This window comes from Candidatus Omnitrophota bacterium, assembly GCA_040755155.1.
Lineage (GTDB): Bacteria > Hinthialibacterota > Hinthialibacteria > Hinthialibacterales > Hinthialibacteraceae > JBFMBP01.
Genome location: JBFMBP010000029.1, coordinates 1 through 57,671, shown reverse-complemented (window position 1 = coordinate 57,671; position 57,671 = coordinate 1). Strand labels below are relative to the sequence as shown.

48 protein-coding genes and 1 pseudogene (1 of these 49 running past the window's edge) are annotated in these 57,671 nt (G+C 51.8%); 26 read left to right on the top strand and 23 right to left on the bottom strand.

Annotation, left to right across the window (positions count from 1 at the left end; translation table 11 throughout):
• The 11 genes from AB1656_03110 to AB1656_03060 form a co-directional block, all read left to right on the top strand.
• Window positions 1-544 carry the 3' portion of a phenylacetate--CoA ligase gene (locus tag AB1656_03110; GenBank protein MEW6234353.1) on the top strand. The gene continues 803 nt to the left of window position 1, outside the view, so 544 of the gene's 1,347 nt are visible here — the last part of the coding sequence; its start codon lies beyond the left edge, outside the window; its stop codon occupies window positions 542-544.
• A 317-nt stretch (window positions 545-861) separates the two neighbouring features.
• Complete coding sequence (locus AB1656_03105) at window positions 862-2,448, top strand: alginate export family protein (GenBank protein MEW6234352.1); 1,587 nt, start codon at window positions 862-864, stop codon at window positions 2,446-2,448.
• Between the two features lie 68 nt (window positions 2,449-2,516).
• The gene (locus tag AB1656_03100; GenBank protein ID MEW6234351.1) at window positions 2,517-3,743 is read left to right on the top strand and encodes an ABC transporter substrate-binding protein; all 1,227 of its coding nucleotides are present in this window, start codon (window positions 2,517-2,519) and stop codon (window positions 3,741-3,743) included.
• Window positions 3,744-4,265: 522 nt separating this feature from the next.
• Complete coding sequence (locus AB1656_03095; protein MEW6234350.1) at window positions 4,266-5,162, top strand: branched-chain amino acid ABC transporter permease; 897 nt, start codon at window positions 4,266-4,268, stop codon at window positions 5,160-5,162.
• Window positions 5,163-5,209: 47 nt separating this feature from the next.
• A complete protein-coding gene (locus AB1656_03090; protein MEW6234349.1) occupies window positions 5,210-6,190 on the top strand; it encodes a branched-chain amino acid ABC transporter permease in 981 nt (326 codons plus the stop codon).
• Window positions 6,191-6,193: 3 nt separating this feature from the next.
• Complete coding sequence (locus AB1656_03085; GenBank protein ID MEW6234348.1) at window positions 6,194-6,964, top strand: ABC transporter ATP-binding protein; 771 nt, start codon at window positions 6,194-6,196, stop codon at window positions 6,962-6,964.
• The gene (locus AB1656_03080) at window positions 6,965-7,705 is read left to right on the top strand and encodes an ABC transporter ATP-binding protein (protein ID MEW6234347.1); all 741 of its coding nucleotides are present in this window, start codon (window positions 6,965-6,967) and stop codon (window positions 7,703-7,705) included.
• A 310-nt stretch (window positions 7,706-8,015) separates the two neighbouring features.
• A complete protein-coding gene (locus AB1656_03075) occupies window positions 8,016-9,311 on the top strand; it encodes a phenylacetate--CoA ligase (GenBank protein MEW6234346.1) in 1,296 nt (431 codons plus the stop codon).
• A gap of 76 nt (window positions 9,312-9,387) precedes the next feature.
• Window positions 9,388-10,353, top strand: a complete 966-nt coding sequence (locus tag AB1656_03070) for an ROK family protein (protein MEW6234345.1) — start codon at window positions 9,388-9,390, stop codon at window positions 10,351-10,353.
• A gap of 280 nt (window positions 10,354-10,633) precedes the next feature.
• Complete coding sequence (gene queG / locus AB1656_03065; protein ID MEW6234344.1) at window positions 10,634-11,770, top strand: tRNA epoxyqueuosine(34) reductase QueG; 1,137 nt, start codon at window positions 10,634-10,636, stop codon at window positions 11,768-11,770.
• 102 nt (window positions 11,771-11,872) lie between these two features.
• On the top strand, window positions 11,873-13,402 hold the full coding sequence (locus AB1656_03060) for an FGGY family carbohydrate kinase (protein MEW6234343.1): 1,530 nt from the start codon (window positions 11,873-11,875) through the stop codon (window positions 13,400-13,402).
• Window positions 13,403-13,462: 60 nt separating this feature from the next.
• Here AB1656_03060 and AB1656_03055 read toward each other — a convergent pair whose 3' ends face one another.
• The 6 genes from AB1656_03055 to AB1656_03030 all read right to left on the bottom strand — a co-directional run bounded on the left by AB1656_03055 (window position 13,463) and on the right by AB1656_03030 (window position 20,891).
• Window positions 13,463-14,890 carry a DUF4340 domain-containing protein gene (locus tag AB1656_03055; protein ID MEW6234342.1) on the bottom strand — a complete coding sequence of 476 codons (1,428 nt, stop codon included), beginning with the start codon at window positions 14,888-14,890 and terminating at the stop codon, window positions 13,463-13,465.
• Between the two features lie 14 nt (window positions 14,891-14,904).
• Window positions 14,905-16,515, bottom strand: a complete 1,611-nt coding sequence (locus AB1656_03050) for a Gldg family protein (protein ID MEW6234341.1) — start codon at window positions 16,513-16,515, stop codon at window positions 14,905-14,907.
• A gap of 3 nt (window positions 16,516-16,518) precedes the next feature.
• Entirely contained in the window at window positions 16,519-17,304 is a 786-nt protein-coding gene (locus AB1656_03045; protein MEW6234340.1) for an ABC transporter permease, read from the bottom strand.
• Window position 17,305: 1 nt separating this feature from the next.
• Window positions 17,306-18,253 (bottom strand): ATP-binding cassette domain-containing protein, encoded by a 948-nt coding sequence (locus tag AB1656_03040; GenBank protein ID MEW6234339.1) that lies wholly within the window; start codon window positions 18,251-18,253, stop codon window positions 17,306-17,308.
• Window positions 18,254-18,800: 547 nt separating this feature from the next.
• Window positions 18,801-19,703 carry a response regulator gene (locus AB1656_03035; protein ID MEW6234338.1) on the bottom strand — a complete coding sequence of 301 codons (903 nt, stop codon included), beginning with the start codon at window positions 19,701-19,703 and terminating at the stop codon, window positions 18,801-18,803.
• 219 nt (window positions 19,704-19,922) lie between these two features.
• A complete protein-coding gene (locus tag AB1656_03030; protein ID MEW6234337.1) occupies window positions 19,923-20,891 on the bottom strand; it encodes a DUF362 domain-containing protein in 969 nt (322 codons plus the stop codon).
• Window positions 20,892-21,119: 228 nt separating this feature from the next.
• Between AB1656_03030 and AB1656_03025 the strand changes: the two genes are divergently transcribed.
• The 3 genes from AB1656_03025 to AB1656_03015 are packed head-to-tail and all read left to right on the top strand — an operon-like array spanning window position 21,120 to window position 24,285.
• Complete coding sequence (locus AB1656_03025; protein ID MEW6234336.1) at window positions 21,120-22,232, top strand: FAD:protein FMN transferase; 1,113 nt, start codon at window positions 21,120-21,122, stop codon at window positions 22,230-22,232.
• The gene (locus tag AB1656_03020) at window positions 22,202-22,840 is read left to right on the top strand and encodes a DoxX family membrane protein (GenBank protein ID MEW6234335.1); all 639 of its coding nucleotides are present in this window, start codon (window positions 22,202-22,204) and stop codon (window positions 22,838-22,840) included. Before AB1656_03025 ends, AB1656_03020 begins: the two co-directional genes overlap by 31 nt.
• Before the next feature lie 50 nt (window positions 22,841-22,890).
• Entirely contained in the window at window positions 22,891-24,285 is a 1,395-nt protein-coding gene (locus tag AB1656_03015) for a Gfo/Idh/MocA family oxidoreductase (GenBank protein ID MEW6234334.1), read from the top strand.
• A gap of 510 nt (window positions 24,286-24,795) precedes the next feature.
• Here AB1656_03015 and AB1656_03010 read toward each other — a convergent pair.
• From AB1656_03010 to AB1656_02990, 5 genes are all read right to left on the bottom strand, one after another.
• The gene (locus tag AB1656_03010; protein ID MEW6234333.1) at window positions 24,796-25,140 is read right to left on the bottom strand and encodes a hypothetical protein; all 345 of its coding nucleotides are present in this window, start codon (window positions 25,138-25,140) and stop codon (window positions 24,796-24,798) included.
• Window positions 25,141-25,219: 79 nt separating this feature from the next.
• Window positions 25,220-25,915: an ABC transporter ATP-binding protein gene (locus AB1656_03005; GenBank protein MEW6234332.1), complete on the bottom strand. Its 696-nt coding sequence runs from the start codon at window positions 25,913-25,915 to the stop codon at window positions 25,220-25,222.
• Between the two features lie 2 nt (window positions 25,916-25,917).
• Window positions 25,918-28,155, bottom strand: a complete 2,238-nt coding sequence (locus AB1656_03000; protein ID MEW6234331.1) for an O-antigen ligase family protein — start codon at window positions 28,153-28,155, stop codon at window positions 25,918-25,920.
• Window positions 28,156-28,307: 152 nt separating this feature from the next.
• Entirely contained in the window at window positions 28,308-29,387 is a 1,080-nt protein-coding gene (locus tag AB1656_02995; GenBank protein ID MEW6234330.1) for a glycosyltransferase family 4 protein, read from the bottom strand.
• The gene (locus AB1656_02990; protein MEW6234329.1) at window positions 29,388-30,506 is read right to left on the bottom strand and encodes a glycosyltransferase family 1 protein; all 1,119 of its coding nucleotides are present in this window, start codon (window positions 30,504-30,506) and stop codon (window positions 29,388-29,390) included.
• A gap of 200 nt (window positions 30,507-30,706) precedes the next feature.
• Here AB1656_02990 and AB1656_02985 point away from each other — a divergent pair, with 200 nt between their 5' ends.
• Complete coding sequence (locus tag AB1656_02985; GenBank protein MEW6234328.1) at window positions 30,707-31,636, top strand: YggT family protein; 930 nt, start codon at window positions 30,707-30,709, stop codon at window positions 31,634-31,636.
• A gap of 3 nt (window positions 31,637-31,639) precedes the next feature.
• Here the strand turns inward: AB1656_02985 and AB1656_02980 are convergent, their stop codons facing one another.
• Complete coding sequence (locus AB1656_02980) at window positions 31,640-32,017, bottom strand: hypothetical protein (protein MEW6234327.1); 378 nt, start codon at window positions 32,015-32,017, stop codon at window positions 31,640-31,642.
• Window positions 32,008-32,193 carry a hypothetical protein gene (locus AB1656_02975; protein MEW6234326.1) on the bottom strand — a complete coding sequence of 62 codons (186 nt, stop codon included), beginning with the start codon at window positions 32,191-32,193 and terminating at the stop codon, window positions 32,008-32,010. Before AB1656_02975 ends, AB1656_02980 begins: the two co-directional genes overlap by 10 nt.
• A gap of 60 nt (window positions 32,194-32,253) precedes the next feature.
• Here AB1656_02975 and AB1656_02970 point away from each other — a divergent pair.
• The 4 genes and pseudogenes from AB1656_02970 (at window position 32,254) to AB1656_02955 (ending at window position 33,505) form a co-directional block, all read left to right on the top strand.
• Window positions 32,254-32,421 (top strand): annotated as a pseudogene (locus tag AB1656_02970) (SAM-dependent DNA methyltransferase).
• A gap of 149 nt (window positions 32,422-32,570) precedes the next feature.
• Entirely contained in the window at window positions 32,571-32,927 is a 357-nt protein-coding gene (locus AB1656_02965) for a GIY-YIG nuclease family protein (protein ID MEW6234325.1), read from the top strand.
• Complete coding sequence (locus AB1656_02960) at window positions 32,920-33,069, top strand: hypothetical protein (protein ID MEW6234324.1); 150 nt, start codon at window positions 32,920-32,922, stop codon at window positions 33,067-33,069. Before AB1656_02965 ends, AB1656_02960 begins: the two co-directional genes overlap by 8 nt.
• A gap of 172 nt (window positions 33,070-33,241) precedes the next feature.
• Window positions 33,242-33,505 carry a hypothetical protein gene (locus AB1656_02955; GenBank protein MEW6234323.1) on the top strand — a complete coding sequence of 88 codons (264 nt, stop codon included), beginning with the start codon at window positions 33,242-33,244 and terminating at the stop codon, window positions 33,503-33,505.
• A 9-nt stretch (window positions 33,506-33,514) separates the two neighbouring features.
• Here AB1656_02955 and AB1656_02950 read toward each other — a convergent pair whose 3' ends face one another.
• Both AB1656_02950 and AB1656_02945 read right to left on the bottom strand, forming a co-directional pair.
• Window positions 33,515-33,985 carry a hypothetical protein gene (locus tag AB1656_02950; protein MEW6234322.1) on the bottom strand — a complete coding sequence of 157 codons (471 nt, stop codon included), beginning with the start codon at window positions 33,983-33,985 and terminating at the stop codon, window positions 33,515-33,517.
• 265 nt (window positions 33,986-34,250) lie between these two features.
• Window positions 34,251-35,438 (bottom strand): hypothetical protein, encoded by a 1,188-nt coding sequence (locus tag AB1656_02945; GenBank protein ID MEW6234321.1) that lies wholly within the window; start codon window positions 35,436-35,438, stop codon window positions 34,251-34,253.
• A gap of 214 nt (window positions 35,439-35,652) precedes the next feature.
• On the opposite strand from AB1656_02945, the gene amrB reads away from it, so the two are divergent.
• The 4 genes from amrB to amrS all read left to right on the top strand — a co-directional run bounded on the left by amrB (window position 35,653) and on the right by amrS (window position 40,056).
• The gene (amrB, locus tag AB1656_02940; protein MEW6234320.1) at window positions 35,653-37,149 is read left to right on the top strand and encodes an AmmeMemoRadiSam system protein B; all 1,497 of its coding nucleotides are present in this window, start codon (window positions 35,653-35,655) and stop codon (window positions 37,147-37,149) included.
• 52 nt (window positions 37,150-37,201) lie between these two features.
• Window positions 37,202-37,414 (top strand): prevent-host-death protein, encoded by a 213-nt coding sequence (locus tag AB1656_02935; protein MEW6234319.1) that lies wholly within the window; start codon window positions 37,202-37,204, stop codon window positions 37,412-37,414.
• 343 nt (window positions 37,415-37,757) lie between these two features.
• Window positions 37,758-38,765 carry a DUF362 domain-containing protein gene (locus AB1656_02930; protein ID MEW6234318.1) on the top strand — a complete coding sequence of 336 codons (1,008 nt, stop codon included), beginning with the start codon at window positions 37,758-37,760 and terminating at the stop codon, window positions 38,763-38,765.
• Window positions 38,766-38,901: 136 nt separating this feature from the next.
• Window positions 38,902-40,056, top strand: coding sequence for an AmmeMemoRadiSam system radical SAM enzyme (gene amrS / locus AB1656_02925; GenBank protein MEW6234317.1), 1,155 nt, complete (start codon window positions 38,902-38,904; stop codon window positions 40,054-40,056).
• 175 nt (window positions 40,057-40,231) lie between these two features.
• Here amrS and AB1656_02920 read toward each other — a convergent pair whose 3' ends face one another.
• From AB1656_02920 to AB1656_02905, 4 genes are all read right to left on the bottom strand, one after another.
• The gene (locus AB1656_02920; protein ID MEW6234316.1) at window positions 40,232-42,592 is read right to left on the bottom strand and encodes a hypothetical protein; all 2,361 of its coding nucleotides are present in this window, start codon (window positions 42,590-42,592) and stop codon (window positions 40,232-40,234) included.
• 93 nt (window positions 42,593-42,685) lie between these two features.
• Window positions 42,686-44,002, bottom strand: coding sequence for a Gfo/Idh/MocA family oxidoreductase (locus tag AB1656_02915; GenBank protein MEW6234315.1), 1,317 nt, complete (start codon window positions 44,000-44,002; stop codon window positions 42,686-42,688).
• Window positions 44,003-44,024: 22 nt separating this feature from the next.
• Entirely contained in the window at window positions 44,025-44,912 is an 888-nt protein-coding gene (locus AB1656_02910) for an AAA family ATPase (GenBank protein MEW6234314.1), read from the bottom strand.
• Between the two features lie 264 nt (window positions 44,913-45,176).
• A complete protein-coding gene (locus AB1656_02905) occupies window positions 45,177-49,652 on the bottom strand; it encodes a right-handed parallel beta-helix repeat-containing protein (GenBank protein ID MEW6234313.1) in 4,476 nt (1,491 codons plus the stop codon).
• Between the two features lie 324 nt (window positions 49,653-49,976).
• Between AB1656_02905 and AB1656_02900 the strand changes: the two genes are divergently transcribed.
• The 3 genes from AB1656_02900 (at window position 49,977) to AB1656_02890 (ending at window position 52,862) form a co-directional block, all read left to right on the top strand.
• Complete coding sequence (locus AB1656_02900; GenBank protein MEW6234312.1) at window positions 49,977-51,074, top strand: alpha-L-fucosidase; 1,098 nt, start codon at window positions 49,977-49,979, stop codon at window positions 51,072-51,074.
• 89 nt (window positions 51,075-51,163) lie between these two features.
• Window positions 51,164-52,645, top strand: coding sequence for a hypothetical protein (locus AB1656_02895; protein ID MEW6234311.1), 1,482 nt, complete (start codon window positions 51,164-51,166; stop codon window positions 52,643-52,645).
• Window position 52,646: 1 nt separating this feature from the next.
• The gene (locus AB1656_02890) at window positions 52,647-52,862 is read left to right on the top strand and encodes a hypothetical protein (GenBank protein ID MEW6234310.1); all 216 of its coding nucleotides are present in this window, start codon (window positions 52,647-52,649) and stop codon (window positions 52,860-52,862) included.
• 164 nt (window positions 52,863-53,026) lie between these two features.
• On the opposite strand, the gene AB1656_02885 is transcribed toward AB1656_02890, so the two are convergent.
• The 4 genes from AB1656_02885 to AB1656_02870 form a co-directional block, all read right to left on the bottom strand.
• Window positions 53,027-53,203 (bottom strand): addiction module protein, encoded by a 177-nt coding sequence (locus AB1656_02885; protein MEW6234309.1) that lies wholly within the window; start codon window positions 53,201-53,203, stop codon window positions 53,027-53,029.
• Window positions 53,204-53,209: 6 nt separating this feature from the next.
• Window positions 53,210-54,394, bottom strand: a complete 1,185-nt coding sequence (gene galK / locus AB1656_02880) for a galactokinase (GenBank protein MEW6234308.1) — start codon at window positions 54,392-54,394, stop codon at window positions 53,210-53,212.
• Window positions 54,382-55,332 (bottom strand): NAD-dependent epimerase/dehydratase family protein, encoded by a 951-nt coding sequence (locus tag AB1656_02875; protein ID MEW6234307.1) that lies wholly within the window; start codon window positions 55,330-55,332, stop codon window positions 54,382-54,384. Before AB1656_02875 ends, galK begins: the two co-directional genes overlap by 13 nt.
• Before the next feature lie 62 nt (window positions 55,333-55,394).
• Window positions 55,395-57,398 carry a hypothetical protein gene (locus AB1656_02870; protein ID MEW6234306.1) on the bottom strand — a complete coding sequence of 668 codons (2,004 nt, stop codon included), beginning with the start codon at window positions 57,396-57,398 and terminating at the stop codon, window positions 55,395-55,397.
• Window positions 57,399-57,671: the final 273 nt, after the last annotated feature.

The window sequence follows — 57,671 nt, the reverse complement described above, 5'->3', positions numbered from 1 at the left end:
CGAAGATCATTTTATCACCGAAATCATCCATCCCGAAACCTGCGAACCGGTTCCTTTCGGCGTGGAAGGAGAATTAGTCATCACCACAATTACCAAGGAGGCCATGCCGGTGCTGCGTTATCGCACCCGGGACATCACTCGCCTGATGCCGGAGCCATGCCCTTGCGGGCGGACTTTTCCCCGCATGGTCAAAGTCATGGGACGGACGGACGATATGCTTATCATACGCGGCGTGAACGTTTATCCCTCCCAAGTGGAAGAGGCGCTGCTGGAGGTGGAAGGCATCGAGCCTCATTACCAGATCATCTTGCGCAAGCGCGGCGCCTTGGACGAAATGGAAGTCCGCGTGGAATTGGAAGAAGCTCTTTTTACGGATCAGATGAAGGAAATGCACTTTTTCGAGCGCAAAGTCGTCTCTCACTTGCAAAAACGTTTGAACCTAACGCCGAAAATCGTATTCGTGGAGCCGAAATCCATCGAACGAACGGCGGGAAAGTCGAAACGGGTGTTCGATTACCGCAACGAGAACGGCTCGGGAAAATGAAGAATTCATTCAAACCGAAAAATATCGATGTATTTGATTATAGGGATATTGAATATTTGCGAGAGATGACTTAGGTTAGTAGCGGCAAACGGCGGTCACGCCGAATTTTTCCATGGGCGCCAACGATTCTTTTTCTTACGTTTTATGAATGGACAATTATGAAATCAACGTTTTATGTTTTTGGGAGATGTAACGAACAAATAAAATGAAAGGGGGTGAAATACGATTGTTTTTTTCGGATGGAAACCCGAAACGTTGATTTTATTATTGGGAATGCTGTAAAAAAAAACTTAAAAAAAGGGATGGGGAGGTTTTTTATGATTAGACGTCCTCTTATTCAGACGATTCCATTCGCTCTCTGTTTTGTCTTGTTGGGTTTCGTCCCATTGCAAGCGGCGGAGAATACGGGCGACCTCGAACAGCGGGTAAAACAACTCGAACAGCAGCTAACCGAACTTAAAACTTTGTTGCAAGCGGAAAAAGAAGAAGAAGAAAAAGAAAAAGCGGCGGAGGCGGCCAAACCCGCCGAACCGGAAAAACCGGCCGGCATGACACTGCTGGGCAAAGGCACGTTGCAAGTGGGCGGAGATATACGCTTCCGTCCCGAATATTTCGACAATGTGTGGGATTATAACGATGATGGCGCTACCGAAGATTCGCGCGAAGTCATCCGTTTCCGCCCCCGCGTCTTCTTGGACTGGAAGCCAGCGGACAATATGGAAGCCTATATCCGCATGACCAAGGAATGGGTCTACGGCCAGGACAATGAGCACTTTGGATACGACGTCGAAGGCAAAGACGCCATGTTCGACAACGCCTGGGGCGAATGGAAAGATATTTACGGCTCTGGCGTCAATCTCCGCATAGGCCGTCAGGACCTGATTTACGGCGAAGGCTTCGTCGTTTTGGACGGCACGCCCCAAGATGGATCGCAGACCATCTCTTTTGACGCCGCCAAATTGACGGTGAATCACGATTTGGGCGCCACCGATCTTCTTTTCGCCAAAATGGTGGAATTGAATTCCCAACTCGCCGATGATGAAGACCTTTATGGAATTTACAACAAATTAACGTTCGATCAGGTCGAAGGACTTGGGCTTGAACCTTACTTCTTGTCTCGAAGCAAAAGAGCCCGCGCGAATATTACCGGCGCTCCCGGTACGGTTTCTTATCCTTTCAGCCCTTACGATCCATCGCCCAGAGAACAAACATATCTCGTCGGTATGAGAGCGACTTACAAAACCGATATCGCGACCGACGTAACGCTGGCGCTGGCGGCGGAAGGCGGCAAGGAATTCGGTCAGGTTGAATTCACGGGTTCGCCGGTTTTGGATTATGCGAATCTGGCAGCTACGTCTTCGGGATATAGCCGCAACGCCGCTAATGACGTCGATCGAGACGCTTGGGGCGGGTACATCAATGGAACGCTGACATTCAACGCCGTTCCGTGGAAACCCAGTTTCAAAGCGGGCGTAACCTATTTCTCCGGCGACGATCCCTCAACGGAAGATTACGAAGGCTGGGACGATTTTTACGCCCAATGGCCCAAATACAGCGAACTGTACGTCTATACTCTTTACGACGGCTTCAAGTTCGCCACGCGCGGCAACGATCCCGAAGTGGGAATGTGGTCGAACATGATTATTCCCGAAGCGATGATTACCGTGAAACCTACGGATCGATTGACGCAGTCTTTGCGTTATCTCTACTACCTGGCGGAAGAGAGCATTGGCCCCGGCGGCGGAGACGAACGCGGTCACAACTTGCAATGGCTTACGCAATATGTCTTCACCGACAATTTGAGCGGCCATTTCCTTGGGGAATGGTTTGCGCCGGGAGATTTTTACGGTCCCGATGCGGATGATGCTTTCTATGCGCGCATCGAGTTGATGTACAAGTTCTAAATGGAGCAACCATTTGGAGGGGCGGTTCTTGCAGAGCCGCCCCTTCCCTACAGGGGAAGGAGAAGAGGATGATGAAAAAGGGTTTGATTCCACTATTATTAATCGTCTTATTGTTCGCCGCCGGCTGCGGGCATCACGGGGAAGAGACGGAAGTAGCCGTCAAGGCGGAAAAAGAAGCGCCGGCGCCGGAAACGGTCAAAGAAGAACCGGCCGCCGAAACGGGGCCGATTAAGATCGGCGCCATTTTCGGAATTACGGGACCGGCTTCGAAGCTGGGCGAACCGGAGCGGAATACCGTCGAGATGCTGGTGGAAAAGATCAACGCCAGCGGCGGCGTGAACGGCCGGACTTTGGAAGTCATCATCGAAGACACCGAAGGCGCCGAACAAAAAGCCGTGGAAGCCGTTAATAAACTGCTCGAAAAGGACGGCGTTTGCGCCATCATCGGTCCTACGCGCAGCGGTCCCAGCATGGCGGTCATCCCGATTATGCAGAAAAACGAAACGCCGCTCATTTCCTGCGCCGCCGCCGATTCCATCGTCGAACCGATTGCGGAAAGGAAATGGATTTTCAAGACGCCGCAAAAGAACAGTTCCACCGCCATTCAGATTTTCAATCACATGAAAACGGCGGGTATTACGAAAGTGGCCATTATCACGGGAACCACCGGCTTCGGCAAGGAAGGCCGCGACCAACTATTGCGGCTGGCGCCGACGATGGGCATTACTATCGTCGCCGATGAAACGTACAATCCTCCCGATACGGATATGACGGCTCAGTTAACGAAGATTAAAGGAACCGACGCGCAAGCCGTCATCAACTGGTCTATCGTTCCAGGCCAGAGCATCGTGCCGAAGAACATGAAGCAGCTGGGCATGACGATTCCGCTATATCAAAGCCACGGTTTCGGCAATATCGCTTTCGCGAATGCGGCGGGAGATGCGGCGGAAGGAATCATCTTCCCCGCCGGCGCTTTGCTGGTTGCGGATCAACTGCCGGAAACGTATCCGCGCAAAGCGTTTCTTTTGGAGTATAAGAAGGATTACGAAGCCAAGTACGGCGGCGAAGTGAGCACGTTCGGCGGCCATGCTTATGATGCTCTGATGCTACTCGTGGAAGCGATCAAAACAGTGGGAACGGATAAAGCGGCTATTCGCGATCAATTGGAAAAAATCCAAAACTTCGTAGGAACCGCCGGCGTCTTCAACATGACTCCTGAAGATCATACGGGGCTAGGCGACGACGCATTCGAATTGATTACCGTGAAAGGCGGCAAGTTCGTTTTACTGCAATAGCGTTTTTGGGGACGGCGAAAAAGAGACTTGGGCAGGGGCGGCGTCCTCACCGCCCCTGTTTTTATTCGTTATAACTCATGTTACGCTCAATGAAAAACATTAAGGCGAAATTAGGATCGTCGATAGAATCACGAAAACTCGAAAGATTAAGGAAAACACGAAAAAAACATAAAATTGCATGACGCAAGGAAATGCGCCGCGAAAAGGATTTTTCAGTGGAATCCCAAAGAATCTGTGATATCCGTGATTTAAAATTTCGTGGCATTCGTGCAATTTCGTGGTTTCGTGATTCGAAAACGCACCGAAAATAAAATCTATGTTCTGCGTTGGATTGGCTGCTCCAACCTGCGGGCGAGACGCCCGCGCTCCCAGGCTGCGTAACATGTGGTTATAAGAATAAAATCGAAATGAAGAATATTTTCATTCGAAATCGATATAGAGCCTTTCAGTATTGGGCTATCTCAAGGGCAGAAATAACCTTGCTCTTGCCGCCCATCGCGATCGAGCGTTGTTTTTATGGAAATCAGCCTATCTAACCAGATTATTCAATATCTTGTAACCGGCGTCAGCATCGGCGGCATCTACGCTATGGTCGCCATCGGCTTCAACATCATTTATAACGCCACCGGCATCATCAATTTCGCCCAAGGCGAATTCGTCATGCTGGGCGGACTAGTCATGGTCACCCTTACTAACACGCTGGGCCTTCCTATGTATATCGGTTTCTTTTTGGCCGCTTTCCTGGTAGCCGCCATTGGGGGGATTTTCGAGCGCCTGGCGATCAATCCCATGCGCAACGCCAGCGTCTTGACGTTGATTATCGTTACGATCGGCGGTTCCATCGTTCTTAAGGGAATCGCCATGTTCGTTTGGGGAAAAGAGACTTTCTTTCTGCCGCATTTTTCCGGCGAACAACCGATTCGTTTGCCCGGCGGGGCGACTATCTTGCCGCAAACGTTATGGATTTTAGGCGTCACGTTCATTACGGTGATTCTGCTTACGGCGTTCTTTCGCTATACTCTGGCGGGAAAAGCCATGCGCGCCTGCGCGGACAACCGCGTTTCCGCCGCTCTCGTGGGCATCGACGCCGGGCGTATGGTCTTTTTCTCCTTCGTTTTGAGCGCCGGAATCGGGGCCGTCGCGGGAATCATTATTACGCCCATCGCCCTGATGGATTACGATCGCGGCTTCGGCCTCGCTTTGAAGGGATTCGCCGCCGCCGTGCTGGGAGGATTGGGCAACAGCGCGGGGGCCGTTATCGCCGGATTCATGATCGGTATTCTGGAATCTTTGGGCGCTGGATTGATCTCTTCCGGCTATAAGGACGCCATCGCTTTATTCGTGTTGCTGCTGATTCTCTTCGTCCGTCCCAGCGGGATTCTTGGCAGCGCCGAGACGGCGAAATTGAAGAAATTTTAATCGGGAATCGATTTCTTGTTGAGATTTTCTATGTTTGGATACTCGTAATGGGGAAACATAATATTTTATCGTTATTGTTTTTTGCGGCCGTTATCGCCGCCATACCGCTTTTGATCCAATTGAAACTCGTCAACTCTTATTGGCTGACCATATTGATTTTCGTAGGCATTGACAGCCTGGTGACCATTGGATTAAGCCTGTTGATGGGATACGCCGGTCAAATTTCCTTGGGCCACGGCGCTTTTATCGGGCTGGGCGCTTATGCTTCCGGCTTGATGACGACTCAGCTGGGATGGAATCCTTGGCTGGCCATGATCCTCGCTTTGCTGCTGACGAGCGCCGTCGCTTTATTGATCGGCATTCCCTCGCTTCGTCTTCATGGACATTATCTGGCGATGGCTACGCTCGCTTTTGGCGAAATCGTCGTTATCGCGTTAACGGCGGAGATCAACCTTACGGGAGGGCCTTCCGGATTCGGCGAAATTCCCAATCTCTCGCTCGGCTTTATTCGTCTCGACACGAATTTGAAATATTACGTCTTCGTGTGGACGGCGGCGGCGTGCGTCATGATCCTGGCGTTGAATATCATCCATTCGCGAGTGGGAAGAGCGCTGCGTTCCATCCACGGCGGAGAATTAGCCGCCAACGCGATGGGAGTGGATGCGACGATCTACAAAATCCAAGTCTTCGTTCTGAGCGCCGCCTTGGCGTCGCTGGCGGGCAGTTTTTATGCTCATTACGTAACGTTTATCAGTCCCCAATGCTGCTCGCTGAAAGTATCCGTCATGCTGGTCGTCATGGTCGCCGTGGGGGGAATGAACAGCCTATGGGGCGCGGTTCTCGGCGCCTTTCTAATGAGAGTATTGCCGCAGTATTTGCGCGTATTCAAGGATTACGACATATTAATTTACGGGCTGGTTCTTATGGTGATTATGATCTTTTCCCCGGGCGGGATTTTCGGCGCGCTGCAATCGGCCGTCGCGCGGTTGCGCAGCGGGATCGATTCCATTCGGAGAGAGGCCGCTTGATCGATGGCGGATGCGCTTCTATCCCTTGCGAACGTAACGCGGCGCTTTGGCGGCTTGACGGCCGTATCGGGAGTGAGTTTCGACGTCGCTCCCGGCTGCATTAAGGGCATCATCGGTCCCAACGGCGCGGGAAAAACGACAATATTCAATCTTATCAGTTCCGTGATTCCGCCCAGCGCCGGGACGATTTCGTTATTGGGACGAAGTCTGTTTGGAAAGAAGCCTCATATTGTCGCTTTCCTGGGAATTTCCCGCACTTTTCAAACAGCGCAGATTTTTCCCAACATGACAATTCTCGAAAACGTCATGGCGGGACGCCATTGCCGGACGAAGACGGGATTGTTGCGAGCCGCCTTCAAAACGCCGTTCGCCCGCGCCGAGGAGCGGCGCGCCGCCGAGGAAGCGCGGGAATGGCTTGCGTTCGCCGGCGTGATCGGCCATTACGACTCGCTGCCAGGCGATCTTCCTTTCGTAATCCAACGCAAAACGGAAATCGCCCGCGCTTTGGCCACAGAGCCGAAATTGATCCTGCTGGACGAACCCGCCGCCGGACTCAATATCCGCGAGACGGAGGACATGGGCGATCTGATCCGCAAGATTCGCCAGGCGGGAATAACGGTACTGGTCATCGAACACGATATGTCGTTAGTGATGAATATCTGCGATGAAATCTGCGTTTTGAATCACGGAGCGAAGATTGCCGAAGGCGCGCCGCGCGATATTCGGAACAATCCGGACGTCATCGCCGCCTACCTGGGAAAGGAGAAAACCTAGGTGCTGCAAGTGGCCAATCTCGTCAGCTGCATTGGGCGCGTGGAGATCATCAAGGGCGTCTCCTTTCACGTGCGAGAAAAGGAAATCGTTACTCTCATCGGCGCCAACGGGGCGGGGAAGAGCACGCTTCTCAACACCATCGCGGGATTGATCCCGCCGAGGCAAGGCGAAATCCGTTTCGACGGGCGCAACATCGCCCGTCTTTCCCCCATGCAGACGGTGCAGCGCGGCGCGTCGCTCGTGCCGGAAGGAAGGCAATTGTTCGCTTCGCTCTCCGTGATGGATAATTTGCTATTAGGTTCGTATCATTATCACAATAATAGCCGCACGGCCAAGGAACGGTTTAACGAACGCCTGGCTTTCGTTTTCGATTTGTTTCCTCTTCTCAAGGAACGGGAAGAACAGCTAGCGGGCACGTTGAGCGGCGGCGAACAACAGATGCTGGCTATTGCGCGCTCGCTGATGTCAGACCCGAAAATGATTCTCTTAGACGAACCTTCGATGGGCTTGGCGCCTCGAATCGTGGAGGAAATCTTTCAGACGATCGATCTTCTGCGCCGCCAGGGATTGACCGTTTTGCTCGTGGAGCAGAATGCGCGGATGGCGCTGGATTTGGCCGACCGGGGGTACGTCATCGAAACGGGATTGGTGGTCATGGAAGGCGATTGCCGGGACTTGAAGCAGAATCGCGAAATCGAACGCGCTTATTTAGGCAAGGGTTATCAAGAGATATGGGAATGATCGATAAGTGATGAATGATGAATGATGAATGATGAATGATGAATGATGAACTTCCTTTCCAAGGAAATGTTTTTGACGATAGCATGAAAAAAATAGGATGGGTCGCGTTTTTTGACTCATCATAATTTCATAGAGGAGTAATTGATGGGTTAAACGATGTGATCCATCCTACGATTACTATCAAGAGATTTGGGAATAAATAACTCATGTTGTGATTGAATTTACTACCCTCACCCTACCCCTCTCCCAAAGGGCGATGGAATGGTTATGCGTAACATGAGTAAACAAGGCGGAATTGTCGAGGTGCGCCATGCCTATTCTGGAAATCGATCGTGAAACCATGAGCCGCGAGGAATTGGAGCAGCTGCAATTGGAGCGTTTGCAGGCCATCCTGAACCGGGTCATTCGCAACGTCGCTTTTTATCGGAATTGGTTCAGCCAAGAGAAAATTCTTCCCAGCGACTTACGTTCTCTCGGCGATTTGGTCAGGCTCCCTCTTATCGATCGTCAGACGTTGGCGGCGAATCATCCTTATGGCATGTTCGCCGTTCCCTTGCGCGAGGTAGTCCGGCTGCATCCCAGCGCGCCCGGCTATGGCGATCCGGTAGTGATCGGCTATACGAAAAAAGACGTGCTGGTTTGGACGGAATTAAAAGCGCGCAGTTTTGCGGCGGCGGAAATGTCGCCTAACGATCTGGTTCAAGTGTATCTCGATTACTTGTTATTCCCCGGCGCGGTGGTAGCTCATTACGGCGCCGAACAATTGGGCGCCTGCGTTACTCCTCTTTACAACTGCCCCATTTCCGATCAAATCGAGATCATGAGAAATTACCGCACGACGGTGCTCATCTGCACTCCCACCCGGGCGATTCATATTATTCGCTACATGCGCGAGCGCGGCGTCGATCCCAAATCGCTGTTCCTTCATACCGTCGTGCTCGTGGGCGAACGCCTTTCTCAGAACGTGCGCAAGCAGATTGAAGAGAATTTGCAGGTCAACGTTTTTATTCAATACGGCGTTCCCGAAATCTGTTCTCCCGGAGTTGCTTACGAATGCGGCCAAAAAAACGGCCTCCATCTCAACGAAGATCATTTCCTCGCCGAAATCGTCCATCCCGAAACCGGAGAGCGGCTGCCAGAAGGCGAACGGGGCGAACTGGTTCTGACGACGCTGACCAAAGAGGCCTTTCCCCTCATTCGATACCGCACCGGCGATATTACTTGCTTGTATGGGGAAGCGTGCGCTTGCGGGCGCACGTTTCTGAGAATGGAAAGCGTCGCGTCCCGCACCGACGATCTCCTAGTGGTGGAGGGGACGGAGTTTCTCCCCTCCGAAATCGGTCATGTCCTTTCGCGCGTCGAGCACGTTACGGCGAATTATTCTCTGACGATTCTGCGGGAAGAAACGACAGACCGCATCGAACTTGATGTCGAAGTGACGCCGGAAATTTTTCAGGATCGCATCAAGACGCTGGAATCGTTGCGCGGAAATATCGAAGAAGCATTATTCGAAAGATTGAGAATTCGCCCTATGGTCCGTTTGGTGGAACCCATGAGTCTGCATGGCAGGGAACGAATTATCGATAAACGCAATCAGAATGGATAAGCGCGCATATAGAAATATTCTTTAAACAAGCATAAAATAAATTTTTTGTAATTTTTTCCTTTGGAAAGGCGGCATCATGACTCGGGTAGCTATCGGCATCGATCTTGGAGGAACGGATATTAAAGCGGGCTTGGTCGCGGAAGACGGAACCCTTTTAGGACGCTATAAAAAAGCGACGGAAGCGCAAGTGGGCGGGCGCAAAGTCGTAGACCGCATCGGCGATTTGATTCAGGAAATACTCGATTCGAAGGAGATGGAGGGAAGACGAGGCGATTTGCTGGGCATCGGCGTCGGCAGCCCCGGCTTGATCGATCACGAGAAGGGCGCCATTACCCGCCCCGTCAATATTCCCGATTGGGACTATTGGATCAATGTGCGGGAAATTTTCCTGGAACGCTTCGGTCTCCACACGTGGGTGGATAACGACGCCAACGTCTGCGCCTTGGCGGAGGCGTTGTTCGGCGCGGGACGGGGTAAAAAAGTAGTGTTGGTGCTTACTCTGGGCACGGGCGTAGGCGGCGGCATCGTCAGCGAAGGCAAAGTATATCACGGTTTTTGCGGCTTCGGGGGGGAGTTGGGCCATATTCTCGTCCATGTAGGGGGCAACGTCTGCTGCTGCGGCAATGAAGGCTGCCTGGAGGCCTATACATCCGCCAACGCCATTGGGAAATACGCCTCGGAGCGCATTCGCGTCGAACATGTTCCCTCGCTGCTAAAAGAAATGGCGGATTCCGAAGGGAAAGTTACGGCGAAAATGGTGCATGAAGCGGCCTTGAAAGGGGACGAAGTGGCGTTGAGCGCCATCGCGCGCGCGGGCAAATATCTCGGCATCGGCCTCGCTACGTTTATCGTATGCTTCAATCCGGAAATCATCTGCATTGGGGGCGGCGCTTCGAATATGGGGGATATGCTGTTCGATCATGCGCGGCGCGAAATCGCCTGGCGCGTGTTTTTCCATTCCCACTACGCAACGCCGATCGTGCGAGCGCAGCTGGGGGAAGAGGCGGGAACCGTCGGCGCGGCGGGATTGGCCTTTTCTTGAAAATTGCATTCGGGACGTTCGATAGAAAAAAGGGCGGCGTTGGAACCGCCCTTTTTTTCGTTGCGTTTTTGAATCGCGAAGACGCGAAAAGGCTCGAATTCCACGAAATTATTGAATCACGGATAGCGCGGATTCTATTGGATTCCACTGAAAATCCTTTACATGTCGCCAATCGTTGATTCAACCGTTTCTTCTGATTTTTCTGTGGTTTCTTTTTTTATTGTGTTTTCGCGATTCAATAAGAGTAACGATCTAAATGCGAGTTTGAATAAGAGAAAGCATGACCAAAGAAGAATTGAAATCCTTCGCGCTAAAAGCGGGTTTCGACGCCGTGGGGATCGCATCCGCCGAACCGCTGACGTGGAATCATTTTGCGGATTGGATTCGGCGGGGATTTCATGGAGAGATGGCTTATTTGGTGAAACGTTGCGAGGAGCGGCGGAATCTTTCCCTGCTTTTAGAAGGAACGAAAAGCGTTATTACCGTTGCCAAGCGGTATTTAATTTCTGAAAAATATGAAGACCCGGACGCGGCATTTATCGGTTCCGTATCCCGCTACGCCTGGAGCGAAGATTATCATGGGGTAATGAGAGATGGTTTGCAGAAAATCGCCGATCATATCGCCGAACGGACGGACGGCGCCCATCGGACGCGCGTTTGCGTCGATTCCGCGCCGTTGTTGGAAAGGGATTTTGCCGCGCAGGCGGGAATCGGCTGGGTGGGCAAACATACTAATTTGCTCAACCGCGATTCGGGGGGATGGTTTTTTCTAGGCGCAGTGTTGACGACGTTGCCGCTGGAGCTGGATTTTCCTACTACTTCGCATTGCGGAACGTGCCGGCGTTGTCTTGACGCCTGTCCTACGAATGCTTTTTCTGAACCCTATTCGCTCGACGCCCGCAAGTGCATCTCTTATTTGACGATCGAATTGAAGGGAAGCATTCCCTTGGAAATGCGTCCTCAACTCGGCCAGTGGATTTTCGGCTGCGATCTCTGTCTTGAAGCGTGTCCTTGGAACCGTTTCGCCAAGCCCTGCGCAGAGCCGCGATTCCAACCGCGTCAGGAGTGGCGAATCATCGATTTGCTTGAGATTATGAGGCTGGATGAGGAAGCGTTTCGCCAACGGTTTAAAGGCAGCCCCATCTTGCGCGCCAAGCGGCGGGGTCTGCTGCGCAACGCGGCGGCGGCTTTAGGCAACCGCCGCGATCGACGCGCAGTTCCAGTTCTACTTGATGCATTGCGCGATCCAGAGCCGTCTATTCGTGCGCACGCCGCTTGGGCTTTGGGCGAAATCGGCGGCGATGAGGCATTCGATGGTTTAGCGGCGGCCTTGCCGGATGAAAAAGACGAAGAAGTAAGCAGCGAAATCCGGCTGGCTTTGAATCGCCGCGATGAGCGATCGATTTCTCCAACGTAATTTGGAATTAATTCTCCAGCGTTATCCCCCCTCCTTGCCATATTTTCATGGATATTTCATACTTTTCCGGATTGATTTCGATGGAAGAATGAGGTGATGAACATGTCGAATTCTGCGATTTTGCTTGCGATCGATATCGGCGCCACCAGCGTGAAAACCGGCGCTTTCTCTTTGGACGGCAAATTATTGACATCCGCCAGCGCACCCAATGCGCCCAAACCGCAGCCCGATGCGCCGCCGGAATGGCGCATTTGGGATGTGGAGGAAATATGGAACTCCATCTGCGGCTGCTCGAAAAAAGTAATGAGCGAATTAGGCGGAGCGCCGGAAGTGCGAGGCGTCGCCGTAACCGGATTCGGCGCCGATGGCGTTCCTATGTCCAAGGAAGAGAAGCAACTCTATCCCTGCATCAGCTGGCATTGCGGGCGCACGGCGGCGCAGGCGGAAAAAGTCAGCGAAATATTGGGGCGGAAGGCGATTTATCAAACCACCGGCTATCATAATTATTCCATCAACACGCTTAATCGCTTTCTCTGGCTGCAAGAGAATCAACCGCAAGTTTTGGAACAAGCCGCTTATTGGCTGCATGTGCAGGACTACATCGTTTATCGCCTTACAGGCCAGTTCTCCACCGAACTCACTATCGCTTCCACGATGATGTGTCTCGATCTGCCTAAGCGAACTTGGGCGGAAGAGATGCTGGCGAAAGTGGGGATTCCCGCGCATTTTTTGAGTCCGCTGCACGATTCCGGCGCCCGCGTCGGCGAGGTGACGAAGGCGGCCGCCGAGACGAGCGGCATTCCCGCCGGGACCGTCGTCGCTACCGGCGGACATGATACGGAACTGGCCGTCATCGGCTCCGGCATTCACAGCAAGGAAACATTTCTGGACATCAACGGGACGTGGGAAATCTTGATGGCCGTTACCGATTTCTGCCGCCCGTCGGATGCGGATTTTTCCCACGGTTTGGATTGGGAATGCCACGCCGCTCCGGGGTGGTGGAACTGCCAGGCGCTGATGATCGCGGGAGGCGTTATCGAATGGGTGCGCAACCAGTTCTATCGAGAATGTTCGTCCTACGACGTTCTCATCAAAGAAGCGGCGGAAGCGCCGCTCGGCGCCAACAACGTCTATCTCCTGCCCGCCTTCGTGCGCGGCATGGGGCCGTCGCAAGCTTACGATCCGCTGGGGACGATTTTGGGAATCAACACGCAAACCGACCGCCGGGACATCGCCCGCGCCCTATTCGAGGGTTTGTCCTATCAAACCTATCAACAGATTGGCGCCATCGAGCAGAGTCTGGGCGTGAAGGCGGAATCGATCCGCGCGGCGGGCGGCGGGCAAAAGAATCCTTTCTGGATGCAGATGAAGGCGGATATGTGCGGCAGGAGTTTGGATGTATTGCAAGACGTGGAAGCCACTATGCTCGGCGCCGCTATATTGGCGGGCATCGGAGGCGGCGTCTATCGGGACATTGCCGACGCCTTGAGCCATATTTCCATCCCAGTCGACTCCGTCGAACCCATTGCAGAAGCTCATGAACGCTACGTCGAGCGTTTCGATAAAACCGCGTCCAAGATTCCGCAAAACTTGGAATCCGTTTATCGCGTAATTCATTCCTACCGGGAATAAATAAAAAAACAGCCCGCCCTGGCATTCAAGACGGGCTGTTCTTGTTTAAAAAAAGGGAAGTTATTCTTTTTTCGGCGTACTTTCCGCCTTTTTTTCCGGTTCCGGCGTGGGGGTTGGCGTCTCTTCCGCTTTTACGCTGTGCGCCATTTGGATGATTTTTTCCACTTTATCCTGATTTAAAGCGTAAACCTCATCCGGTTCTTTTCTCATGCCGAAGTAATAAGAAATCCCGTCGCTGGAGGGTTTGGGTCCCGCCAGCGCGATCGTTTCGCTTTTGGCGTCCGTCTTGAGTTCTATCGTAAGAACGGGTTGGCTGAGATCGGCGGTTTTCGTTGCGTCATCCAAAAATTGTGCGATTTCCAGATCGACGGCTTCCCGCACGAAATCCATCATGGGGGAATATTCCGCTTTCGCCAGTTTTCCGCCTTCTTCTTTGGGCAGCAGATACCAATCGCCGCTGGATTTAGTAGCTTCGAAAATGGTTTCGCTGGCGGCGGAAACCTTTACGTTTTTGATATCCCACGAACGCAGGGAAGAAATTTTCTTCATGCGCAGGGAAAGGACGTCGTAGGGCACTTTATCCAAGTCTTTGGGATCGATGGCGAAGACGTTTTTCTGGCCTTCGCGCATGGCGTATACGTTATCAGTTGTACTGGTGCAACCAATGAGCAGAGCGCGGGACGACCAGCTGGATTCGTTGGCCTTTTCGCCTGTCCAGAAAACCAGGCGGGTGGCGGGTTGCACCAGTTCGTAGGCGGCCAAGTTGTCGGGATGCTCGTCGATGAATTGCTTGATCTTGCCGTTTTTGATTTTGCTAAGCATGTCTTGAATCTTCGTGGAATCGGCGCGGGCTAGAACGGGTTCGGTGATCGTCCATTCGTCTTCGCCTTTGCGGTCGGCTTTGAGTTTTAGGCCGGGTTGATCGACTTCGAACCGTTGGACTTTCGCCGCGTCGATATCGACGATGGTTTTGTCGCGCAGGTCGAAGAGTTTCTTGTCACCGCTGGTATACATGCTGCTGTAGACGGTAACGACTTCGCTGCTTCCTTTCACCAAGGCGTAATACTTTCCGGATGTGGGAGTGGCTTTCCCAAAAAGGAGCGTAGAAGCCGTGGCGCCGTTGACGCCGGAGACCGTAACTTGCAGCGTGGGTTCCTTGAGGCCGAAGACGCCGATGTCTTTGGGATTTTCGTCGATGACGCGCTGTTTTTGGCCGTCGGTGATGCTGCGGGCGATGTTGTCCCAGGCGCTTTTATCGCCGCCGGTTTCGAACGGCTGCACCATACGCCAATTTTCTCCGTCCATGACGGCCTTGAAAGTTCCTTCCTTGTTGACGATGGAGATTTCTTTCACCTCGTCTTGTTTCAAGGCGATAATCTCTTTATCTTTTTCTTCCAATTCTTTTTTTTGTTCTTGCCGTTTCACATCCCAAAAATAGAGCAAGGCGATAACGGCGGCGATAACGAGCAGAACGAGATTGCGTTTCATTCATCCTTCTCCTTTCAACCGCGGAATCGCTTCATCAGGCAAATTACGAAGCCGAAAATGGCGACGCAACTCGGCAGAGCGACGAGGGAGGTATAGAAGACGAGATTGGCTTGAACCGGCGTGACAATGATGGCTTCCCCCTTATCGTCCTTGGGGCGAATGGAAATCATGTCTTCCTGCTTGCTAAGCCAGTTGAGGGAATTCATTAATAAATCCAAGCCGCGCATGTATTGCTGATTGTTGATAAAGTCGGAATCGCCGAAGACGATGAGGCGGGTTTCCGGCTCTTCCTTTTTCTCCTCGGGATTTTCGGCATCCGTCTTTTTCTCTTCCGTGACTTCGGCGATTTTCACTTTGGCGGGCATGGTGACGGCGACGGCGATGGCGACGGGACCGGCTTTGTCCTCGCCCTCATCCAATAACGCCTGCTTCTCATCCATCAACTTCTTGATATTCGTTTCCGCCCAGCTCATCTTGCTGGTTTTAACCAGTTCCGTAACGTTTACGCCCTCCGGCAGGGGCGATTTCGGGGTGACGCTGCGGACGATGGGAAAAACGATGCCCGGAACCGAGTTGCCGAAGGCGCGAGTGATTTCGTGATCGCCCAGTTCGGCGATGAGCGGAGCGATGGGGCTGCCGCCGAAGAGTTGCAGCATTTTATTGTTTTCCACGATCCAATCGTTGCCCAAAACCACGCCGTAATTCTCGTCCAGGAACTTTTCCAACCCGGAGTTTGTTTCCGGATCGATGAGGGCGATGAGTTTGCCTCCATAACTCAGATAGTTCTGCAGGGCGGTGATTTCCGGTTCGAAGAAGGGCGTCTTGGGGCGGACGATGACGACCATGGCGGCGTCGTTGGGAACTTCGCCGGTATTGAAGAGTTGCAGCTCTTGCACTTTGTAGCCTTCTTCTTCGATCAATTGCTTGATGCCGCTGATGCCTTCCTCCTCTTCGCTGGAAATGGAGCGTTCGGTATGGCCCGTCGTGAAATAGATCACTTTCTGGCTGGTTTTGATCAGTTTCATCAAGGCGTTGGTAAGCGTATTTTCGTTGACGGGATCGACTTTTTCCCGGCGTTCTTCCTTGGCGCTGACGTAGATGGCGCCTAACGTGACGGGCGCCAATTTTTCCACTTTTTCCGGATTCTTTTCCGGATCGAGCAGTTCATAGGTGAATTGATTCGAATAGAAGGCGTATAACGCAAGGAGGTCTTTCGCCTGTTCGGTCTGGCGGGGAGTTTGGGGATTGATAAGGAACAAAGCGTGAATCGGCTCTTTCAATCCCTTCACCATGTTGATAGTCTGATCCGCCAGGCTGAATTTTTTCGCTTCCGTCATATCGAAGCGGGCGCTGTGATTGGCGAAAAGCATTTCCAGGAAAATCACGATGGCCAGGAAGACGGCGATGGAGACAGCCATGTTGGCGCCTTCCATCGCGGCGCGGCCTGTGAGTTTTTCCATAAGAAAATTGATGTTCATAGCGGCGTAAATCAGGATCAGGACGCCGCCCAGCGCCAGCGGCGCCGCGGCGTAGGCGACCAGTTCCATACGGATAACCCAGACGAGCAATCCAAGAGCGGCGAGAACGATTCCTAAAATTCCTAAAACGTTATTTTTGGATGACATGATTTATCCCCTCCACCGGTTGGATTCGAGTATGCGCAGCGTGAAAAAGAGAAAGAAAACGGAGAAGAGGATGTAATAGGCGGCGTGCCCCGTCGTGATGACTCCCTTGCCGAATTCGTCGAAATGGGCGTAAACGGAAATCTCGTTGCAAATTTTACCCAAAAACGTATTCGGTTGGATTTCATCGACGAAGCCGATCATCCACAGCACTAGCAGGGAGGTAAAGGAAACCATGCCGGCGACGATCTGGTTCTCCGTCAACGCCGAGGCAAAGATGCCCAGCGAAAGAAAAGCGGATCCTACCAAAAGCACGCCCAGGTAGGATGCGAGGACGGCGGGAATGTACGTTTGATCCGCCACAACGATATTGGACAGAAGGACGTAAACGAAGGTGAGAGTGAGCATTCCGATAAGCACCGTCAAAGCGGCGAGGAATTTGCCCATTAAAACTTCGATATCTTTAATCGGATAGGTAAAGAGCAATTCGAGAGTGCCCAGTTTTTTCTCTTCCGCAAAGAGGCGCATGGAGATCATGGGAACGATGAAGAGCAGGATGAAAGTCATCACGCCGGTGATGCCCAAGAGAACCGTTTCCGTATAATTGGGCAGCTGGGGCGCTCCCATCTGCCGCTGCATCATGGCCATTTGGCTCCAACGGATGTACATGGAGAAGTACATGTTAAAGAAGACGGCGCAGACGACGAGGAAGAGAACGTACATGACGTAGGCGAGAGGCGAAAAGAAGTAGGCGCGCAGCTCGCGTTTGTAGATGGCCCAAGCGTTTTTCATTTCACGCCTCCTTATTTTCGCCGGCGATGATTTCCACGAAGATGTCTTCCAGCGTGGGATCCATCGAACGGATTTCGTATAAAGGCCAACCGCGGCCGGCGACCCGGTTGACGATGTCGGGACGGATGTCGAATTGCGGATTGGCTTCGATCATGACCTGGCAGAATCCGCGATCCGGCAATTCGGAACTTTCGATCTTCTGAACGCCTTTTAAATCGGAGAGGGCGTCGTTGATCTCGCTGCTGGGCGCCCGCAGCACCAGGCGGATGATGGTGGATTTGGCGAGGCGCCGCGACAGTTCGCCGACGGCGTCGGACGCCACGATGCGGCCTTCGTGAATGATGAGCACGCGGTCGCAAATCATGCTGACTTCCGGCAAAATGTGGGTGGACAAAATGACGGTGCGCTTGCCGGACATGTTTTTAATCAGCTGGCGGATTTCGCGAATCTGGTTGGGATCGAGACCGACGGTGGGTTCGTCGAGAATCAGCACTTTAGGATTTCCCAACAAGGCTTGGGCGAGTCCCACCCGCTGGCGGTATCCCTTGGATAATTTTCCCACGGTGCGTTGGGCTACGTCCGAAATTCCCGTTTCGTCCATCGCTTCGCGGATGGAAGCGGCGCGGTCGCCGGGCGCGATGTTTTTCACCTGGGCGACGAAGCCGAGATAACTGAGGACGTCCATATCCAGGTAGAGCGGGGTGTTTTCCGGAAGATAACCGATGATTTTTCTCACTTCCAGCGGCGCGGTGCGCACATCATGGCCGCCGACGATCGCCCGCCCGCTGGTGGGGGGGGAATAGCCGGTGAGAATCCTCATGGTCGTCGTCTTTCCCGCGCCGTTCGGTCCGAGGAAACCGAGAATTTCCCCTTCGGCCATTTCGAACGATACGTCGTCGATGGCAGTGACGCGGCTGAATACTTTTTTTAAATTTTCTGCAACAATCATGGCTCTCCTCTTACCTTTGTTATGAGAAGTAGTGGAGTAACAACAGGCTTGAATAAAAAATAATTACAACATGGGTTTCTTAAACGATTCTGTCCGGATTAAGTAACGCAAGAATTCCGCTAGGAGCGCCTAGCGAAATCATTTCGTTGGCTTCCGGAACGAAAGATCAAACGCGATTTTGAAAAACGATAGTAATAGTGCCGTGAAATGCCATTTTGCGCAAGATTTGCGGATAAGGCATCCGATGGGGGGAAAGGAAAGTTTTTATGAAATTGCGAAAAACGGGAATAGAATTCCTAAGACTGCGTTTTTGAATCGTGAAAACGCGAAAGGGCGCGAATTACACGAAATTTCGAATCACGGATATCATGGGTGATTTTGGATTTCACAGAGAAAAACCTTTTATGACGAAACGGCAATTAATCAATTTCTTGTGGTACGGGCTTCTAGCCTGGACGAGATAAACTGCAGGCTGGAAGCCCGTGAAGCGCCATCGCTCTATCCTGTCTATCCTTTCATCCTGGCCGTCATGACTCAGGCTAAAGAATCAATCGGATTTTTCTTTAATCATCGTAATCTGGTTCCCTTTTTCGTTAAAATCGACCTGGGACATAAAAGCACGGATCAGAATTAATCCTCGGCCATGGTTGACGAGCATTTCGTCGATTTCCTTGTCGATTGTGGTCTCTTTCCAGTCGAATCCCTTGCCTTCGTCTTCGATGGTAAAGACGGCTTTTTTTTTCGTCATGCGGGCGCCAACTTTCACGATGCGGGAACAGTATGGCTCAAGCGAGATTTTGGTTTTGACGAGTTCGTTGAATTGAATCAATTCTTCCAGCGTGGCGCCTTTGGAGTTGGAGTCGATTTCCAGATTGCCGTGAACGATGGCGTTGGTCAGGGCTTCATCGAGCGCTAGGCGGGTATTCATCAATTCGGATTGGTCGCAGATGCCGATCTTGGCGATTTTTTCCGTAATGAGATCGATGAGGGGCAATGTGAATTTAGGATCGCTGGGAATGTAGTAAAGCTGATCTTCTTCTACGAAATAATCGAAAATTCGCTGTTCCAATTTCTCTTTGAACCGCATTCGGAGAATTTTGGAAGCAATGGTGTTAATCATCTCCACTTCTTGCGGCTTCATGAGAAAATTGGAAGCGCCAAGCCGCAAGGCTTCGATGACGTCTTCCCGCCGTCCGAATCCGGTGAGGATGACGACGGCGATTTCCGGCTGGCGTTTGCGCAATTCCGCCAGCAACTCCATCCCGCCCATAACCGGCATCCGCAAGTCGGTCAGAACTAAATCCACTTCTTCCCGAAAGGCGATATCGAGAGCTTCCTTGCCATTGACGGCTGTGAAAATGCGATAGTTGCCCGATTCGGTAAGCATATCGACAAGGAGATCGCGGATCATTTCCTCGTCGTCAACGATCAAAATGGTTCCTTCTTGCATACGTCAATCACCGGATGAATACAATCAAAAACTCAAATTGATAGCGTTAATGGAGATGGATTGAGTGAAGCGATTATTATTATCCAAACCTATCTCCCATCCATTATTTCCTTATCGAACAGATGCATAGCGAAAACATTTTGAAATTAAACTCTATAATAACATCGATTTATTCGGTAATGAATAGTAGCAAAGCGTAAAATTTTAGTATAAATAAAGTCAATGAACGCTTTTGGTTTTGGAAACTAGACGATATCTAATATACTTTATCAATCCCTTTATCAAGTGAGCGATGGAAAAACCGATGGGAGAAAGATCGGGGATTTGGAACGCTTCCACGCGAGCCTCATCTAAGGGAAGACCTTCCACTCGAATATTTTTTAGATCGACGCCGTCGAATCCCAAATGTTCGGCGGCGTTCAACACGAAATGTTCCTTCCAAGGGATGTTGACGATTTCTGCGGCGACTCGATCGATCGCAATGGCGTTTCGTCCGGCGAGGATTAGGCCTATCGGTTTGGGTTGGCCATGTCCCGGTCCATTTCCCTCCATGCCAACGACAGCATCTACGATAGTCAATTCCGGCGAGATTCTTTCCAGGAGGGCGAGAAGCATTTCGGCGAAGAGAAGTGGATTCCGGCGCAGGCGGAAGTGCCAAAAGGCTTTACGGCGGGCGACGACGCAGCCGTAGAGATTTTTAACGGCGCAGGTAAGAAGCATTTGCTGATGGCTTTTGAATTTGGGAAGGTTGATAATGACGTCCATTTCCAACAGACTTTTTTCCATCTGGGGAACGGCGACGCCTGCCGTAAGAATCGGTTGACGGCGGAAAACGGAAGCGGGATGGCGGAATTCGACAATTTCAACGCCGCAACGCTGGGCGGCGGCGGCGACGCCGCAGGCGCGCGCGGCGCGGAGGGCGCTTGTCATAGGGGGGCTGTCGCCAATGACGGGAATTCCTCCGCAGTCCAAGACCATCAAAGCGACGGCTTCCACCAGCGCCGGGTGAGTGGTTACCGCCATTTCCGCCGGTTTGGCGAAAAGCAGATTGGGTTTCAACAATACGCGATCGCCGCGCTTTACGAAGGCGGGCATCCCGCCCAAGGGCGCCAAAGCGTTTTCCACAGCGCCGCGCACGGCGGACAATCGATAGCTATCGCATCGTTCGATCGCAACGATAGGATTCATGGTTTTAAGGAAAAGCGTCTTGAATTAATTAATCCTGCATCTCGTATTGTAATATGGATCATGCGTTTTCAAGTCGGCGCAGAAGTCATCTTATGAAGTTTTCTCTTTATGGATTGTTGCGTTCTTTCTATCGAAAAAAAGGGGGAAAGAGCCGTTCTTACGAAATAGGGGGTAGATGGATACAATAATCTCTATCCGATTTTTCATCCGCCGGGAAAGGATATCGCCTTGAGACGCGCCATGCCTACCAACCGGAGAAGTTTTTTCAGCGAAGGGTTTAAAAAACTCGCCGGGCAAGCCGCCGAAGCGCTCGATTTAAAAAATCCCCTCGCGTTTCTTGGACTCGACCGGTCTTACGTCCGCATGAGACGGGAAGCGATGGCGAGCCATTTCGAAGTGATATTCGGGACCTATGAAAAAGCGCAAGCCCGCGAGACGGGGATGTACGTTCTCGACGAAATCGACCGTTTCGACTATTTGCTGAACATCTGGCGGGGAAGAAGCGAGCTGAAAGAGGTCAACGAAAGAGCGGCTCTCGAACCGGTTCCGGTAGGCGAGGAAATCGCCGAGATGGTGAAGCTTGCCAAACGCATCCATCGGGAGACGGAAGGGGCGTTCGACATCACAACGACGCCGTTGTCCCGCTGTTGGGGTTTTTTTCAAAGAAAAGGAGTCATCCCTCATCCCGAAGACATCGAAGCGGCGAAAAAGCGGATCGGCATGGATGGCATTGCGTTGGACGAAGAGAGGAAGACGATCCAGTTTACGAAGCCGGATATCGAAATCACTCCCGCCAGCATCGGCAAAGGCCTCGCATTGGATCACGCCATGAAAATCGCGCGGGATCGCGGATTGAAAGACGTTCTCCTCAACGGCGGATTCAGCAGCGTGCTGGCTTCCGGAGCGCCCGCCTGGAAGGAGTCCTGGCAAATCGACGTCCGCAATCCCTTCGACTGCGAGCGTCCTATCGCCCGATTGCAATTGAAAAACCAAGGCTTTTCCTCCTCGGGAAGCGAAGAGCAATTTTTTTTGCATGAGGGGAAACGGTACGGCCATATCATCGATCCCCGCACCGGTTGGCCGTCTTGCAAGGTATTCAGCGTGAGCGTCGTGGCGCCGACCGCCGCTTTGGCGGAGGCTCTTTCGACGGCTTTTTGCGTGATGGGGGTTGAGAAAACTCTCGAATATTGTGAAAATCGTAAGGATAAGGATATAGGCGCGATTTTGATACCGATGCCGGACGATAAGGGCCGCTCGGAAATTATTGCGTCCAATTTCAACACAGATTGCGTGGAGGTATTGATAAAATCGTGTCAAACAAAGAACCGCGATATCGTCTGACATGCGCGCAGCAATTTTTCTTCGTCTTGCTGCGAATCGGGATCGGCTGGCATTTTCTGCGCGAGGGCTGGGTAAAACTCGCGCATCCCACATGGTCGGCCGCGCCCTATTTGACGGGGTCTTGGGGCCCGTTTTCTCCTTATTTCAACCAGATGGCGGCTAACGAGAGTTTGATGGCGTTCACGAATTTCATGATGCCGTGGGCGATATTTCTTGTGGGTCTGGGATTGATGCTGGGCTTGTTTACCCGCTTGTCCTGCTTGGTCGGCGTTGTTTTGCTGACTATGTTTTATTGCGCCGCGCCGCCGTTCGATCTTACATTCGTAACGCCGGAAACCATGAAGGCGGCTATCTCCGCCAGCGCGTCTCCTTGGATTCAGTACGAATCCTGGCTGCATCATGCCCAATGGGCGGGGAAAATGATGATCGGCAACGAAGGAAATTACTTGATCGTCAATAAGAACTTAGTGGAATTATTGGCGCTATTAGCTTTGCTTACGATCAATACCGGCCAAATCGTCGGATTCGATCCGTATATCCGTCAATTCCTCCGCCGCCATAAAACCGTCGCCGGCCCCGATGCGGAACAGTTACAGCCGGTTCAGTAAAAAACAGAAAATAATTAACCCTAGAAAATATATTGGGAAAGGATCGAATCATGCAGTTAACAGAAGAACAGAAATTTATCGGCAGACGTAATTTTCTCAAGGCGGTTGCTACGCTGCCTCCTCTCGCGGGTTTCGCTTATACCGCCACTAATGCGGGACCGGTCAAAGCCGCCATTATCGGAACCGGCATGGAAGGCCGCGTTCTCATCACCAACTCCACGCCGAAATATATGTATTTGATCGGTTCATACGACATCCGCCCCGACAATATGAAACTGGGGCTGGATGCTATTAAGCAATCCGGCCATTCCCCCAATCCCAAAGCTTACGAATCCTACGATCAGATGCTCGAGGATACTGAAGTGGAAGCCATTTTGATCGCTTCGCCTTTGAAATATCACGGGCCGATGGCGATCAGAGCCTTGGAAGCCGGAAAGCACGTCTTCACGGAGAAGACAATGGCGTTCGAAGTCGAGGAATGCGCGAAAGCGGTTCAAATCGCCCGCGAGAAGAATCTCAATCTGCAAGTAGGCCATCAACGCTTTTACAATCCGTTATATTGGGACGCCTACCGCATGTTCGCTGAAGGCTTATTGGGCAACGTATATCACATTCGCGGATTGTGGCATCGCAATACGGACTGGAACTATTGGATTCACGTCAATCCCGATTTGAAACAAGAACTTTTAGCTATGGATCCTACGAAATACGGATATAAAGACATCCAGCAGCTTGTCAACTGGCGCTGGTATTCTCCCGTATCTCGCGGAATGTGGACGGAATTGGCCAGCCATCAACTCGCTATTACCAACTGGTTCTTCGGCGACGAGGCTCCCATAGCCGTCCAGGCTTCCGGCGGCAAATGCAAATCGCAGTTGGATCAGGATATGCTACCGGATTACACCTCCATCGGCGACGAAGCCAAACGGGCGGAGCATCGCGGCTATACGGTGGACGACCGCGACGTAGACGATCACATCTATGCCATTTACGAGTATAGCAACAAACGAACGGTTACGTATTCCGCCATTCAAAGCAACCGTTTCGACAACTACTACGAGCAGATCATGGGAACCCGCGCCACTATCATTCTCAGCAACGAAAATGAAACCTATCTCTTCTGGGAAAGCGGCTGGGATGAGACCAAATCCAAAAAAGCGGGCCAAGAGACTAAGGTCGAAATTGCGAAAGAAGACGCCGCCGGAGCCGCTTTCCAAGCGCACAATACGGGCGGAGCGGCGACGGGCGGCGGCGGATCGGCCAGTTTCTCCCCCTACGATCCTTACCGTTGGGAACTCGAAGGCTTTGCCCATACGATTCGCACCGGTGCGCCGAACCTCTGCGACGGCGTGCGGGGTACGCTAGCCGCTCTGGCGTGCATCCGCGGACAAGAAGCCCTCGCTTCGGGACAGAAAGTCAAGATCGAACGTCCAGCAGGGATTTGATTTTGGGACTATGGAACAGGGGGACTTGGGGATTTGGGGACTTGGGGACTTGCTCCCAAGTCCTCTAAGTTTCCAAGTCTCCCTGTTTTCGTGTTGCCTTTGGTGAGCTATGCTTCGCTCTGCATCGCTTAAACCGCAAGTATGAGGGATTTAGTCAAGGGCAGAAAAAGCCTTGGTCGCGGTAGGGATGCCGGTTACCCGGCACCCCCCGCACAGATCCCAGCGTGCGGAACTACCGCACTGGGCTCCTGCCTCAGGTCATGACGCCCAAGCGCTCCGACGGATAGGGATGTACTCCCATCCTTCTTTGCGACTTGCCGTATTCGTTCCAGCGCGCTTCGCAGGTTTCCCCGGCCCTGAGTCCGGCTCCTGGTTTGCTGGTCCGAATTGCCTTTGGCCAACTTCCTTTCCTCCACTCTCTCCGCCGACTTCCTGGATCGGTCGTCTTTGTTCGAGGGCTTCTCAGGTACTACGAAGTTGTCCGACTTCTCGCGTACGTTCATCGCCAGCTTACTCTTTCGGATTCCTGGCGCGGACCTCGACACCATCTCTGAGGCCGTGCGCGAGATCTCCCGATTCCTGCGCGTAAAGATTCGGCGCATGCACGGGGTCTTCGACCGCGCAGGGCCTTGCTTCCTCTCGCTCTATCGATGAAGCAAGTGTTGCCTTCCGATCAAGGGACTTCGTCGGCGCCCTGGATGCGAGTATTTCGCGGCTCAATACCCGGCCTGCACTTTCCCCTGTCAACGCTTCGCCTATGGCCTCGCGGCCATCGGCGCATGACTCGGGGCCAGCGTGGTTCGCTACACCTTCACTGTACGGAACTTTCATCCGCTTCCTTACGCCAGTTTTCATCGGCGCTTTCCCCTTGCCACCCCGTCAAGTCTCCCAGTCTCCCAGTCTCCAAGACTCCAAGACTCAAAGTATCAAAGTATCAAAGTATCAAAAGATGGCCTTGGCGTAGTTCGAAATGTCGATCGGCGGAAGCGGCGATCTCGCGGTTGTGGGTAACCATGACGATGGTTAGATTTTTCTCTTTTTGCTGCTGGCGGATCAGGCCGATCAATTCGGCGCTGCTGGCGGGATCGAGGTTGCCTGTGGGTTCGTCCATCAAGAGAATGGCGGGCTGGTTGATCATCGCCCGCGCCACAGCGGCGCGCTGCTGTTCGCCGCCGGACAGCTGGGTTGGTTTGTGATCGGCGCGTTCGGAGATGCGCAAATCGGCGAGTAGTCCCCGCGCTCTCTGCCATACTTCGCGGTCGGGGATGCCGAAGATCATGCCAGGCAGTGCGGCGTTTTCCAAAGCGGTGAATTCCGGCAGCAAGTGATGAAACTGAAAAACGAATCCGAAAGAGCGGTTGCGAAGGCGGTCTCGTTCGCCGTTGGATAATTTCGCAGCGTCTCGGCCTTGAAAGTAAACTTCTCCGCTCGTGGGTTGATCCAGGCAGCCGAGAAGATGCAGCAGGGTTGATTTACCGCATCCCGATTCGCCGGTAACAGCCAGAAATTCGTTCTCCCGCACTTGCATGTCCAGGTTGTGAAGCACTTCCAAGGATTTATCGCCAGTGCGGTAGACTTTACAAAGGTTTCGGCATTCGAGAATGACGCCGTTGCAAGCGTTTTCGTTCATCGTTATTGGTCCATATTCTGCGAGCGTTGCAGATCGCGGATTTTTCTTCTTAATCGATCCTGAAGGATTTGATTTTTTCCTTGTATAGCGCTATTGATCGCTTTTCCGTAAAGGGAAAAGGCTCGTTCGGATTGTTTCAATTTTTCCGCGTAAAGATCCGCCAACCGTTCCAGCGTTTCTACGGCGTTGGGCGCCAACTCCAGGCTTTTTTCATACATTTGAGCCGTCATCTCGTATAAGTCTCTCTTTTCGTAAACAACACCCAAGAGAAATAACGCATTAGGATTGCTGGGATGATGCCGCAATTCCTCTTGCAAGCGCCGTTCCGCTTCGTCCCATTTGTTTTCCGCCATGCAGATATTGGCGGCGAGAAACTGGATGTTTTCCCGTTCCGGATCGACGAGCAGCAGGATGTCCAAATAGCGGCGCGCGTTGGGATACTGCATGGCGTTGAGATAGACGTTCGCCAGCATTTGGTAGACTTCCGGCGGCGCGTAAGTATCTTTGGCTTGTTCGAGGCAATCGATCGCCCGCCTTTGATAATCTGCGCCCATATAACCGGCAAGAAAATAATAAACCTTGCCTTGATCGAATAGAATTTCGCCTTTGCCGGGAAACAAGGCGTAGGCTTGGGATAATTTCGCTTGGGAAAGTTGAAGATTCAATAACTGGCGTTCGTAATCGCCGCCGAATTTCTTTATAGCGTCGCCGAAATGGCTTTCCCCTTTGAATTGAAGATGCGTGGAGAGGTAATGTTGAAAGACGAAGACGCCTCCTAATAGGCATAAAGGAAGCATGACGGAAGCGGCGAGCCAACGGAACCATGCGGGAAGCGATAGAGCGAAGCCGCCGCTATTGAAATGCAGAATACCGCCGATAGCTAAACCGAACAACATGGCGCTGCCCGGCAGGCGCAAGGGAAAATCATAGAGGCAATGAAATATCGTATGAAGTACTATCATCAAACAGGCAAGCAGCAAGATGCGCTCCGAGGAGGCGAGATTTCCGCCAATTAACGAGCGCAGCGCGGAGGCAATGCAGGCGGCCAGAACGAGCAAAAAGAGCGCATAACCCGCGCCGCCGATCTCGGATAGATATTGCAAGTAATCGTTATGCGTTTCGTTGGCGAGGATGCTGTTCATGTGCCGGGTGAGTTGTTGGATGCGCTCCGGTTCGATTTGCTGCGCCATCCCGTAAACCGTTTCCAGAAAACGGGGGGTGTATCGCCCATGCCCCGCGCCCGATATAGGAGCCTCGCGCCACATTTGCATGGCGGCGGACCATAGGAGGGGACGGGCGCGCAAACTGATGTCCTGGAAGGCGGCCAATTGTTGAAAACGCTTGCTCAGAGAATGCAACAATCCGCGCCCTTGCCGAGTTTCGTAGAGATAGAGACCGGCGAGCAGGAGAAAAATCGCCAATGCGCCAGCGGCAAGAGAACGGCGGCGGCTCTTGATAAACGAAAACGCGTCTTGGCGGATGGTTTTCGAAAAGAATAAAATCAGGATCGCAAGAAAGAAGAGGGCGGAAAAGAGGCTGACCCAAATCCCGCGGGTTTGCGTGTAGAGCAGTGAATACAATACGATGGCGCCATAAAACGTCCAGAATAGGCGCTCGCGCCAGCGGCGGGCGAGGGCGAGCATGGCTGCGATGGAGATTAATAGCAGCGAACCAAAACAAGCGTAGTAGTTGGGATTGCCCAAAGCCCAGATCACGCCGCGTTCTTGGTTGACTAATGGATTGCTGTAACGCCATTCGTGGCCGACTAATATTCGATTGAAATAAGGATCCAAATCGTAGATATGGCTTATGGCGTAGAGGACGACCGCGATTTGGACAATAACGGCGATCCAAACCAGGCGATGGAACGACGAATCCTCGCGGGAGACGTCCGACGCCAGAAAAGCGAAGAGTATCCAGCAGACGGTACGTAAAGCGTAATCGAACGCATAGGCGCGCTGAACGTCAAAGATGGCGAGGACTAAAACATAGATCAAAAACAATAAAAGAGCGATGGAAAGCAGATTCAAGCGGATTGGCGAACGGCGGCATATAAAAAACGGCAAGGTAAATAAGCATCCTAAGAAAACGCCGAATTCGAAAAAGCGGAATTTCGTTTCCGGACCCGAACCGAGAAGAATATGGGAATCGATCATCAAAGGCGTAATGAGCAGCAATGCGCCAAGGAGAATAAATCGCATCCGTTCGATCAATCGCAGCGTCTTTTTCATTTTCTTCATGAAGCTCTTGTATAATTGATAAAGACTGCCTTTGCATTCTCCCCCCAAGCTTGAGGGGAGTTAGAGGGGGGTTGATATTATTAGACTTAAAACAACCCCCTCCTTGCCTCCCCCAAACTTGGGGGAGGAATAAAGGATTTTTGCAAGCGCCTTTACATTAACGTTTCATAAAATTGGATCGTCTGTTCCGCGATGCGATTCCAGGAAAACCGGTCAAGAACGTCTTGGCGCGCCGCCGCTCCCATCGCCGCCCTTTTCGAGGGATTTTGCAGTAAGTTCACAATCGCTTGCGCCAGAGATTTTGCGTCTTCCGGCGGAACTAAAACGCCCGTTTCGCCGTCTTGGATCGCTTCCGGAATGCCGCCGATGCGCGAGGCGACGACGGGTTTGCCGGAAGCCATCGCCAACAATAGCACTCCGCTTTGGTCGATCTCCCGGTAGGGAAGAACTACGATGGCGGAGGAGGCGATCAACCCGGCGATCTCTTCGTCGGGGATATATTCCAACCGTTTTTCTACAACCTCATTCAATCCATGGCGGGCGATGATTTTCTCGTAGCGATCGAACGGTTCCAGCGCTTGTCCGGCGATGAGCAATTTAACGCCGGGAATGATTTTCTTCACATCCACCAGAGCGTTCAACAGGATATCGAGGCCTTTATAGGGACGGATATTACCAAAGAACAGCAATGCGTTTTCCTCAACGGGAGATGAGGCCGCCGTCTCCGAAGTTAAAAAGCCGTATTCGCCATGCGGAATGACGGCGCTGGCGGCGGCGACGTTGGGGAAAATTCTCTGAAATTCTCTTTGAGTATGCTGCGTATGAAAGATGAGTCCGTCCATGCGGCGATAGATTTTTTCGAACAGCGCTTGGGAAGAAGAACGGCGCTCATGCGGCAGGATATTATGAACTGTATATATCCAAGGAATGCGTTTTAATGGAAATAAGCGCATGATCCAAAGCAGAATGGCCGGGCGAGCGGCGCATTGCCAATGGATGAGAGAGGCATCCCGCCGCAGACGCAGCGCATGGCGATAAAATTCCAATGGATTCGTACGCATCCCTCGGAAGATTTTATGAACGGCGGCGTTGGGCAGCGGCGAACAGCTGATCCAACGGCGGCTGGTCAGGATTTCGCATGGTATGTCATGCGCGCCCAACGCTCCCGCCAGGCATTGAGTGTAATGAGCGATGCCTCCCGCCCCGGAAGGTTCGATGAAGACGGCTTTCATTTAATATTTACCGGCTTTATATAGAGAACGGTAAACGTTCAGCGTTCTCTTGGCGGCGCGGCGCCAGGAGAATCGCTTCGCCTGCCTTATGCCTCGTTGCGCCCATTCCTGACGATCCGAAGCCATCCATAAGCGGTCCATAGCGGCCAGCCATTCTTCCTCATCGCCGGTTTCGATCAGAATCCCCGCTTCGCCGACGACTTCGGGAATCGACGAATGCTTAGGCGCGATGACGGGAGTTCCGCAAGCCAGCGATTCCAAGCCCGGAAGCCAGAAGCCTTCGTAGATGGGATTGAGAATGGAAAATTGGGCGGCGGAATAATATAAGCGCATCAAATCGAGATCGGGGACGTATCCCTCGAAACGGACATGGCGTTGAATAGAGAGCGACTCGAAAGTTTTAAAGATTTCGTCGTAGAGCCAGCCCTTTTTCCCCACGATAACCAACGTGGCGTCCGGATGGGATTTTTCCAGCCAGCGGGCGAATAGGCGCAACAGAAAAGAATAATTCTTACGCGGCTCCAGCGTGCCTACCGCTAGAATATACCCTGGCTGCAATCCTTTGCGCCGCCGGAATTCTTCCAATCGTTCGGCGTCCGGTTCGGGATAATACTCCGGCGCCGCCGCTTCGTAGATGCGGGTAACGCGGTCTTCGGCGATTCCCAGCCGATCGATCGCGTCGCGCCGCGTGTTTTCGGATACGGCGATAATGCGATTCGCCTTGCGGGCCATCGCTGGGACCAGGCAATTCCAAACGAAACGGGAACGAGCGTCTTTTTGCCGGGGAAAAAGCATGGCGGAGAGGTCGTGAACCGTCAGGACGCAATGGCCGTTGTACATTAAAGGCAAACATTGACCGGGGCTGTGAAGCACGTCGATGCCGTAATGAGCGCAGAGAGAGGCGAGCCGCGTTTGTCCCCAAAGGTGAGTGCGGCCCGGTCCCGACAGCACATGCCGCAAACGGGGAGGAAGATTCATTTCAGGAAGAGGACGGTTGTAAAACAGGTAATATTCGTCCTCGCCATCCAGCGCCGCCAACTCGCGGACCAGGTGATAATTGTAAAATCCAATCCCCGCCCGGGGGCGGGTCAGCGTCGTACATTCGATTCCTATGCGCAAGAGCCGATCTCCATCCATATCGCCGGATATTCGCTTTTAAACGATACTCGGTATAATACGCCATAAATGGATTCCCTTGATTTTTTAACGATCCGGGAAAATCTTGGGAGCGAACAATTTGGCGGAACGCCGAGATGGCGCAAAAAAACGTTTTAGTTCATTCCCTTGGAGGCTGCGTCGAGAGTTAACGGTTGCCCAATATGCTATTTTCCATTTTAAATCTATTTTTTCAATTGCTGATCGCCGTTCTTTTGATCCGCTATTTCATCGAACCCTACCGGTATTACGGTTTTGGTCCGATTCTCGTTACGATTGTGACTTTGACGGAGAGCGTTCTTAAGCCCATCCGCCGATTGTTCCCGCAGAGTTCTTTGAAGATTCAAGATCAAATGCCGTTATTCGCCATTGTCGTCGTTATCGTTCTGCGCGGATGGTGCCTTTGGATTCTCGGCGCAGCGGGCATTCCCTTGGCGAGTGTTCATGGAGTGGGCGCCCAGTTGCCGCTTTTCAACGCCCTGGCCGCCAGTTTCTCAATGGGCGTCGTATTCGTCGCGGAAATTCTCATCGCGTTGCTCTTTGCCAGCATGATGGTCTCGCGTCATGGATTGTACCTCGTCGGCGGCAATGCGGGCTACGCTTGTTTTCAACAGAAGACTTTCGCCGTATTTCAACTCGCTAAAAAAATCCTCCGGACGGAAAACCTGCCAGCGCTTTTTCTTTTAAGCTCAGCGGCGATTCTTGCCTGCGCCTTTTTCTTGACGATCTTTACCAACCTCTCTTTTCTTTATGGGGACTATGAGATTAAGCGAACGATCGTCTTTACTCTCTATGCGATTTGCGGCGATTTGATCTCCGCTTATTCGCTCGTGTTGCTTTTGGCGGTGCTTTCGACATGGGTGGGAGCGGATCAATTCAGCACGTTGATCCAATTCGTGCGCGGCATGTCAGATCCTTATCTAAATTTCTTCCGGCGGATATTCCCGTGGGCGAGAATCGACTTCGTCGATTTGTCGCCGATCTTCGCCTTTTTGGCGTTGAATCCCGGCCTCGTCTATTTGCTGCGCGTAGTAACGAACGCTTTTCTCTCCATGATTGCTCCAGAGCAAGCGCCGGGAACGATAATGACGTAAAGCCTATTCGAATTCCATATCGCTCAAAATTTCGGCGAATCGCTGCATAGTAAATCCCAACGCTTCCGCGCTTTTTACCAGCATCACTTTTTTCCATTCTTGGAAGTTATCGTCCTCTAATGCCAACAAGGCGGCGGCGCGAATCATGGTTTCTTTCTCCAGTTCGGATAGAGAGGATGATAGGTTTTGCAATTCGGCGAATACGGCGTCGGGATCGACGATGGCGGTTTTGAAATCCTCCAAAATATTCTCGTCGGAGACGCTGGTTTCAGTAAAGTCCTCGATGATTTTCCGTATTCGTGCGAAATCGTCCGGTTCGATGTTTTCATTGGCGATCGTCATTACAGCCAGAATCTTTCGCATAGGGACCGCTAATTCCATTGGGCTTCCTCCTGGTGAATTTCACTCATCATAGAGTCAAGCGATCCGCCTTGGCAAGGCGCGGCGGCGTTGAGGAAATCGATTCGCTTTCTATTGCCGGTATGGCGCGAGCGGGAAGAGCCGGTTAGAATAGCGCTCGACAAGAATGAGATAACAATATTGGCTGACAAGGGCAAGGCCGTTTTTTCTCTTGAGGTTGCCGGATAAAAATGAGATAGCCCTTTGAAATGACAGACATGCAAGCAAAGGAATCGCAAGTCATATCGAAAAAACGGATTGCGGATCATGGCGGGGCGTTGACCGGCAAACGCGAGGTTAACGACATGCTTGATCTTGTGAAACAGGAAACGGAGCGCATCGAGTCCCGTTTTTTGGAACCGGCTTGCGGCGCCGGAAACTTCCTGACCTTCGCGGCATGTCATTTCGAGGGAGCGCAGCGACCGAGAAATCTTCAACCCGCGTGTGGAAAGATTTCTCGCTTCGCTCGAAATGACAAGGTAAGCTCGAAATGACAAGGTAAGCTCGAAATGACAAAGAAACGAAGAGAAATCCGATGAAAGACTACAACTTCTACGTTTACATCCTCACCAACTGGAACAACAGGGTTATGTATATTGGCATGACCAATAACCTTGAGCGAAGGGTATATGAGCATAAAAACAAACTGGTGGATGGTTTCACCAAGAAATACAACGTTAACAAATTGGTCTATTTCGAACACGGGATAGACGTCCATGCGGCCATAACCAGAGAGAAGGAAATCAAAAAGTGGCGGCGAGAAAAGAAGAATAATTTGGTTGTCTCAATGAATCCTACTTGGAAAGACTTGACTTTGGAATGGGAACAGAAAGAAGATTTCTCGTTATCGCTCGAAATGACAGAGTCGCAGCAGGGGAAAGACTATGATTAACGTTTTCTTCCCCCCGCGCCCCGGATCGCGGCATGTCATTTCGAGGGAGCGCAGCGACCGAGAAATCTTCAACCCGCGTGTGGAAGGATTTCTCGCTTCGCTCGAAATGACAGAGTTGCAGCAGGGGAAAGACTATGATTAACGGTTTTTTCCCCATGCGTCCGGCATCGCTGCTTGTCATTTCGAGGGAGCGCAGCGACCGAGAAATCTTCAACCCGCGTGTGGAAGGATTTCTCGCTATCGCTCGAAATGACAAAGATACGTCCGGATAAAATAGAATTTACTATTATTTTTTATAGATGGAGAAATAATCCGTGGATGCAACGAATGAAAAACTTGTTCCCTTATGCGTAACGGAAAATGCAGTGCATGAGATGCAATTGATAGGCGCTCTCAAAGACGAAAACATAGAGTGCGTAGTTCGCAGTTTTTTCGACTCGGCTTATGACGGCTTATTTGAAAAACAGCATGGGCATTCCATGATTCTCGTGTTCGATGGCGACTTGGCGAGAGCCAAAGAAATCGTGTGCAATATTCCCTTGCCGGAAAATATAATTCCCCCGCCGGAGGAAGAATAGCCGCACGGATTATCCGCGTTTTGCCGCTTCGCCCGAAAAAGGATGAAAAAGCGAGTCGGCGATATAGGAAGCGATTCGTTCTTTCCATGAACTTTCGCCATGCAATACTTTTTCCATGGTTTCGATAATCAGGGCGGTAGGAAAGGGGCGGATTAAGATGTGATGGATTTTATAGCGGCGCAGTTGTTTTCTCTCGCGCAGAGAAAGGTTGGAGGCGATAAGAATCAACCGTTCCGGTTTGGTCATGCCTTTCAATAGCCAGAGGATATCGCTGAGGGATTGATGTATGCTGCTTTGGCCGATGAGGCAAAGATCGCAGGCTTCCGCTTCGGCGCGGCTCCATAAATCCGGGCTGGAATCGGCAAAGACCAGCTTTCCATTATTATTTGCGCAAAAATTCTCTACTTGATTGATTTCCGCGTTGCTCAAACCCGTTGCCAAGATGCACAAAGGATTCGTAACCTCCTCTATACCGGACATATTGCTCACCTCCTCGGCGAGTGGTTCTATGCCATTTTGAAATTACTCTTTATCGTTCTCCATTGGATAAGAGAATGTATTTCTTTTTGGGATTTAGTTTTTGTTACCGCATATATCATACCAATAGATCGCATGTTAAGGCATATGATTTATCTATATTGTAATCAATGTATTAAATAATAATAGAAAAAACCGCCTCCTTTTTTTTACGCAAAATTGAGACGGTTTTTTCGCTTGAATTATCAAAAATGGACAGCCTATAGGATCACGGTAAGGCGATGCGGTAGATATGAACGCCATAAGGCTCGAAAGAATCCTCGAAATGGTTGCCGGTTATGACGACGGCGTCCCGATTTTCGCCAATTGCCTCTGCCTTGGCTCCCGCAAAATCGTTGGATAATTGAAATTCGGCCTTGGCGGGAGCGTTACGCATTCCTACGGCGAAAAGGTAGAGATTTTTCTCATGCCGCTTCGCCATGATGTCGATGGGAACGTTGGCGTCCGAGGATTTCACCGTAACAGCGTCTTTGAGTGTGGGGGAGTTGAGAACTGGCGCTAGCGATTGAATTTGCTTATTCAGCGCCGAGGCTGCCGCCAACATTTCGGGATCGTCGAGCAAGGCGGATTCATTAAACGCGGGCTTGAATTGATGCACGAAATAGATAAGTCCCATCGAACCGTGAATGATGGACATCCAGGCTTCCGAGCGCAACTGTTGTGGATTGGCTTTGGAATATTCGTTTCCGATGCAGGTGCATTCGAGGCAGTTCCAGACGATTTTCTTGCCCTCGCTCCATTGGATCAACCGATCCACGCCCTTGGCGACATACCATAGATTGTTAATCCCGTCCTTCAATCCCGCCATAGGATAAATATCGAAGGAAACTACGTCGCAGCCTTTGACGTAGGTCAGGTAATCGTCGATATGGGCGCCGCTGCCGCGCCCGATCCAATTATCATTGGCGACGCCCTGTCCCAGGTTGAGCATCACCGGGCGCGAGGGATCGGCTTTGCGAATGGCTTCGTAATCCTTCACGATTTTTTCCGGCGGGATGCAGGGGCCGTAAGATGGTTTTCCCGTCTGGGGATCGGTTATGGGTTGAGCGTTGTCCGGCTCGTCGCCGTGCATCCAGGCGACGATGATGGGATCGTCGATATGTTTCAATCCAACTTGGTTTTGATCGCAAATTACCGGCATTCCCGCTTGCGTAAGTTCCGCCAATTGCTCTTCTGTCGGGCCTCTCCACAGTCCCACATAAAGGTTGAATCCCGCTTCTTTATACTTGGCGGCGTTTTTCGGGCTTTGCAGCCAAACGGCTATAGGGAAATATCCCGCATCTTTCCTTGGACCGTTCTTCCAGGCGGCGTAAGCGTTTTCATCGCTAGCGGAGCAGGGCAGGGAAAGGACTGCGATTAACAGAAGGATGGAAAGAAATTGTATTGGAAAGCGCATGTGTTTATATCTCCTCTGGTTTGTATTAAGTCAATTTCCGAATCACGGGGAATTCTAAAGGGCAGAAACAACCTTGCCCTTGCCACCCCGCCATTCCGATTCGTACGTCTATTTTGAAAAATGGCGCGCTGCAATATACGCGAAATCACATAATCCACTATACTATAAATTAATGAAGGGAATCTATTGTTATCCATTGCGCGAGGAAGAAATTATGAACAAGATCCATCGATTTTTTGGGATTTCTTTTCTGACGCTGGCGTTACAGGTTATTATCGCCTGCGGCGATTCCTCCGGCGCTAACGTGCGCAAGTCCATCTTGGCGGGAACGTGGTATGAGGGAACTCAAGCCAAGTTGACGCAGCAGGTCGACGGCTTCCTGAAGCAGGTTCCGCAAACGGCGCCCAATCCCAACCGCGTGCGGGCGTTGGTTGTTCCCCATGCCGGATACGAATATTCCGGCGAAACCGCCGCCTACGCCTATAAGGTTCTGACAGGCGCGCCTATCCGGCGGGTAGTGATTCTTGGCCCTTCCCACCGCGCCGCTTTTCGAGGCGGCTCCATCGCTGACGCCGACGCCTACGAAACGCCGCTGGGGCTAGTGAATTTGGATAAAGAGGCGTGCAAGAGTCTGCGTTCTTCCAGCCTTTTTCAATCCTTGCCCGAAGCCGACGCCCAGGAGCATAGTCTGGAGATACAACTGCCGTTCCTCCAACGCACGCTCAAGGAATTCACGATCGTTCCCATCGTCGTAGGGGATATTTCTTCCAGCGACGGCTATGAAATGGCTAAGGCTATCCAACCTTTGTTGGATGAAAAGACGCTGTTGGTTATGAGTTCCGATTTTACACACCAAGGGCCGCGCTTTGGGTATATTCCCTTCAAAGACAACATCAGGGCGAACGTACAGCGTTTGGATTTCGCCGCCGTCAATCCTATTCTCAATCTGGACGCGAATGGTTTCGCCGATTTCATCGAAAGAACGCAAGCCACCATTTGCGGGCATAATCCCATCTGCATCGGCCTGGCGGCTCTGCCGCAGCAGACGCAAGTGGAATTCGTCCGCTACGCCACTTCGGGAGATAAAACGAAAAGTTACGACGAATCCGTGAGTTATTCTTCCTTGGTTTTCCGCGAGCGCAAGGATTACCTCGACGAGAAAGAGACCGCTCTTATGCTGGAGATAGCGCGCAAGACGTTGGAACAGAACTTTGCGGAAGGCAAAGCGAAGGAATACCAGCCGGAACCGAATCTGGTTACGGAACGTTTAAAAGAGAAGAAGGGCGTCTTCGTCACTCTCAATAAAAAAGGGGAACTGCGGGGCTGCATCGGCGACTTGCAGGGTTCCGATCCGTTATGCCAAACAGCGGCGAAAACCGTTTTGCTGTCAGCGTTTCGGGATACTCGCTTCAACCAATTGCAGAAGGAGGAGTTGAAGGACGTCGATATCGAAATTTCCGTCATGTCGCCGCGCCAGCCGGTGGATTCTTGGAAGGATATCGTCCTGGGCCGCGACGGCTTCATTCTTGAAAAAAAAGGCCGCTCGGCGCTGTTTCTGCCGCAAGTGGCCTTGGAGCAAGGCTGGACGGTGGAAGACGCCCTCAAGCATTTGTGTTTGAAAGCGGGCTTGCAGGAAGACGATTGGAAATCCGGCTGCTCCTTCCAAACCTTCACGGCGCAGGTTTTTGGAGAGACGTTTAAGAAGCAGTGACGATTATGAAATCGTATTCTACGAAGGGAATAAAAAAATGGTTCAAATCGGTTTGGATGAAGCAAAAACCCAGTTTTCCGATTTATTTGACGCCGCCATGAAAGGCGAGCAGGTGGTTATCAAAAAGAACGATTCGCAAATGATCCAATTAGTTCCATTAACAATTTCTCATAGAGCGCCAAAGTATGGAAGCGCGAAAGGATTGATTGATATTTCTGATGATTTCGATGCGCCTATAAGCAATTTCGACGAGTATATGAGATGAAACTATTACTCATGTTACGCGCGATGAGTAATTAAAGGAATCTCTTACTCTCGTCGTTTGAATCACGAAAACACGAAAGGAAAAGAAAAACACGAAAAAAAGAAAAAAATGGTTGGCGCAAGGAATTGCGAAGTATGAAAGATTTTTCCTTGAAATTCAAAAGAATCCGCGATATCCGCGATTCGAATATTTCGTGGAATTTGAGTTATTTCGTGTTTTCGTAATTCAAAAATGCATCAGATCAAAAGCCCAATCGCCGCTCTTGGATAGTTTCTCCAACGTGCAGGCGGGACGTTTGCACCCACAGGCTGCGTAACATGAGCTATTAAAAAGGAATCCATTTATGCCAATTGTTAATCGCAGATCGTTTATAAATAGAATAGGAAGCGGAATATTAGCCGCTCCCGCTCTTTGGATCGCCAGCCGCGCCACTGCTTCCACGCCAGGATTAATGGGCAAAAGCCGCGTCGTCATCGCCCGGCGGGAGGGAATGCTGTCGCCTTCGAATACGCTCGATGAAACGCTGACGCGTAAAATGCTGGACGCCGCCGCCCTCGCCTTCACTGGCGGCAAAGAGGCGGATGCGCTTTGGCGAACGCTGTTTTCTTCTAAAGATACAGTCGCCATCAAAGTCAATACGCTTGGCGGACGCAGCCTGTCGCCCCATCCGGAGTTGGTTTACGCCGTCGCGGAGAAATTGGCGGACGTTGGAGTATTACCACAACGCATTTTTATCTGGGACCGCAGCGTACGGGAATTGGAACGCGCGGTCTTCACCAAAGAGAGCGCAAAAGGCCGCGCCGCCGTCATCGCCACCGACAGCCCGGGCGTTGGTTACGAGGCGGAGCCGGAAACCAGCGGCAGCATCGGCTCTTGTTTTTCCCGCATTGTTTCTCAAGGCTGCACCGCTTTGATTAACATAGGAATTTTAAAGGATCACGATCTCTGCGGCGTTTCCGTCGCGATGAAGAATTTCTTTGGAGCGATTCATAATCCCAATAAATACCATTTTGACGTGGCTAAAGATCCTTATGTTCCCGACGTTTGTCTTCATCCCTATATCCGCAACAGACTGCGCCTGACGATCTGCGACGCCTTTCGCGGGCAATGCGACGGCGGCCCCGCCTACAAAGCTTCGGCGGCTTGGGATTACAACGGATTGATGATCGCCGCCGACCCGGTCGCCCTCGACGCCGTGGCCGCGAGCATTCTGGAGAAAAAACGGGCGGAAATGAAACTGCCGCCATTGAAGGAAGCGGGGCGCGAACCGCTCTACATCCAACTCGCGGAAGAAAAGAAACTCGGCTGGGCCGATCCCGCGCATATCGAGATCGTCGAAGCCGCCGTATGAAGTATTGTAATTCCTCTCCCTCGGGGAGAGGTTAGGTGAGGGTTGATATGGCTAGACTTATTACCCTCACCCTAACCCTCTCCCAGAGGGCGAGGGAATGGATTTGTTTAGCATGAGTTAATTAGAGGTTTCTATCATGAACGCGGATTTATCGAGACGCCGATTTATTCAATCTTCCGCCTGCGCCGCTTGCGCTTTCTCCCTTGGCGGCGGCGTTTGGGGCGCGACGGAATTGACGCCGACGCAGGAGTTATCCGATCGTGAAGCGATGCACTACGAGCATCTCGACGGCTTGACGATCCGCTGCCTCCTTTGTCCCAAGGAGTGCCGCGTCGCCGATAAGGAGCGCGGCTATTGCGGAGTGCGCGAGAATCACGGCGGCGCTTATAAAACTTTGGTTTATGGCCGTCCCTGCTCCTTCGGCGTCGATCCTATCGAAAAAAAGCCGTTGTTTCATTATTTGCCCGGCACGGGCGCCTTTTCGCTCGCCACCGCCGGATGCAACATCGAATGCAAGTTTTGCCAGAACTGGGATATTTCCCAGTTCCGCCCCGAACAAATCCGCATGTTCGACTGCCCGCCTGCGGATATCGCGCAGTTGGCGATCGAAAAGAAATGCCAGACTATCGCCTATACCTATTCCGAACCCGTCATCTTTTATGAATATATGCTCGACTGCGCCGACGAGGGCCGCAAAAAAAGTTTAGGCAGCGTTATGATCTCCAACGGCTACATTCAGGAAAAACCATTGCGCGAGTTGCTGCCGAAACTGACGGCGGTGAAGATCGATTTCAAAGCTTATACGGAAAAATTTTACAAACAGACGTGCAGCGGCGAATTGCAGCCGGTTTTAAAGGCGTTGGAAATAATCCATGAAATGGGCGTATGGCTGGAATTGGTGGTGCTCATCATTCCCACGCTCAATGATAGCGACGATGAAACCAAGGGAATGGTTCAATGGATTTCCGAACATTTGGGAAAGGACGTCCCGATTCATTTCACCCGCTTTCATCCGATGTACAAAATCAAAAACCTGCCCTCGACGCCGATTCCGACGCTGGAGCGCCTGCACAAAATCGCTAAGCAGGCGGGATTGAATTACGTTTACATCGGAAACGTGCCCGGCCATACGGCGGAAAATACTTATTGCCCCAAATGCAACAATGTCGTAATCCGCCGGTTGGGATACAAGATCATGTTGGATGGCTTCGAAGACGGGAAATGCAAAAAGTGCAAAACGCCTATTCCGGGAGTGTGGAAGGATCCCTTGAAAGATGAATCCCGCCGTTAAAACAGCGGGCTATTGTCGTTTGCCCCTTTAAAAGGGGCATTGTAATAATAGCCTTTTAAATCTGGGTAAATGGAAAAAATATGTTGTCAGAATTAGGATTTTCAGGATAAAAAAAACCTGTTATTTGGATATACAGATTCTGACAAAGAATATATCTACTCAATCCTGAAGCGCCTTATACCGTCAATTTGATCTTTCTCGTCCATAGATATAATCCAATCAGATTCATCGCCTTCACTCCCGCGAAGAGATAAAACGTATTCATGATTCCAAGAATCGGGACCAATAAAACGCCTGTAACCAATGCGCCTAACGCTCCTCCTAGGTTATCGGCGGCGTCCACCCATCCCGCCGATGAACTTACGCTTTCGCTTTTCGGCATGGCTTGGGCCGTAATGGTAAAAATCATTCCAGCGGCGAAAGCGATGATTCCGTTCCATAGCCACAACGCCATTTCTGGGGGCTGAATCGCGAATTCGAAGATAGAATATCGATTCAATGATTCTACTCTCATAAGCATAATGGGCGTAATAAGAAGAATGAGAAACAGACCTCTATCCAGACCAAGCAACGCAATGGACGCTGGTTTCGAAGCCATCCCTCGCCGTTTGGCGAAGACGGCGCCGAGCGCAAGACCAAGCATAAAAATAGCGAAAAAAACGCCTACTCTTTCGTAGAGGCAGCCTACTTTGCTTTGGAAAAATAGCAGGATGGAGATTTCCGCGCCCATCGAAGCCAGACCGGTAGCCGCTAGCGTAACCAACGGCGCAGGATTGCGCTTTCGGCCAAGAATCATGCGGCTGGCGCCATAACATACTCCATAAAATAAAAGGGCAGCTGCCAAGCCTATACCCAAGAGAGAGGCTCCGCTTTTGGCCAACGCCTCCACCGGCAGCCATTTTAAATAATTATATTGCTTGCTCCAAATCAGAAGATGATAGAGGTAGCAGAGCGGCCGGTCGTCCGTATTGCGCGGCATGGCGGCGTAGGTTTGCAGCGATTTCTCGGCCTGGCGAATGCGCTCCGCCTCGTAAAAGAGGGAGAAAAATTCGGGAGCAAAATAAGCGCTGTCGAGATTCAACTCGCGATGGCGTTGGGCGATGGCGTCGGCGTCGATGAGGAATTGCCGCGAAGGGCTGGCGAAGAACCACCATGTTACGCCGGGAACGGCCAATACATTAGGAAAAACTTCGCGAAGCGTCCAATAAATCGCGCCGCAATTAGCGCCTGCATCGCCGTAATCGTAAGCAGGCGGCCCGGCGGCGGTGATGACGAATACGCCATCGGAGGATAGGAAATCGCGAGAGTGGCGGAAAAATTCGCGCGTATAGAGCCGGTTGAGCAGGCCGTTGGACGGTCCGGGCTGTATGATGATAATGCAATCGAATTTTGTTTGTTGGGGAATCGAGGAAAGCAGGCGCCGAATATCCGTTTGATCGATGGAGAGAGCCACGCCGGGAAGCGGCCCGGCGGAACGATTGAAATCGAGCGGGAAGTTTTTGACCACCGTCCGCTTTATGTTTTGTCCCAGTCCATCGTAAAAAATATCGCCGATTCCCGAATCCAAATAGGCGACGGCGATCTTATCCGGGCGATGTTCCGCCAAGGGCGCCAATAGGCCGCTATCGCCGCTGGCGAGCAGTATGGATTTCGCTTGGGGATTTTGCGACAGCGCCATGTAAGCCCATTGCGGCGCTTCGTATTCGTTGGGAAATGAGAATAGCTCGGCGCCGTTGCCGAAGAGGGTGTATTGGCCTTCGCGCCCGCCGATCTCCAATCGTTGATAGGGCGTTTCCAGGCAACGATACAACTCATAGCCCGGATGGTGGTTCTCCCAGCGGCGGCTTGCGCTCCAATCGTTAAGAATTTGCGATAAGTACAATAACAATGGAATAGCGATAATGGCGGATAGTAGAATGCTTTTTCGGCGCAAACGATCGTCGGAGAGGATAAGAATCAGCCCAAAAACGCCCAATGCGATGACGGAATGCAGGAAGGGATTGATAAGTTGACTCCGCCCTATCGCCATCAGAAAACCAGCCATCGCTCCGCCCAGCGATTCGATAAGAAAAATCGAACCGATGCTCGCCGTCTTGGCGATAGGCGCTTCGCCTGATTCTGCAGGTTGGCATTGGTTCAAGGCCGCCGAGAAGACGGGAAAGGAAAAACCGAAAAGAAAACCCAATGGCAGCGCCGCCATCAAGGCGAAGAGCAGCGTTTGTATGGGAGAGGGAATTTCCCCAACCGGAACGTCAAGAATCGCCGGAAGCAGCCGGATCAGGATTACGCAAACAGCCAGCATCAGAGGCGGGGATAGTAATATGGCGGCGAACCAGCGGGAAAGCGAACGTTCGACATCCAATTTTCTGGGCGTCAAAGCCCCAACGGCAACGCCGATCAGCCACCCGGCGAGCAATAGACCCAAAGTCAGTTCGTTGCCTTCCAAAATCGCCAGCTGTTCACGAAAAAGGATCGTCTGAGCCAGGATGGCGAAGCATCCCAGAAAGAAAGAAGCGGCGAGGATTAACCTTTCCATTTTGTATTACTATGTAGGGTGGGCTCAAAGCGAAGCGTAGCCCACCAGAGGCTACTCCCCGACCCAAAGTCCCCCCGTCTCCCAGTCCCAAAGTCACACTTCTAACTTCCACGGTTTTCGATAAGGGCGTTGCAGCCAGGAGTTGAGTTCGGGGCGATTCGTGATGCGTTCGGCGGCGCCGTCCCATTCGATGCGTGCGCCGGTGCGGTAGGCGATATTGCCTAAGTGGCAGGTGCTGGAAGCGCGATGGCAGACTTCGACGTCGCAGACGCAGCGCTGGCGGGTTTTAATGTTATCCAAAAATTCTTTTACATGATTGACGTTCATTTGAATATAATCGACAGTGCGTTCGATCTTCTCCACGCCGTCGCCGTAGGCTCCTTCTTCCGGCCAAAGCAGCAGCCGGTCGCGGTCGATGAAGAGCGTTCCCTTGGTTCCGAAAAACTCGATGCCGTAGCCGTACCAGGTGTCGGCGATGTCCGGTTTATGCTCCGGATCGCGGGCGTTGCACGAACGCACGGTGAATTGCACCAGGCAATCCTTGAATTGAAAAACCGTCTCCAGCGTATCGGGCGTTTCCGAACAATCCGTGAAGAAAAATTTCCCGCCTTCCGATGAAACCGACAAAGGATAATCTTGTTGAATTCCCCATTGGATGATATCCAATTGATGAACGCCCCAATCCGTCATCCAGCCACCGTCTGTTTCCCAAAACCAGCGGAAGCCGCCGTGGCAGCGCTGCCGGAAATAAGGCATCTTCGGCAGCGGCCCCAGCCAAAAATCCCAATCCAATTCTTCGGGAGGATCACAGATGGCCGCTTGCCCCATGCCGGCGGGATTGTTGTTGCGCAGACTCCCGCTGACTGCTTTTACGATCTTGCCGATATAGCCTTGATGCAGGAGTTCAATCCCTTCGCGGAAGTTCTGCGCCGAGTGGGTTTGGGTTCCGCATTGGGTAACGCGGTTGTATTTTCTCGCCGCCTTGACCATCTGCTGGCCTTCCCAAATCGTAACGCCCAGCGGTTTTTCGCAATAGATATCCATTCCCGCTTTACAAGCGTCGACGAAAGGAATGGGATGCCAATGGGGAGGCGTAGCGATTAACACCGCGTCCAAATCTTTCCGCTCCAGCAATTTGCGATAATCCTTATAAACGTCGACGCTCTCGCCGCCCACGATTTCGCGTCCGCGCTCTAGCCGCGTTTGGTCGACGTCGCAGACGGCTTTGAAGACGGCGCCGTTTTGCAGAAAGTAGCGGGAGATGTCCACGCCGCGTCCGCTGCAACCGATCATGCCGATGTTGATTCTTTCGTTGGCGCCGAGAACGGTTTGAGGGGTAATCGTCATTCCCAAACCAATCCCAGCGGATAGACGGGCGAAATTCCGGCGCGAAACTCGTTTCGATATCATTGTCATTCCCTCCCGCTCGCGGTTAACGATTCTCGTTTTCCTTCTTGGCGATGCGAATTCTTTCTTCGATTTCTTTGCATACGTTTTCGAACAAATCGGCGGATTTATCTTGATATTTCGCTTGATACGAAGAATAGTTTTTGAGGTAATCCATAGCGTTGGCGATGGAAGACATATTGGGAATGACCGTAGCGAAAGGCTGGGGCAAACTGGCGTAACCGTCGCGCTTTTCTTCTACCCATTTCATGATGTTGCGGTGTTTAGCCACTTGTACGCGGACCAGCGACCATAACGTTCCCAAGCATTGAATTCGTTTATAACCACGCATCCTCAGCCGCTCCAAGAGGTAAAGCGAACCGCGAATGGAAAGCCGGTCGGGAATGGTAGGAAGTATGAAATAATCAGCGGAAGCTAAGAGAAATACGACTTGAATGACGAACGTGGGCGGGCAATCGACGATGGTATACTGATAATGGCCGTTGCACCAACGGGCGAAGGAATAGCGAAGGCGATTCAATCGGCGCAGAAATTCTTCGTTGCTCTGATAACCCTTGCGCGCCTTGGCCATGTTGGTAGTAAATTCGTCGATGCGGTGGGAGCAGGGAATACAGTCGATATTTTTTTTGATGGAAGTGATATTGGAAGCGAGCGGCGTGACATATTCCCGCATGGCGTCGGGATTGAAATCGTCGCTAAGCATATAAGCGAAAAGATCGTGCAGCGTTTTCTTGCGGGCTTCAGCCTGGGCGAGGCGTTCTTCGCCCAACAGCAATTCGCTCGCCATGGATTGGTGATCGGCGTCGACGAGAAGCACCCGCTTGCCGGTGGAGGCGAAGCACTCTGCCACGGCTACGGCGTTGGTGGTTTTGGCGACTCCGCCTTTTAAATTGAGGAACATGACGATTGGCATCGATTTTTGCTCTCCTGAGCGAATTGTAAAACAATCTTCGCGTCAAGATCAATGATGGCGTCGCAAGAAAAGGAAGGAAAGGCGGGAGATGCGACAATAGAAAAAGCGATTGTTCTAAAACCGGCTGTTGTTTATTTTTTTTCTGAAATCCGTTAAGGAATATATTGGGCAGGGCAAGCGTCTCGAATGCTTTTTGAGGCAGGCGGGACGCCTGCTCTACCCACTTGCGGAAAAACGGCGCTGAGGGCTTGGCTATGCTTTTCTTCAATCGAAAATTTTCCAATGTTTGACGCCGGTATCGCCTTGAACCGTTACTTCGACGATCACTTCGGCGTATCCCTGGAGACCGGCGGAATCGGCGGCGATCAGTTTTATAGTATGTTGTCCGAGTTCCAAATCGACCGATAATTTCGATCCCGCGCCCAGAGGAGTCTGTTCGTCGTCCAAACGCCATTCTAAGGCTTCGTCCGCAATAAAACCGTCTTCCAAATCATAAGCGCTGCCTAGAAGCGTTACGGGCAGTTGCTGAGAAATCTTGTCGTTGGCGCGGGGCTGAACGATGGAAACCATCGGAGCGCGGTTGTTCATGACGAGTTTTTGGTTGTTTGCGCAACTTTGATTCCATCCATCCGAAACGCAAATCCGAAATTGGGGATCAGGCCCTGACGGCAAAAACTGAGGATAGATCGGGAGGGAATCGATCGTTTCCAGATCGGCAGCGATAGGGATAATGGTTTCACCGTTATCGGGCGTGTACAAAATATTGTAATATAGAGTATCCAGGGGATCGAGATCGCTTCCTTTCCAAGAGAGTACGAATTGTTCCGAAGGAAGCGCGCCGGAATCAAGGCCCGAAATATCGATTACAGAAGGAATATGGGCGCTTTTTATCAATTCCCCTAAAATTTGATCGCCATTTCCGACTACAATCCGCACGGCGGAAGGATCGTTTTTTAAGATAGTTGTAAAATGGAAATGGGTATCCTGATAATAACCATTGATCGATCGTCCGGTGTTCGTATCGATGCCTAATATTTCGCCTCCCCCTAAAGCGGTAGGGAAATCTTGGGCGTCTAAAATGGCGCCATCGGCATCGAGCAGGTCGATATGGAATCCTTCCCTAGCCGCTGCAGCGGACGGGCGGACAACGGGTTCCTCCTTGAAAATCAGGGGGCTGAAACGAACCTGGTTGTCGTCGCCGATTTCTCCACGAACCAGAATGGAGGAGGGAAGGGTTTCTTGCCGAGGGCGAACGGCTTTTGCCGGCTCGCCTTTTACTACTCCGCCCAATCCCTTAAATAATACTTTATAAGTTTTTTCGTCAAACCAAGCGGGAGGGGCGCCGCCCATTATATCATAGACATAATTGCGATTTCCGATGTCGCTGAAAACCGCCTGCCGTTTAGGCGGGATTTGATTGTCGAAAACGCCCGTGGGGCTAAAGGCGAAATTTTCTTCAAGGATAAAATTGCCGTCCGTATCGCTGTTTGCAGGATCGCGCGGATTTATTACTCTATACGTACCGCCATTGTAAGTATCCCCAAGATTGAAGGGAGTGGTATGGCCGATTTCATGCGCGAGCGTGTCTCCTGAATGCAGTACCGGCCGCCGGTTTTTCAGTCCATCCAACATAGCCACAACGTTGGGATAATCGCCCCGCGTCATTCCGTAGATCAACCAGGTGGAGCCGGGCGGTTCAAAATAGGTTTCATACGCCACGGCGACGACGGCGTAATCCAAAGGAGGCCGGGAGAGGAGACGGTAGGCATTGGCTGTTTGAATCATTCCTTTCCTTATTTCAGCCGTATGGGGAGGAATGCCCATGACAATCGGATAAAGGATGCGATAACGCCTCATGAATTCCTGCGGTTCGATAGGGTAAATATCGGCAAAGAATTCCGCCGACTGCCGGACCAGACCCAAATCAGGAAACGCCACCGCCAGCCCCCCGGCGCGAAGCGGCGCCAGGACGTACACGACGCCCAAACTGAGGTTTTTAGTTTTTTGAAAATCGAATGGGCCGAATAGGAATCTCCCTCGTTCCTCATTGCGATGCTTGAGGGCGACTTCGATTTTATGAGAGCCTTGAGGCGGATTGAGAATGTAAAAATTGAGACTGCTTTTGCCTTCACGGCGGTCGTTAAAATTCGTGCGGTATCCGCCGAAGGGCTTCATGGCGAACATTGGTGGTTCCGGAAGAATCGTTGCTTCCTGGAAGATCACTTCGCCAGTGATATCGTAGGAGGCCGCGTCTTTTCCAGCGTTCGAGAAAATACGAACAGCGGCCGGTTTGTTGGCAACCAGCATATTGTTTTCGTCACCCGCTACCTGAACGACGACGATCGAAGCGAAGGGAGAAAACTCGGACGTGTTTTTATCCGCATCCGTCGCCGTCGCCGTAATCATTCCGGGATCGGCGATGGAATCGACATCGATTTCGAATTTGCCCTTATCGTCCGCATCGATGGTCCTGATATATTTTTTCCCCTGCCCCCAATACCCTGGATTGGCGTCGGCGAAAGCGGGATCGGCGAAGATTTCGATCTTGGCGTTGGGCGCCGACGATTGGCCGGAGATTTTATTGACGGCCTTTACCGAATCGAGAGCGTGATTCAGAGCGACGCTGATTTCATTGTTGGCTCCCTTTTCCAAGAGAATGCCCTTTTTGTCGTTGCGATGAATAGAGTTTTCCGATATCTGGTTGCGCAACGCTTTCGCGCCGACGATGCGTATGCCGTTTTCGGAGTTATGATGAATGATATTTTTCGCTACTAGATTGTCGGTTACACCGTAACCTAATTCCTGATCGCTGGCGCCGTCGGTCATCTCGATGCCGTTTTTTTGATTGGGGAGCCGGGCGGTCCGATCGATCGCCGCGCCGATCAGGTTATTTAGAATCTTGACCTTGCTAATTTTCATTTCCCCTATACGGTTGCCCCCCAGCAGGATTCCATTTTCGTTGTTTCCCGAAATCAAATTTCCCTTGGCCTTATCGTCGATAGATCCAAGATTGATTTCAAAAAATCGATTGGGATGAATTTGGACGCCGTTTTGGCCATTCGAAAGGAGGCTGGTTCCCGATCCGTTCGCTCCGATAAAATTTCCCCAAATATCGATTCTGCCTTGATCGAACAAATCGGTGGACAAGGCTTCTACAACAATTCCATTCTCCCGGTTTCCCGATATCACATTTCCTACGCCCCGGTCGGGATTTTGCGGATTTTCCATCGAGGGATTACGACCGCCAATTTGGATAAACGGAATCCCTGTCGGCGATCCGTTTCCATCAATTACGATTCCTCGCGCATTGGGGAAGGCGTTTTCCGCATTTCCATCCGTTCCGATATAATTCGATCCGATTTTAATATTCGCCGTCTCCAGCCATTGGGATGACTGTAAGTAAACGCCGTCACCCTTATTGCCGGAGACGATGTTTCCCTTCAAGGGGTCTTCCGTCGATCCAAATTCGCCGCTGCCTACGCTAGAAAGCAGCGCTCCGGCCAGCAGATTGCCTTTTTCCTGGTTCCGTTCGCGATTTAATCCAATCGTGTTGTTGTAGATTTTCCAGTCGTTCGTTTGCGCCATTCGGATACCTTGGAGAGCATTGCCCGAAAAGCAATTTCCATTTTCCAAGGCGACCGTTTCGCAATGGAGAAATCCCGCTCCGCATAGGCCGTTGTCATAGGCAATATTGTTTCTCAACGTAATTTCACGATCCCATTCAAAGTTAAATCCGTTACCCTGATTGTTGTTGGATTCGCAATCTTCGATCAGAATATTCACATTGCCGTCGTGCCCGCCGATTCCGGCGCCGTCGTTCTCGCGGAAACTGACCGAGCCGCTATTGACGACGCTCACGTTGCTGACCGTTACGTTTTGCTGCGCATGGAGATGAACCGCCTGATAGGCGCAGTTATCGAAAACACAATCGGTTATGACGGTTCTGACATTTCCAAATTGGCGAATCATGCCGTCCCATTCGATATTAATCCCAATACGGCTCATGTTTTTCATGGATAGATTTTGATAAAAGGCTTCCCCATCCACATGGCGGTCGTCGACGCCCAAATAACAATTGGTAAAGGTACAGTCTTTTACGTTGACGTTGGCGAATCCCGATGAAGGCATAATGGCGAGGCATTTATTGTTTCCCGCCGTGAAATCTTTGAATTCCACGTTTTGAAAATCCACGTTCAAGCGGGCGGTAAACGCCGCCAGGCCATTCGATTGCGCATTGATGAATACGCAGTCTTTGACCGTTATGTCGGCTTCTCCCTCTCCCGAGGCTTGGATGCCGCGTTGATCGAAAACGACGTTTTCTGCGTTCAGCGACGCGTTATCAAGAAAAATGGCGGACTTTTGAAATTGCCCTGCGACGAATTTCAGATTTTTAACGGTGAGCGAAGCGCCGGAGATTTGAATTTCGCCGTCGATGGATTGATTCTCTCCTATGCCAATGACGGTTAGCGGTTTGTTGGCTATGGCAATCCCTTGAGCCGGTCCAAATGTGCCAATAGAAACCGTTCCTCCATTTCTGAATTCCATCAAGAAATTGACCGCCCTATAAAAGGATTCGAAGGTATTATCCGTTTCAGGCCCTATGATTTTCCCATCTTCATCGCGGGGCGACGAATCGTAATCTTCTCCGTCCACGCCGTTTACCAGTACGTTCTGTGTGAAGCCGGACATTGCTGCGCTGAGAATAATCAGGAAGGTAAGTAAAAATTTTCGCTTCATCATTCTCCTCCCGCTGCTAGGAATGATTCAATATGGCGAGACTTCGATTTCCTATTCAAAAAAAAGAAAAAAGGAATAAATCGTCCCCGACTCAATTTTTAGAACGCAATCTATCGAACGGACAGCATCCCATTTGAAATCGCTATATCTGTTTGGTTATCTTACGCCGTACAATGCCAACAAATCCAGTCTGCACTCCACTTTAAAATTCATCGCCTTTTCCTTCTCATTGTCCGGTTAATTCTTTACCTATTGAATCCGGCTTGCCTTACATCGTCTTTATTTTGTATAGTCTATCGCAAATAACGAATTTATCTGGAGGAAATCATGAACCGAAAACCGATCGATCGCCGCGCCTTCTTGTCGAGATCATTTACATGCGCCGCCGCAGGCGCGCTGAGCGGATGGCCTTCCGCCGCGCGCGCCGCCGCGGAAGAATCGGAGAAGCGCGGCGCGCAGCGTTTGAGCCTGGAAGCGTTAAAAAAGTGGGAAAGCCTGGGATACGGCATGTTCATCCATTTCGGCATGAGCACCTTCGTAAATGATGAACTTCCCGACGGCAAGGCGGACGCCAAATCATACGCGCCGGACAAGCTGGATGTGGATCAATGGATCTCCGTGGCGCGGGACGCGGGAATGAAATACGCCGTACTTACTACCAAGCATGTCGCGGGTCATTGTCTCTGGCCCACAAAGTGCACGGATTACAACGTCTCCAACAGCGGTGATAAAACCGATGTTGTGGAGCAATTCGTTAAAGCCTGCGATAAGCGCGGCGTTCTGCCGGGCTTTTATTACTGCTCATGGGACAACCATAACCGCTTTGGAAGCCAAACGCCATCCGACGGCGGTTGGAATGGCATGAATTCTTTCCCGAAGTCCCATACGGAGAAACTGCCGCCTTTCACCACTTCGCTATATCAGAATTTTCTAACCGCCCAGATTACGGAACTTCTAACGACGTACGGCCCCATCATGGAATTGTGGATCGACATCCCCGGCGTTTTGGGGCGAGGCTATCGGACGTTCCTCTACCATTACGCCGCCCAATTGCAGCCGGAGATCGTCATTATGATGAACAGCGGCATCAGCGATGGATCGACTTACGATGTGGATTACGCCTGGCCGTCCGATCTCATCGCCATCGAACGCCAAATGCCTCCCGCCTCCGGCCATAAGAAATGGCGCACGATCGAGGGCAAGGGATATTATATGCCCGGCGAACTCTGCGATCCCATCGGCAAGAATTGGTTCTATGTCCTCGGCGACAAGCCCCGCGCCGACGAGGATTTGCTGCTTCAATTCGAAACCTGCCGCGAGCGGGGCGCGAATGTTCTCTTGGATGTTCCGCCAGATGGACATGGACTCATTCCTCCATCGTCCGTCGAAGCGCTGATGCGGCTGCGCAAAGGCGCCCGGTTGTAGATGCGCCGCCTTCCCGCGCTCGGCCTTGATGTAAGGAGAATCCGCGCCGTATAATCGCCAAACATTCATCATTTCAGGAGGATCGTATCGTGTCAGACAGCAGCGCCGTACAAGGAATGGCGAAACGGTTGGATAAACTGTACGAATTCGACCGCGAGCCGGTGAGCGAGGACAAACTGCAAGGCGGGGGGCGATTCGCCTCCGTCTTTTCCGGCGAGCATGTGGCGGGAACGGAATTCGTCATCGGCGCATTTTTCGTGCTGCATGGCGTTAGCGCGTATGACTTGCTTATAGGATTGCTATTGGGCAATCTGCTCGCCGTGCTTTCCTGGACGTTCGTCTGCGCTCCCATCGCCGTGCGCGTGCGGTTGACGTTATATTGGTATTTGCGCCGCATCGTTGGACCGGGCGTAACGGTGATCTACAACATCGCCAACGCTTTTCTTTATTGCATTCTCGCCGGATCGATGATCGCCGTCGCCGCTACGGCGGTAGGCATTGCTTTCAACATCGATATGCCCTCGCTGTCGGATAAATATCCCAACAGCATTGGCTGGGTATTGACCGTTTGGCTGGTAGGGGCGGTTGTGGCGACCGTCGCCGTTTTGGGATTCAAGCGGGTAAGCCAGTTTTCCGCTGTATGCGTTCCCTGGATGTTTCTCGTCTTCATCGCGGGCGCCATCGCCATTTTACCCCAAGTAGGGGATGTTCAATCCTTAAGCGGTTTTTGGGAAGTGGCGAAGACGAAAATTTGGACTGGCGTCCCCGCCACCGATAGCAATGGCGTTCAGTTGGAGAAGTACGGTCTATGGCATATCATATTCTTCGCCTGGTTTTGCAACCTGGCGATGCACGTTTGCCTTTCCGACATGGCGCTCTTCCGATTCGCCAAACATTGGTCATACGGCTTATACTCTTCGCTCGGCATGTATCTCGGCCATTTTCTCGCTTGGATTTGTTCGGGAATCATGATGGCTGGCTACGCTTCGCAAAAAGGCTTCCTCCCCTCCGAATTCGCCAAAATCGCGCCGGGCGACATGGCCTTCGCCGCTTGCGGCCTTGCAGGAGGTTTGGCGGTAGTTTTGGCGGGTTGGACGACGGCCAATCCCACTATCTATCGCGCCGGATTGGCGCTGCAAATCGTAACGCCCAACTGGCCGCGTTGGAAAATGACGATCGTCGCGTTCATCGTAGCGACGACGCTGGCCTGCTTTCCCCTGTTCGTCATGAAACTGTTGGATTTCGTGGCGATCTACGGCTTGATTCTCATGCCCATCGGCGCCGTGGTTTTCGCCGAGCATTGGCTTTTCCCACTGCTGGGGCTGCAACAATATTGGGTGGAGAAGAAAAAATTGGCTTTTAGCTGGCCCGCTCTGATAACTTGGCTGGGCGTTTTGGCAATTTGCTTCCCCGCTTCGCAAATGACGAACGGCGTTTTGAAGACTCCAATGGATTATATTGGCGTCCATCTCTTTTTCCGCTGGCTGCCGGGGTATTTCATCTCGTTGATCGCCTATATTGTCCTCGCCTCGTTGTGGGGCGCAAAGCAAACGGAAAGGACGGTGGCTTGATATGAAAGGTCCAAGACTCATCGCGGCGATATTTGCCATTCTGGCATTACTGATCTGCATCATCGATTCCTTGTGGGTCTTCTGCAGCAAACCGGAGGACTATGCAGCCAATTTCGAGCGGTATAAAACCATATTCAATTGGGCGACGCTGTTATGGTTCGTCAGTTCTCCCTTATGGATGGTTCCGGAATTGTTTCAAAAAGAAGATAAAGAATAACGATAAATAGAATGTAGAATGAGAATCGCCCCCTTGGCTTTTCTAGATAGAATCAGCTAAGGGGGCGAAGTTTTTTTATTAGAAATCGTAGGATGGGTCATGCTGTTTGACCCATCAAATACTCCATTCCATATTTCTTGATGGGTCAAAAAACGCGACCCATCCTACTTTTTCCTTATTAATATTTCCTCCATTGGGATGCCTTCCAGCCTTCCTTCGCGATAGGCTTTGAGTCTCCTTTCCGCTTCTTCAGCCCATATTTCATCCAGTTTCTTGTCCGGCTGCGGCAATGGCAAGGTTGTTATTGCCCTTGATCCTGTCATCAATTTTTCATCATTCATCATTCATCATTTATACAAAATCCTCGCCCCGTCGCCGATGGCGCAGACTGTGGTTTTGCAAACCTTTCCCATGCGATCCGCAAAGCGCTCTTTGATGGCTTCGCAGAATGATTCCACATGATCGGGAGCGACGAGGTTGACCGTCGCTCCGCCGAAGCCGCCGCCGGTTACTTTTGAGCCGAAGCAACCGGGAATCTGCGCCGCTTCTTCCACCAGAACGTCCAACTCTGGGCAGGTGTTTTCGAAATTGTCCCGCGAGCTTTCATGAGAAATCCGCATCAATTCGCCTAAGTGCTTCACGTCATTGATCTGCAGCGCCGCCACGCCGTGCAATACGCGTTGATTTTCGTACATGACGTGCCGCGTGCGGCGGCGCAGTACGTCGTCCAGCATATCTTCCAATTCCAGAAATTCCATAATGGTTACATCGCGCAGAAAACGCACGGGACGGGATAGCCGGTCGCCCATAATCTGAGCCGCCGCCTCGCATTGATGACGCCGCGATTTGTATTCGCCATCGACCAAGGCATGCTTGACGCCGGAATCGCATAATACGATCGCGGGAACGGGAGGCTTGATGGAGAGAACCTTGTGGCTGAGGTTATCGCAGTCGAGGAAGAGCATGGCGTCTTTCTCGCCAAAGATCACGGAGAAAGGATCGAGAATGCCGCAGGGCATACCCACGAAGAGATTTTCCGCCCGGCGGCAGAGTATCGCCAGCCTCATTTTTTCGATGCTGTAGGGATAAAGCGCCTGTATCAGCATCGCCGTCGCCGTCTCCAGCGCGGCGGAGCTGCTCAGTCCGCCGCCAATAGGAAGATCGCCGCCGATGACGGCGCGAAAGCCGCCGGCGCGAACGCCGATCTTGCGCAATTCGTCGATCACGCCCAGAACGTAATTGGCCCAAGGATGCGCTACGCTTTTCTTGATGTCCAGGAGGGGAAATATCGCTTCCTGGTTCATAACCTGGGAATAAAGGATGACGGCTTCTTCTTCCAAGGCTTCTCCGTGCATGGTTACCGATTTATCGATGGCCGTCGTCAGGACATAGCCGCCGTTGTAATCCGTATGATTGCCAAGGATTTCCACCCGTCCCGGCGATTGGCTGGCGGCGCTGGGATTCTTGCCGTATCGTTCCCGATAGATGGTCTCGCTGTTTATTGTTCGAATCGTATCTTTCACTTCGCGCATCCTCGCTTCGCCTGGAAGAATTGCACCGTTTCCCGAATGCCCTCGTCAAGTTCCACTTCCGGTTCCCAACCTATGTATTTATTGATTTTCTCATTGCTAAGACAAGCGTGCAGCACATCGCCTTCCCGCTTGGGGCCGTGATTCTTCGGTTGCTTGGTTCCCGTATATTTTTGAATCGTATCGAAAAGAACGTTGACCGTCGTTTGCTTTTGCATGCTGACGTTGAAGGCGGGGAAGACGGATCGGTCGATATTCGCTTTCATAGCCAAGAGATTGGCCCGCGCCACATCCTTCACAAAAACGAAATCCCGCGTCTGCTCGCCATCGCCAAAAATGATAGTTTGTTGCCCCGCCAGCAGCTTTTCCGAAAAGATGCTGACGGCGCCCGCCTCGCCGTGAGGGTCTTGCCGGGGGCCGTAAACGTTGGCGTAGCGCAGCGCGGCGAATTCGATTCCGAACTGATGGCGGTAGTAATAAAGATAGCGTTCGGGAATCAACTTGCTGATTCCGTAAGGCGATAGCCCGAACGTCGCGTCCTCTTCCCGAACCGGCAGCAATTCCGGCTCGCCGTATACGGCGCCGGATGAAGCGTAAATCACGCGCTCGACGCCGAACTGGCGGCAGGCTTCCAGCAGGTGGATGCTGCCGAGAATATTGGTTTTACCGTCGATTTCCGGCTCGCGAACGGAGCAGGAGACGCTGATTTGCGCCGCATGATGGAAAACAATCTGCGGCTTCTCTTTTTGAAAAAGAGGCGTCAGATCGTCAAGCAGATCCATTTCGTAAATAGGGATATGGGAAGGAAGGTTTTCCTTCTTCCCCGTGCTCAGATTATCGAGGACGCAGACCTGGCAGCCGTCTGCGATCAACACATCGGCAATATGCGAACCGATAAAACCCGCTCCTCCCGTGATGAGACAACGTTTTGCTTCGGCCATGACGTCATGTTCGCTTTCCAAGGAAGATTGAAAAATCAATCTTACTTTAGTCTATTGTCTTTCTAAAGACGAGAACGGTTTAACCGGTAATACAATACGCCATGCGTTCCCGCGCGGAAAGACAAACGATCGTTCTGGATTTGGAAGGGAAGGGAAGCTGCGATTTCGCCGCCGCCGTCGATGGCGCTCAATTTCCAATCGCCGCCTGAGATGCGGATGAAGAGCCGCAGGGAAGCATCCTTGACGAGAATCGGCGCATAGCCTGGATCCTGAATCGTAAAACCTTCTCGATCCCGTAGGGAGGAAAAACCGCTGTTTTGCGCTTCAGATACAAGGGTAATCCACAAATCTTGGGAGCGCGAAATCGGTTTTCCGTCCAAACTGCTGACGCAAACCACGCCAAACTCTTCGCCGCTTTCGATTTCCACGTCCTTTAAATCGTTTTCCGACGCCGCGCTCAACTTTCCAATCAGCGCTTGGGTGCGCTGCGAATCGATGATGACAAGCCCCCGTTGCGAGTCGCGGCGCAGATTCTGTTTTTTTGAGGAAGATGGAATAAATTCGTCAAGGTATTCCGGTTGGGTAGGGGCGAGGATATTCTTTCCAGCGGGTTTGGCGAACCATCTCGTTCCCACTTGCATCGTTTCCACTAACCGAGTCGTTTGCGCATTTTCCGGCGTAATAGGATCATTATTGAATATCGTTGCTTCCGGCAATGCCATTTGAACTTGTTTGCGCGCCGGTTCGACGTCTTCTCTTAAAAACAACAAGGCTGCCGCTGGGAAGAGGCCGATGAGGCAAGGATCGTTAAACAATTCCCACGGCGCGAAGAGGTAATTCATGTTTGGATCGTGATTCGTGCAATAAGACGAGGAAATGCAGCCGTTCCATGCCTGAAGGCAGGCGATGGCGGCCAGCCATAAAGGCGTTTCAGCACGCCAGCGATTAGGCCAGGGATCGCCCCATTCGGAAACGAGGAATGGTTTTTGCAAATCGCGCGAAAAAGCGAGGCGGCTGAAGAGGGTATCTTTTGCCGCTTCCGGCGCGCTCATGCTGCGGTCGAGATAACCGCGAAAGCCGCCGTAGGGTTCGTTCCAGACGCTTTCCCGCGCCAGGAAATCGAACGGCGGCATCGCCGCCAACTCCCACGCTTCCCGCACGATTCCGGCAGCGGCGAGTGGAATCTTGACGCTGATGGAGTGGAGATGATTCAGGATATCCGTACTCGTCTTCGCCGAAACCGCCGCTTGAAAACGCCGGATGTCCTCCATCGGCGTATTTTGGTCCAAAGGAATCGGATGGCCGGGATGGACCGTTTTATTCCAATTCTCCCATTCCTCGAAAAGAATTTGGCTATGAGGATGCGCCATCGGCGATTGAATATCGGCGCCGCCGTCCAAAAAAATTTGCGCCAAAGCAATAGAGGGAGAATCGCGGTATTCCAATTGCGTATAGCGGTTGCGATGTCCCCAGAGATGAGAGAGGTAATCTTGAAACATCCATTGCAGCGCGGGAACGAAATGAATATACGGCTTCATGCCGGGGGGGATGGATTGCCAGGCTGGAAGGCTGTCTTCTTCCTGCAATTGGCGAGAATCGAGACCGTCCAGATAAGCGTAAATCCCCCGGTTTTCCAATTGGGAAAGGAAAAAGTCCAACCGGTCGATGGCGGCGGGATTGAAAAATAGATCGGGATCGGACGTATTATACAAGAGATTCGGTTCCGCCCACGGCGCGTCCAGGTCTTTGAAGCGGACGAGGTTAAATCCGAATTTAGCCAGCCGTTCGGCGATGGCGGGCGCGATCTCTTGCGGGGGAAAGCAGGCGGAGCCAGCCAGGGAAGTTCCCCAAAAGCGAATGGCGGTTCCATCTTCAAAAACGAAGCGATTGCCTTTCACGTCCAAAAAACCATGCTTTCCCGCCGGAGGATCGAGAAGAAAAGATAGATCGACCGGCGCCTTGTCCCAGACGAAAGAAAAGTGCCGCCATTCTTCAGCGAGGAGCGATAAGGAGGAAGTTGTCAAGAAGAGAAGAAGCAAGGAGATTCTTCTTTTCGCAGAATCCATAACTCTACGGCCTCAATGACCCGAATGATAAATTGTCTTTATAATACTACCGTTTTGAAGGAGAAAATGGTAACAGTTTATTCCCGTGGAAATGCGGATGGATCGCAGCGTAGGGTGGGCTCAAAGCGAAGCGTAGCCCACCTTTTTCTCTTCTGAAACTCCTTAGGTAAGTGCTGGGTTTTGAGTGAGTTGAAAACCGAGTTCCTTAGCCCGTTTTTTGAGATGGTTCAATACTCTTTCTTTATATTTTTTGTCGTAATACTCTTCCCCGCG

Bases quoted from the DNA above. Each gene is read 5' to 3' on its own strand.
- AB1656_03105 (MEW6234352.1), top strand. From the start codon at position 862: ATGATTAGACGTCCTCTTATTCAGACGATTCCATTCGCTCTCTGTTTT.
- AB1656_03100 (MEW6234351.1), top strand. From the start codon at position 2,517: ATGATGAAAAAGGGTTTGATTCCACTATTATTAATCGTCTTATTGTTC.
- AB1656_03090 (MEW6234349.1), top strand. From the start codon at position 5,210: ATGGGGAAACATAATATTTTATCGTTATTGTTTTTTGCGGCCGTTATC.
- AB1656_03085 (MEW6234348.1), top strand. From the start codon at position 6,194: ATGGCGGATGCGCTTCTATCCCTTGCGAACGTAACGCGGCGCTTTGGC.
- AB1656_03075 (MEW6234346.1), top strand. From the start codon at position 8,016: ATGCCTATTCTGGAAATCGATCGTGAAACCATGAGCCGCGAGGAATTG.
- AB1656_03070 (MEW6234345.1), top strand. From the start codon at position 9,388: ATGACTCGGGTAGCTATCGGCATCGATCTTGGAGGAACGGATATTAAA.
- queG (MEW6234344.1), top strand. From the start codon at position 10,634: ATGACCAAAGAAGAATTGAAATCCTTCGCGCTAAAAGCGGGTTTCGAC.
- AB1656_03060 (MEW6234343.1), top strand. From the start codon at position 11,873: ATGTCGAATTCTGCGATTTTGCTTGCGATCGATATCGGCGCCACCAGC.
- AB1656_03055 (MEW6234342.1), bottom strand. From the start codon at position 14,890: ATGAAACGCAATCTCGTTCTGCTCGTTATCGCCGCCGTTATCGCCTTG.
- AB1656_03050 (MEW6234341.1), bottom strand. From the start codon at position 16,515: ATGTCATCCAAAAATAACGTTTTAGGAATTTTAGGAATCGTTCTCGCC.
- AB1656_03045 (MEW6234340.1), bottom strand. From the start codon at position 17,304: ATGAAAAACGCTTGGGCCATCTACAAACGCGAGCTGCGCGCCTACTTC.
- AB1656_03040 (MEW6234339.1), bottom strand. From the start codon at position 18,253: ATGATTGTTGCAGAAAATTTAAAAAAAGTATTCAGCCGCGTCACTGCC.
- AB1656_03035 (MEW6234338.1), bottom strand. From the start codon at position 19,703: ATGCAAGAAGGAACCATTTTGATCGTTGACGACGAGGAAATGATCCGC.
- AB1656_03030 (MEW6234337.1), bottom strand. From the start codon at position 20,891: ATGAATCCTATCGTTGCGATCGAACGATGCGATAGCTATCGATTGTCC.
- AB1656_03015 (MEW6234334.1), top strand. From the start codon at position 22,891: ATGCAGTTAACAGAAGAACAGAAATTTATCGGCAGACGTAATTTTCTC.
- AB1656_03010 (MEW6234333.1), bottom strand. From the start codon at position 25,140: ATGAAAACTGGCGTAAGGAAGCGGATGAAAGTTCCGTACAGTGAAGGT.
- AB1656_03005 (MEW6234332.1), bottom strand. From the start codon at position 25,915: ATGAACGAAAACGCTTGCAACGGCGTCATTCTCGAATGCCGAAACCTT.
- AB1656_03000 (MEW6234331.1), bottom strand. From the start codon at position 28,155: ATGAAGAAAATGAAAAAGACGCTGCGATTGATCGAACGGATGCGATTT.
- AB1656_02995 (MEW6234330.1), bottom strand. From the start codon at position 29,387: ATGAAAGCCGTCTTCATCGAACCTTCCGGGGCGGGAGGCATCGCTCAT.
- AB1656_02985 (MEW6234328.1), top strand. From the start codon at position 30,707: ATGCTATTTTCCATTTTAAATCTATTTTTTCAATTGCTGATCGCCGTT.
- AB1656_02980 (MEW6234327.1), bottom strand. From the start codon at position 32,017: ATGGAATTAGCGGTCCCTATGCGAAAGATTCTGGCTGTAATGACGATC.
- AB1656_02965 (MEW6234325.1), top strand. From the start codon at position 32,571: ATGAAAGACTACAACTTCTACGTTTACATCCTCACCAACTGGAACAAC.
- AB1656_02960 (MEW6234324.1), top strand. From the start codon at position 32,920: ATGATTAACGTTTTCTTCCCCCCGCGCCCCGGATCGCGGCATGTCATT.
- AB1656_02950 (MEW6234322.1), bottom strand. From the start codon at position 33,985: ATGTCCGGTATAGAGGAGGTTACGAATCCTTTGTGCATCTTGGCAACG.
- AB1656_02945 (MEW6234321.1), bottom strand. From the start codon at position 35,438: ATGCGCTTTCCAATACAATTTCTTTCCATCCTTCTGTTAATCGCAGTC.
- amrB (MEW6234320.1), top strand. From the start codon at position 35,653: ATGAACAAGATCCATCGATTTTTTGGGATTTCTTTTCTGACGCTGGCG.
- AB1656_02930 (MEW6234318.1), top strand. From the start codon at position 37,758: ATGCCAATTGTTAATCGCAGATCGTTTATAAATAGAATAGGAAGCGGA.
- amrS (MEW6234317.1), top strand. From the start codon at position 38,902: ATGAACGCGGATTTATCGAGACGCCGATTTATTCAATCTTCCGCCTGC.
- AB1656_02920 (MEW6234316.1), bottom strand. From the start codon at position 42,592: ATGGAAAGGTTAATCCTCGCCGCTTCTTTCTTTCTGGGATGCTTCGCC.
- AB1656_02915 (MEW6234315.1), bottom strand. From the start codon at position 44,002: ATGATATCGAAACGAGTTTCGCGCCGGAATTTCGCCCGTCTATCCGCT.
- AB1656_02910 (MEW6234314.1), bottom strand. From the start codon at position 44,912: ATGCCAATCGTCATGTTCCTCAATTTAAAAGGCGGAGTCGCCAAAACC.
- AB1656_02905 (MEW6234313.1), bottom strand. From the start codon at position 49,652: ATGATGAAGCGAAAATTTTTACTTACCTTCCTGATTATTCTCAGCGCA.
- AB1656_02900 (MEW6234312.1), top strand. From the start codon at position 49,977: ATGAACCGAAAACCGATCGATCGCCGCGCCTTCTTGTCGAGATCATTT.
- AB1656_02890 (MEW6234310.1), top strand. From the start codon at position 52,647: ATGAAAGGTCCAAGACTCATCGCGGCGATATTTGCCATTCTGGCATTA.
- AB1656_02885 (MEW6234309.1), bottom strand. From the start codon at position 53,203: ATGAATGATGAAAAATTGATGACAGGATCAAGGGCAATAACAACCTTG.
- galK (MEW6234308.1), bottom strand. From the start codon at position 54,394: ATGCGCGAAGTGAAAGATACGATTCGAACAATAAACAGCGAGACCATC.
- AB1656_02875 (MEW6234307.1), bottom strand. From the start codon at position 55,332: ATGGCCGAAGCAAAACGTTGTCTCATCACGGGAGGAGCGGGTTTTATC.
- AB1656_02870 (MEW6234306.1), bottom strand. From the start codon at position 57,398: ATGGATTCTGCGAAAAGAAGAATCTCCTTGCTTCTTCTCTTCTTGACA.